This is a genomic window from Variovorax sp. Varisp53 (assembly GCF_059491555.1).
In genome coordinates this window covers 2,419,404-2,476,670 of record NZ_CP168512.1, presented here as the reverse complement: position 1 = coordinate 2,476,670, position 57,267 = coordinate 2,419,404, and the positions used below count along the sequence as shown (strand labels likewise).

The following is a 57,267-nucleotide window of genomic DNA, read 5'->3' as shown; positions in this document are numbered from 1 at the left end:
TCGAACAGTTCGAAGCGGATTGCCAGCTCGCTGTGCTCGGCCGGAAACACGTCGATGGTGTCGCCCCGCACGCGGAAGGTGCCCCGGGCGAAGTCCTGCTCGTTGCGCAGGTACTGCATGCGGATCAGCCGCGAGATCAGGTCACGCTGACCGACCTTGTCGCCGACGCGGGCAATCAGCCGCATCTCCATGTAATCCTCGGGTGTACCGATGCCGTAAATGGCACTCACCGTGGCCACGATCACCGTGTCGCGCCGCTCCAGCACGCTCTTGGTGGCCGACAGGCGCATCTGCTCGATGTGCTCGTTGATGGACGAGTCCTTCTCGATGAACAGGTCGCGCTGCGGCACGTAGGCCTCGGGCTGGTAGTAGTCGTAGTAGCTGACGAAGTACTCGACGGCGTTCTTCGGGAAAAACTCGCGGAATTCGCTGTAGAGCTGCGCCGCCAGCGTCTTGTTGGGCGCGAACACGATGGCCGGGCGGCCCAGCCGGGCGATCACGTTGGCCATGGTATAGGTCTTGCCGGAGCCGGTCACGCCCAGCAGGGTCTGGAACACCTCGCCGTCGATCACGCCCTCGACCAGCCCCTCGATGGCCGTCGGCTGGTCGCCGGCTGGCGGATAGGGCTGAAAAAGCTCGAAGGGCGAGCCCGGATAGCGGACGAATTCCCCCTGTTTCGCCGGGCCGATCGGGTCCAGTTTCTTCAGGTCTGCTATGGCTTCGTTGTTCTCTGGCATGGCTGTTCCCGACAGGTGGCGCTCGCGCCGGTAAAATTCAAGGCAACCGGAAAGGATAAAGCCTCCTCCGGTTGCAGCGCAGCTTTCATCCCAAAGGACCTTTCCATGTCTATGTTCACCGCGGTCGAAATGGCACCGCGCGACCCGATCCTCGGCCTCAACGAGCAATTTGCAGCCGATACCAACCCCAACAAGGTCAATCTCGGCGTCGGCGTCTATTACGACGACAACGGCAAGCTGCCCTTGCTCCAGTGCGTGCAGGCGGCCGAACAGAACATGATGAAAGCGCCTACGGCGCGCGGTTATCTCCCGATCGACGGCATTGCCGCGTACGACAACGCCGTGAAGGCGCTGGTCTTCGGCGCCGACAGCGAACCCGTCACCTCGGGCCGCGTCGCCACCATCCAGGCCATCGGCGGCACCGGCGGCCTGAAGGTCGGCGCCGACTTCCTGAAGAAGCTCAACCCCAACGCCAAGGTGCTGATCAGCGACCCGAGCTGGGAAAACCACCGCGCGCTGTTCACCAACGCGGGCTTCGAAGTCGAAAGCTACCCCTACTACGACGCGGCCACGCGCGGTATCAACTTCGACGGCATGCTGGCCGCCCTGAACGCGGCGCCGGCCGGCACCATCGTCGTGCTGCATGCCTGCTGCCACAACCCGACCGGCTACGACATCACCCCGGCCCAGTGGGACCAGGTGGTCGCCGCCGTCAAGGCCAAGGGCCTCGTGCCCTTCCTCGACATGGCCTACCAGGGCTTCGGCTACGGCCTGAAGGAAGACGGCGCGGCCGTCGCCAAGTTCGTCGATGCCGGCCTCACCTTCTTCGTCTCGACCTCGTTCTCGAAGAGCTTCAGCCTGTACGGCGAACGCGTGGGCGCCCTGTCAGTGCTGTGCGAAAGCAAGGAAGAAGCGGGCCGCGTGCTGTCGCAGCTCAAGATCGCCATCCGCACCAACTACAGCAACCCGCCCACGCACGGCGGCGCCGTGGTGGCTGCGGTGCTCAACAACGCCGAGCTGCGCGCCCTCTGGGAAAAGGAACTGGGCGAGATGCGCGTGCGCATCAAGGCCATGCGCCAGAAACTGGTCGACGGCCTCAAGGCCGCCGGCGTGAAGCAGGACATGAGCTTCATCACCACGCAGATCGGCATGTTCAGCTACTCGGGCCTGACCAAGGACCAGATGGTGCGCCTGCGCAATGAGTTCGGCGTGTACGGCACCGACACCGGCCGCATGTGCGTGGCCGCGCTCAACAGCAAGAACATCGACTACGTCTGCGCGTCGATTGCCAAGGTCATCTGACCGTCAGCAAGATGTGAGGGAATTCGTTTCACGACAATTCCTTCACATTTGGTGAAAAAACGGCCCTGGCCGGGGATCTACGTAGGGGTAAGGCCCCCTGCGCCCTGCCGATGGCGCTGATATATTGCACCGCAACATTCCACTCCAACACCCGCGATGCTCTACCAACTCTACGAAGCCCAGCGTTCCTTGATGGAGCCCTTCTCGGACTTCGCCCAGGCGGCCTCCAAGCTCTACGGCCAGGGCGCCGTGTGGGGCCAGGTGCCCATGGCCCAGCGCATGGCCGCCGGCTACGACCTGCTCTACCGGCTCGGCAAGGACTACGAGAAGCCCGAGTTCAATATCAAGTCGGTGAAGGTCGACGGTGAAGATGTGGTGATCCAGGAGGCCGTCGAGCTCGACAAGCCGTTTTGCGAACTGCGCCGCTTCAAGCGCTTCACCGACGAGCCGCACATCCTCAAGACGCTCAAGAGCCAGCCCGTGGTGCTGATCGTGGCGCCGCTGTCGGGCCATTACTCCACACTGTTGCGCGACACCGTGCGCACCATGCTGCAGGACCACAAGGTCTACATCACCGACTGGAAGAACGCGCGCCTCGTGCCGCTGTCGGAAGGCGAGTTCCACCTCGACGACTACATCAACTACGTACAGGAGTTCATCCGCCGCCTGCAGGCCGAATACGGCAACTGCCACGTGGTGAGCGTGTGCCAGCCGACGGTGCCGGTGCTGGCCGCCGTCTCGCTGATGGCCAGCCGCGGCGAGCAGCTGCCGCTGACCATGACCATGATGGGCGGCCCCATCGATGCGCGCAAGTCGCCCACCGCGGTCAATAACCTCGCGATGAACAAGAGCTTCGAGTGGTTCGAGAACAACGTGATCTACCGCGTGCCGCAGGGCTTCCCGGGCGCAGGCCGCAAGGTCTATCCCGGCTTCCTGCAGCACACCGGCTTCGTGGCGATGAACCCCGACCGCCACGCCAGCAGCCACTACGACTATTTCAAGGACCTCATCAAGGGCGACGACGCCAGTGCCGAGGCTCATCGCAAGTTCTACGACGAGTACAACGCCGTGCTCGACATGGACGCCGATTACTACCTCGAGACCATTCGCACCGTGTTCCAGGAGTTCAACCTGGTCAATGGCACGTGGGACGTCAAGAACCCCAAGGGCCAGGTGGAGCGCGTGCATCCGCAGGACATCCATTCCACCGCCCTGCTCACGATCGAAGGCGAACTCGACGACATCTCGGGCTCGGGCCAGACCGAAGCCGCGCACAGCCTGTGCACCGGCATCGCCGACGACAAGCGCGAACACTACGAAGTCAAGGGCGCGGGCCACTACGGCATCTTCAGCGGCCGCCGCTGGCGTGAACTGGTCTATCCGAAGGTGCTGAAGTTCATCGCAGCCAACGACCAGCCGCAAAGCCGTGCCGGCAACCGCGGCGGCCTCGCAGCCGAGGACACGATCAAGCCCGAGCGCAAGACAGCCGCCGTCGCGGCCAAGAAAGTTCCAGTGAAGAAGGCCGCGAGCGTGGCTGTGAAGAAGAGGCCGACTGCGCGCTGAAGCGCGCGCAGCTTCACCCCATGGACGGGCTCGCCGCACGCATCAACGACGCACTGCCTCAAACGCAGTGCACACGGTGCGGCTACCCGGATTGCGCAGGATACGCCCAGGCCGTGGCCGACGGCGAGGCCGGCATCAACCAGTGCCCGCCGGGCGGTGCCGAAGGCATCGAGCGGCTCGCGCAACTCACCGGCCGCGCCGCCCTTCCCCTCGATGCCCAATTCGGCACCGAAGGCCCGCGCGCCATGGCGGTCATCGACGAAGCCTGGTGCATCGGCTGCACGCTGTGCCTCGACGCCTGCCCCACCGATGCCATCGTCGGCATCAACAAGCGGATGCACACCGTGATCGAAGCCCACTGCACGGGCTGCGAACTGTGCATTCCGGTCTGCCCCGTCGACTGCATCTCGCTCGAAGTCGAGACACCCGGCCTCAGTGGCTGGCAGGCCTGGTCGGCTGAACAGGCTGCCAGCGCGCGGCGCCGCTACGAGGTGCATGGGCAGCACCGCAACACCGACGCGCGGCTGGCCGACAAGGCGCCCGAGCCCGAAGCCCTGCAAGACGCCGGCGCCCGCAAGCGCGCCATCGTCGAAGCCGCACTGGCGCGTGCCCGCGCCGCCTCGCAACAACGACAACGCCCGCCGAGCACCACCACCAAGCCATGACACTCGACACCCTGCTCATCTACGTCGTCGCCTCGCTCGCGTTGGCCCTGATTCCGGGGCCGACGATGCTGCTGGCGCTGTCCAACGGCATCGAAGGCGGCATGCGCCGTGCAAGTTGGGGCATTGCCGGCGCGTCGCTCGGCAGCGTCACGCTGATCGCCGTCGTCGCGCTCGGGCTGGGCTCGCTGCTCGCGGCTTCGGAGTGGCTCTTCAACGCGATCCGCATCGCCGGCGTGGCGTACCTCGTGTGGCTGGGCATCAAGCTGTGGCGCAGCGAGGCCACCGACCTCGGCACCGCGCTGGCCAAGTCGCCGCTCGAGGTTCGGCCACAGGGCCGCGTTGCGCTGATGCGCAGCCTCGCGGTGGCATTGTCGAATCCGAAGACGGTGCTGTTTTTCGCTGCCTTCCTGCCGCAGTTCATCGACATCGCGAAGCCGCAAGGCCCGCAGTACCTGCTGCTGGGCACGGTGTTCGTCGCACTCGACACCTGCGTGATGCTGGCCTATGCGTCGGCCGGCACGCAGGCCGTGCGCTTTCTCTCGCAGCGCGGCCTCAAGGCCATGAACCGCGGTTGCGCAGCCGGCATGTGGCTGCTCGCGGCTACGCTTGCGGTGTGGCGCCGCCCCGGCGCATAGCAAAGCTCTCCCCCAGGCTTCGCGCACTTCGTGTCGCTCCGCCAACCCCCTTCCGGGGGCAACACCTGCGGCCCTGCAAAGCCGGTTCCGCGGTGTTACCGGAAATCGAGTTTCATGCTCTTCGCTTGAAGAGCATCAGCAGCACACCAGCCAAGACGACGGCCACGGCGTACCACTCGAAGCGAGTGACCGTCTCGTTGGCGATCCACACGCCCAGCAGCATCGCGATCACCGGATTGACGAAGGTGTAGCTCGCGGCCAGCGCAGCAGGCGCCTTCGCGAGCAGCACCATGTAGGCGTTGAAGGCAATCAGCGAACCGAACACCACGAGGTAGATCCACGCGGCGACAGCTTCGGGCTGCAGCGGCCAGCTCATCGTTTCGCCGGACATCGTGGCGAGCCCCATCAGCACCAGGCCGCCGCAAAGCATCTCGCTCGCAAAGCCCATCGCGCCGGGCGCCAGCGGCAGGCTGCGTTGGCTCAGCACACTGCCCAGCGACCAGCAGACGCAGGCGATGCAGATGGCGATCAGCCCCTCGGGCGAGGAACGGAAACCGCTGCCCTGCGTCAGCATCAGCACGCCGACGAGGCCGAGCGCGATGCCGGCGGCCTCCAGCCGCGACGGCTTCACGCCCCAGATCAGGTTCATCAGCGCAATCAGCAGCGGGATTACGGCGATGAACGCCACCACCAGCCCCGAGCCGATCGACACCTCGGCATTCGCCGTGCCGCCCATGCCACCGCCGAGCATCAGCGCGCCGACGACAAAGGCATTGCGCCACTGCGCGAGCGATGGCCACGGCGCGCCGCGCCAGCGCATCCACAGCGCCAGCAGCACGCCCGCGAACAGGAAGCGCGAGCCCATCTGCAGAAACGGCGGAAAACTGATCAGGGCGTACTTGATCGCGAGGTAGGTCGAGCCCCAGACCACCCACGTGGCGGCGAGGCAGAGCCACAGCATCGGCGGCAGCCCAGGGCGCGCGGCAATGGGTGCGGCTTGGGCGGGAGAAGCGAGGGTCGGCATGTGGAGGGTGTTTCTTCTTGGTGTGAGATGCCGGTCATGGTATGAAAGCGATCTCCCGGCAGCCATGCGAGATTCATGGTTCTGCCTTCGCCAAACCGTCGATTTAAAGGAGTTGCATGGACTTTTCCTTGAACCCCGCGCTGGACGCCCACGACACCCGCATCCTCGCCGAACTGCAGAACGACGCACGCCTGACCATGGCAGAACTGGGCCGCCGCGTGCACCTGAGCCAGCCCGCCGTGACCGAGCGCGTGAAGAAGCTCGAGGCCGCGGGCGTCATCAGCGGCTACCGCGCGACGGTGAACCTGGGGAAGCTCGGCTACGGCATCCGAGCGATCATCCGCGTGGGCCGCGCCGACTACGCGCGCGTGGTCGAACTGGTGCAGCAGACGCCCGAATGCGTCAATGCCTACAACGTGACCGGAGACGACAGCTGGATTCTCGAGATCGCGGTGATCGACGTGAGCCACCTCGATGCGGTGGTCACCAAGTTCTGCATCCTCACCGAGACGGCGACCTCGATCATCCTGAACCCGGCGCGCGAGCACCAGCCGATGCTGCCGCCTCGGCGTTCGGACGTGAAGCCGCCGATCAGGAAAGTGCTCAACGCGTAGCGGCGAGCGCGCCGAAGGCGGCCACCACCTCGGGCGGCGCCTGCACCATCTCGATCAGCACGCCCTCGCCCGCGATCGGAAACTCGTCGTTCGCCTTCGGATGCAGGAAGCAGATGTCGAAACCGGCCGCGCCCTTGCGGATACCGCCGGGCGCAAAGCGAACGCCCTGCGCCGTGAGCCACTCGACGGCCTTGGGCAGGTCGTCGATCCAAAGCCCCACGTGGTTGAGCGGCGTGGTGTGCACGGCGGGCTTCTTCTCGGGGTCCAGCGGCTGCATCAGGTCGACCTCGACCTTGAACGGCCCCGCGCCCATCGCGCAGATGTCTTCGTCGACGTTCTCGCGCTCGCTCTTGAAGGTGCCTGTGACTTCGAGCCCCAGCATGTCGACCCAGAGCTTCTGCAGCCGCAGCTTGTCCGTGCCGCCGATGGCGATCTGCTGGATGCCCAGCACCTTGAAGGGGCGTGCGTTGGTGCTCATGCCGCGCAACCTTCCGGCTGCTCCTGCACCTGCCGCGCATTGAGCCCGAGCTTGCGCAGCAGCACCGTGTCGGCCTCGACGTCGGGGTTGCCGGTAACCAGCAGCTTGTCGCCGTAGAAGATCGAATTCGCACCTGCCATGAAGCACAGCGCCTGCACCGCATCCCCCATCTGCTGACGCCCGGCCGACAGCCGTACGCGCGCGGTTGGCATCGTGATGCGCGCGACCGCGATCATGCGCACGAAGTCGAAGGGATCGACCGGCTCCGAATCGGCCAGCGGCGTGCCGGGCACGCGCACCAGGCTGTTGATCGGCACCGACTCGGGGTACGGGTTCAGGTTGGCCAGCTGCGCGATCAGCCCCGCGCGATGCACCGGCGCCTCGCCCATGCCGACGATGCCGCCGCAGCACACGCTGATGCCGGCGCTGCGCACATGGGCCAGCGTGTCGAGCCGGTCCTGGTAGGTGCGCGTGTCGACCACGTCGGTGTAGTACTCGGGTGCGGTGTCGAGGTTGTGGTTGTAGTAGTCGAGGCCCGCGGCCTTGAGCTGATGCGCATGGTGCGGCTCCAGCATGCCGAGCGTGGCGCAGGTTTGCATGCCCAGGCCCTTCACGGCCTCGACCAGCACGGCCACCTTCTCCACGTCGCGGTCCTTGGGCGCACGCCATGCGGCACCCATGCAGAAGCGCGTGGCGCCGGCGTCCTTGGCGGCCTGCGCGGCGCGCACCACCTCGTCGACCTCCATGAGCTTCTGCGCCTTCACGCCGGTATCGAACTCGGCCGACTGCGGGCAGTAGCCGCAGTTCTCGGGGCAGCCGCCCGTCTTCACCGACAGCAGCGTGGCCAGCTCGATGTCGCCGGCCGGGAAGTGCTCGCGGTGCACGGTCTGCGCCTCGAACAGCAGGTCCATCAGCGGCTTGTCGAGCAGCGCCTGGATCGCCTCGACGGACCACGGGCCCTGCGGCGCCGCGGCCTTGGCAGGCCGGTGCATCGTGATCGTCTGTTGCAAGTCGTTGGCACCCATCAGTTGAACTCCAGAATGATCTGATCGACGGCGAGCGATTCGCCCTTGCCCGCCGAAATCTTGCCCACCACGCCGTCCTGCGAAGCGAACAGCACGTTCTCCATCTTCATGGCCTCGATCACGGCCAGCTTCTCGCCGGCCCGCACCTGCTGCCCCGGCTGCACCGACACCTCGACCAGCAGGCCCGGCATCGGCGACATCAGGAACTTGCTCAGGTCCGGCGGCGCCTTGTAGGGCATCTGCTCCAGCAGGCGCGCGCCCAGCGGCGACAGCACCATCGCCTCGATCTGCGTGCCGTCGTGCGACACGCGCAGCGCCAGCGGGTTCTTGCCGGCCCCGCGCTCGACCTGCGCGGTGAAGGGCCGGTCGTTGACCGTGCCCTGCACGCGGATGGAGCCGAGCGCAAAGCCGCTGTCGATCTTGTAGTTCTTGCCGCCCACGGCGACCGCGCTTGCGCCGGTCTTGCCATGGAAGTCGGTGACCGAGACCGGATGGTGCACATGCTTGCCCTCCGGCCCCAGTTCGACCACCACGAACTGCTCGCCCACCTTCACGCCGTGGCCTTCGAGCTGCCCGCTGATGCCCGATGCGCGCGCGCGGTAGCGGCGGTGCACGTAGGCCGCGAGCGCAACCAGGAACGACGGATCGGCGTGCGGCACGTCTTCCGCATGGAAGCCCTTGCCATAGTGCTCGGCGATGAAGCCGGTGTTGAAGTCGCCCGCCACGAACTTCGGATGCGCCAGCAGCGCCGCCTGGAACGGGATGTTGCTGCTGATGCCGCGAATCACGAAACCGTTGAGCGCCTCGCGCATGCGGGCAATCGCATGCTGACGGTCCTTGCCGTGCACGATGAGCTTGGCGATCATCGAGTCGTAGTACATCGGGATCTCGCCGCCGTCGTACACGCCGGTGTCCACGCGCACGCCGTTCAGGTGCTCGGTGTCGCTCGCGAACATGGTCTCGGCGGGCGGCTGGAACTTCACGAGGCGGCCGGTCGAAGGCAGGAAGCTGCGGAACGGGTCTTCGGCGTTGATGCGGCATTCGATGGCCCAGCCGTTGCGCTTCACCTGCTCCTGCGTGAGCGGCAGTTGCTCACCGGCCGCCACGCGGATCATCAGCTCCACCAGGTCGAGGCCGGTGATGCACTCCGTGACCGGATGCTCCACCTGCAGGCGCGTGTTCATTTCGAGGAAGTAGAAGCTCTGGTCCTTGCCGACCACGAACTCCACCGTGCCCGCGCTCTGGTACTTCACGGCCTTGGCCAATTGCACCGCCTGCTCGCCCATCGCCTTGCGCGTGGCATCGGAGATGAAGGGCGACGGCGCCTCCTCGATCACCTTCTGGTGGCGGCGCTGGATGGAGCATTCGCGCTCGTTCAGGTAGATAACGTTGCCGTGCGAATCGCCCAGCACCTGGATCTCGATGTGGCGCGGCTCCTCGACGAACTTCTCGATGAAGACGCGGTCGTCGCCGAAGCTGTTGCGTGCCTCGTTGCGGCAGGAGGTGAAGCCCTCGAAGGCCTCGTTGTCGTTGAAGGCCACGCGCAGGCCCTTGCCGCCTCCGCCGGCGGAGGCCTTGATCATCACCGGGTAGCCGATGTCCTTCGCGATCTCGACGGCGCGCTCGGCCGTCTCGATGGCGTCGTTCCAGCCCGGAATGGTGTTGACGTTGGCCTCGTTCGCGAGCTTCTTCGAGGCGATCTTGTCGCCCATGGCAGCGATCGAATAGTGCTTCGGCCCGATGAAGGCAATGCCCTCTTCCTCGACCTTGCGCGCGAAAGCTTCGTTCTCCGACAGGAAGCCGTAGCCTGGGTGCACAGCCTCGGCACCGGTCTTCTTGCAGGCCGCGATGATGCGGTCGGCCTGCAGGTAGCTCTCGCGGCTGGGCGCGGCGCCGATGTGCACGGCCTCATCGGCCAGCTCGACGTGGCGGGCTTCCTTGTCGGCATCGGAGTAGACGGCGACGGTGAGGATGCCCATCTTCTTCGCGGTCTGGATGACGCGGCAGGCGATTTCCCCGCGGTTGGCAATAAGTATTTTCTTAAACATCTAGGGTCTCCGCGGGATCTCAGCGGTTGATGAACATCGAGTAAACCGGCTGCGCTTGCGCGCGATCGACGAACACGTATGCCGTGCCGTCGGAACAGAAGTTCGCCACTTCGGCGCCGCCGCCATCGACCAGATCGATCCAGTTGTCGATCTGCAGCAGCAGGCGTCCTGCGGGCATTCCTTGCGCGCCGTTGGCCGTCCAGTAAGGCACGCCGCCGCTCTTCGTGCGCCATGCGCTCGCCCAGTCGTGGGGATGTGCGACCTCCTGCGGCAAATCGAAATGGGCCTGATAGTCGTAGAAGGCCTCCTCCATTTCCGCGGGAGCGCCATCGTCATCGGCGCGCCACCCTGCGATGGCAATTTCGCGTAGCAATGGAGGCGGGCCGTCGGCAGAGTCCGCAGGCGGTGCGGTCGGCCCTGCGCCCAGTTCGGTGCGTGGCACGGCGAACGCGGCGTTCGCACCTGCGTCATGCTCCCAGAAGCTGCAGATGCTGTCCCACTCGCACTTGAACAGGAACAGCACCTCGCCTTCCGCGAGCGGCAGCGCCTCGCCATCGGTCGGCAATTGCGCCAGGTGGCTCATTGCGCGGTTGCATTCGCGGCAGACGGGCCACAAGCGCCGGGGCAGGCCCCAGGGCAGGCCACCGAGCTTGGGGACAAGTCCAGGGTCCGCTCCCTCGCGGAACCGGGGGTAGTAGCTGCGCATGCGAATCAGAGCGGAATGTTGCCGTGCTTGCGCCACGGGTTCTCGAGCTTCTTCTCGCGCAGCATCACCAGCGAGCGGCAGATGCGCTTGCGCGTCTCGTGCGGCAGGATCACGTCGTCGATGTAGCCGCGCGCGCCCGCCACATACGGGTTGGCGAAGCGGGCCTTGTATTCGGCCTCGCGTGCGGCCAGCTTCTCGGGGTCGTTCTTGTCTTCGCGGAAGATGATTTCCACCGCGCCCTTCGCACCCATCACCGCGATCTCGGCACGTGGCCAGGCGAGGTTGACGTCGCCGCGCAGGTGCTTGGAGGCCATCACGTCGTACGCGCCGCCGTAGGCCTTGCGCGTGATGACGGTGATCTTCGGCACCGTGCATTCGGCATATGCGTAGAGCAGCTTGGCGCCGTGCTTGATGATGCCGCCGTACTCCTGCCCCGTACCGGGCATGAAGCCGGGCACGTCGACGAAAGTAACCACGGGAATGTTGAAGGCGTCGCAGAAGCGCACGAAGCGCGCGGCCTTGATGCTCGACTTGATGTCGAGGCAGCCCGCCAGCACCAGCGGCTGGTTGGCCACGATGCCGATGGTCTGGCCTTCCATGCGCGCGAAGCCGATCACGATGTTTTTCGCGTAGTCGGGCTGCAGCTCGAAGAAGTCGCCGTCGTCCACCACCTTGAGGATCAGTTCCTTGATGTCGTAGGGCTTGTTCGGGTTGTCGGGCACCAGCGTGTCGAGCGAATAGTCGGGCCGGTCGGCCGGGTCGCCCTGGCCGTTGTTGCCCAGGCGCACCGGCGGCTTCTCGCGGTTGTTGAGCGGCAGGTAGTTGTACAGGCGGCGCAGCATCATCAGCGCCTCGACGTCGTTCTCGAATGCCATGTCGGCCACGCCGCTGCGCGTGGTGTGGGTGACGGCGCCGCCGAGCTCTTCGGCCGTTACGCTTTCATGTGTCACGGTCTTCACCACCTCGGGGCCGGTGACGAACATGTAGCTCGAGTCCTTCACCATGAAGATGAAGTCAGTCATGGCGGGCGAGTACACCGCGCCGCCCGCGCACGGGCCCATGATCATGCTGATCTGCGGCACCACGCCCGAGGCCATCACGTTGCGCTGGAACACGTCGGCATAGCCGCCGAGCGAGGCCACGCCCTCCTGGATGCGCGCGCCGCCCGAATCGTTCAGGCCGATGACCGGTGCACCGACCTTCATGGCCTGGTCCATCACCTTGCAGATCTTCTCGGCATGTGCCTCGCTGAGCGCGCCACCGAAGACCGTGAAGTCCTGGCTGAACACGAACACGAGGCGGCCGTTGATCATGCCGTAGCCGGTGACCACGCCGTCGCCCGGGATCTTCTGCTCGGCCATGCCGAAGTCCACCGAGCGGTGCTCGACGAACATGTCCCACTCCTCGAAGGTGCCGTCGTCGAGCAGCAGCTCGATGCGTTCGCGCGCCGTGAGTTTGCCCTTGGCGTGCTGCGCGTCGATGCGCTTCTGCCCGCCGCCGAGACGCGCCTGGGCGCGGCGCTTTTCGAGTTGTTCGATCAGTTCTTGCATGGTGTGCTTCCGAAGCTGTGGTCCTGAATTTCGTGTGGTGTCATGGCCTGGCGGTGATGGCGGCCGCCGCAAGCAATTGGCGCGCCGCGGTCGATGCGGGCAACGTGCCCTGCGCCACCTGCTGCGTGAGTTCGGGCAGCAGCTCGCGCACCTGCGGGTGATGCCTGAAGGCGTGCTTGAGCCCCGCGTCGATGCGTTCCCACATCCACGCGGTGGCCTGTTTCTCTCGGCGTTTCGCCAGCCTGCCGTTGGCGGTCTGCAGTTGCCTGAACTGCGTGACGGCGTCCCAGAAGGCGTCGACGCCCGTGCCTGCCAACGCGCTGAGCTGCAGCACCTTGGGCAGCCAGAAGCGCACCTCCGTGCCGCTGTGCGCGTCATGCACCGCATGCGCGTGGTCCGGGTTGCCCTGGTGGCCGAAAAGGCGCAGCGCCGAGGTGATCTGCGCCTGCGCGCGCGTGGCGGCGTCCTTGTCGATGTCGGCCTTGTTGATGACGACCAGGTCGGCCAGCTCCATCACGCCCTTCTTAATCGCCTGCAGGTCGTCGCCGGCGTTGGGCAGCTGCATCAGCACGAACATGTCGGTCATGCCGGCCACGGCCGTTTCGCTCTGGCCCACGCCCACGGTTTCGACGATCACGATGTCGTAGCCTGCCGCCTCGCACACCAGCATCGCCTCGCGCGTCTTCTCGGCCACGCCGCCGAGCGTGCCGCTCGACGGGCTGGGCCGGATGTAGGCGCGCTCGTGCACCGAGAGGTGCTCCATGCGCGTCTTGTCGCCGAGGATGGAGCCGCCCGAGACGGTGGACGACGGGTCGATGGTGAGCACCGCCACGCGATGCCCCTTGCCGATCAGCAGCAGACCCAGCGTCTCGATGAAGGTCGACTTGCCCACGCCGGGCACGCCCGAGATGCCGAGGCGAAACGAATTCCCGGTGCGCGGCAACAGCGCGGTGAGCAATTCATCGGCCTGCGCGCGGTGGTCGTCACGGGTCGATTCGAGCAGCGTGATCGCCTTGGCGATCGCGCGGCGCTGCGACATGCCCGACGTATCGACGACCGCGCTTTCCAGCGCCTGCACGGTGTTCAGCACGCGTCCTCCGGAGACACGCGCCAGCGGTAATGCAGGTCGACGCCCTCCTCGCCTTCGAGCACGAAACCGTGCCGCAGATAGAAGCGGTTGGCGTCGCTCTGCACGAGCGCGGTGAGCTTGATGTCGAGATGCTGCTCGCGCGCCTGCGACTTGGCCCATTCGATCACCCATTCGCCGATGCCCAGCCCCTGGAAGCCGGTGCGCAGGTAGAGGTGGTCCAGGCGCAGCGCGTCGGCTCCCTCGGGCTTGAGCGTGACGAAGCCGATGCGCTGGTCGCCGTCGAGCACGATGTGGTGCATGTAGGGCACCACGAAGCCCGCGTTCAGGCGTTCGCGCGAACGCGCCGGGTCGAAGCGGCCCACGCGCTCCAGGCTCGGACGCATCGCGTCGATGCGCAAGGCCAGCATGGCCTCGAAATCGCTGGAATCCACCGGCTGCAGCGACAGCCGCGACAAGAGATCGCCCACGTCGCTTCTCAGGCCGAGACCGCCGCGCGGATCTGTTCCAGCACGTCCTTGGCGCTGGCGGGAATGGGCGTGCCCGGCCCGTAGATGCCCTTGACGCCGGCCTCGTAGAGAAAGTCGTAGTCCTGCCGCGGGATCACTCCGCCGACGAACACGATGATGTCGTCCGCGCCCTGCTTCTTCAGCTCGTCGATGATGGCCGGCACCAGCGTCTTGTGGCCGGCGGCCAGCGTGCTAACGCCGACAGCGTGCACGTCGTTCTCGATGGCCTGCCGCGCACACTCCTCGGGCGTCTGGAACAGTGGACCCATATCGACGTCGAAACCCAGGTCGGCAAAGGCCGTGGCAACGACCTTCGCGCCACGGTCGTGTCCGTCCTGCCCGAGCTTGGAAATCATCACGCGCGGACGGCGTCCCTGTTCTTCGGCGAAGGCGTTGATTTCGGTCTTCAGCGTTTCCCAGCCCTCGGCCGAATCGTAGGCAGCAGCGTACACACCGGTCACCTTTTGCGTGTCGGCCCGATGGCGGCCGAATGATTTTTCAAGTGCGTCCGAAATCTCGCCCACCGTGGCGCGCAAACGCACCGCATCGATGCTGAGCGCGAGCAGGTTGCCGGTGTTGTTCTCGGCGGCTTCGGTGAGCGCGTCGAGCGCGGCCTGCACCTTGGCGGCGTCGCGCGAGGCGCGGATCTTCTGCAGCCGCGCCACCTGCTGGTCGCGCACCTTCACGTTGTCGATCGACAGGCTGTCGATCGCGTCCTCGTTCTTGAGCTTGTACTTGTTGACGCCCACGATCACGTCCTTGCCGGAGTCGATGCGCGCCTGCTTCTCGGCGGCGGCCGCCTCGATCTTGAGCTTGGCCCAGCCGCTGTCGACGGCCTTGGTCATGCCGCCCATCGCTTCGACCTCTTCGATGATGGCCCAGGCCGCATCGGCCATGTCCTGCGTGAGCTTCTCCATCATGTAGCTGCCGGCCCAGGGGTCGATCACGTTCGTGATGTGCGTCTCTTCCTGGATGATGAGCTGCGTGTTGCGCGCGATGCGGGCGCTGAACTCGGTGGGCAGCGCGATGGCTTCGTCGAGCGCGTTGGTGTGCAGCGACTGCGTGCCGCCGAACACCGCGGCCATCGCCTCGATGGTGGTGCGCACCACGTTGTTGTACGGGTCCTGCTCGGTGAGGCTCCAGCCCGAGGTCTGGCAGTGCGTGCGCAGCATCAGGCTCTTGGGGTTCTTGGGGTTGAACTCCTTCATGATGCGGCACCACAGCAAGCGCGCCGCGCGCATCTTCGCCACTTCGAGGTAGAAGTTCATGCCGATGGCCCAGAAGAAGCTCAGGCGACCGGCGAAGCCGTCCACATCGAGGCCCTTGGCCAGCGCGGTCTTCACATATTCCTTGCCGTCGGCCAGCGTGAAGGCCAGCTCCAGCGCCTGGTTGGCGCCGGCTTCCTGCATGTGGTAGCCGCTGATCGAGATCGAGTTGAACTTGGGCATCTTCTGCGCCGTGTACTCGATGATGTCGCCGATGATCCGCATGCTCGGCCCGGGCGGGAAGATGTAGGTGTTGCGGACCATGAACTCCTTGAGGATGTCGTTCTGGATGGTTCCGCTCAGCTGGTCCTGCGCCACGCCCTGCTCTTCGGCCGCGACCACGTAGCCCGCGAGCACCGGCAGCACGGCGCCGTTCATCGTCATGGACACGCTCACCTTGTCCAGCGGGATCTGGTCGAACAGGATCTTCATGTCTTCCACCGAATCGATCGCCACGCCGGCCTTGCCGACGTCGCCGGTCACGCGCGGATGGTCGCTGTCGTAGCCGCGGTGGGTGGCGAGGTCGAAGGCCACGCTCACGCCCTGCCCGCCGGCGGCCAGCGCCTTGCGGTAGAAGGCGTTCGATTCTTCGGCTGTGGAGAAGCCTGCGTACTGGCGGATGGTCCAGGGGCGCACCGCGTACATGGTGGCCTGCGGGCCGCGCAGGTAGGGCTCGAAGCCGGGCAGCGTGTCGGTGTACTTCAGGCCCTGCAGGTCGGCCGCGGTGTACAGCGGCTTCACCGCGATGCCGTCGGGCGTGATCCAGTTCAGCGCATTCACGTCGCCGCCCGGCGCTGACTTGGCGGCGGCCTTGGCCCAGGCTTCGAGATCGGCGGGCTTGAAAGAGGGTTCGGGTGTGCTGCTCATGAGGGGGCCGTTCGCAGGGTCTTTCAGGGTATTCGCAAATTCGCCTGCACGGATTTGCAAGCCGGCCGCGAGTCTAACCGATCCATAATTATTAATTCAAACGCCATTTTTGCAGTACAGTCCGGCCCATGTCCGCCGTTACCCTCACCCCCCGCGCCCTCTACGAAGAGGTGGCCGAGCTGCTGCGCCAGCGGATCTTTCGCCGCGAGTTGGAGCCCGGCAGCTGGATCGACGAACTCAAGCTGGCCGAGGAATACGGCATCAGCCGCACCCCGCTGCGCGAAGCGCTGAAGGTGCTGGCGGCCGAGGGCCTGGTCACGATGAAGGTGCGGCGCGGCGCGTACGTGACCGAGGTGTCGGAGCAGGACCTGGCCGACGTCTACCACCTGCTCTCGCTGCTGGAAAGCGATGCCGCCGGCGTGGTGGCCGAGCGCGCCACCGACGCGCAGCGAGCGGAGCTGAAGGCGCTGCATGCCGAGCTCGAAGCCGCGGTTGGAAACCGCGAACATTTCTTCGCGATCAACGAGCGCTTTCACATGCAGCTGCTGGCCATCGCCAACAACAAGTGGCGCGACCAGATGGTGGCCGACCTGCGCAAGGTGATGAAGCTCAACCGGCACAACTCGCTGTTGAAGGCGGGGCGCATTGCGGAGTCGCTGGCGGAGCACCGCTCGGTGATGGCCGCCATCGAGGCGCGCGACGCGGAAGCCGCCATGGCCCGCATGCGCGAGCACTTCCAGAACGGCCTCGAAGCCGCGAACTGAAACCTGTCAGCGCGGCGCCGCGCCGGCGAGGAACACCTCCATGGCGCGTTGGAACGCGGCCGGAGCTACGTGCTGAACCTGAGCAACCAGAGCCGGGCGCCCTTCATTCCTGGCTCGAGGTTCCCGCTTCCCCGGCGAGACGCTGCGCCGTCTCCAGCAGCAGCGGCGCGATGCGCGCCACCATCGTGTCCTTGGGCAGCAGGTAGGCAGGGCCGCCGCAGCTCACGGAATAGCGTTCGCCGCGCGGGCTCTGCAGTGCGAAGGCAATGGCGTGGATGTGCGGATTCCATTCGCCGAAAGAGCCGCAGTAGCCCAGCCGGGCGTACTCGTCGAGGCCGGCCATCAGGCTGGGCTCGACGGCGCTCCAGCTCTCCCCGCTCTCGGCCCGGATCTGCGCCAGCAGTTCGGCCTGGTCCTGCGCCGGCAACGCCGCCAGGTAGGCGCGCCCGGCGGCCGAGGTGGCGATGGTCATGCGCGTGCCCACCTCGATGCGCGAACTGATGACCACGGAACGCGGCCGCACCGAATCGATGATGAGCATGTCAAGTTTGTCGCGCACGCCCATGTGCACGCTCGCGCCGGCCGCTTCCGACAGCGCCGCCAGGTGAGGCCGCGCCACCGTGCGCAGGTCGAATTGGCGCAGGTAGCGGCTGCTCATGTCGAGCAGCGCCGGACCGAGGCTGAAGCGCTCGCTGTCCTGCGACTGTCGCAAATATCCCGCACTCACCAGCGTGGCGGTGAGCCGCGACACCGTGGCCTTGGGGATGCCCGTGGTGTCAGCCAGTTCGCGATTGCCTATGGGTGCCGATGCCATGCCGATGACCCTGAGGAGAGCCAGGCCCCTGGCGAGCGCACTTACTTCTTCTTTGCCGCCAACCGCGTCATTCATTTATCCAAACCTTTTTATGTCCCTGATGCTCCTCATTTTTCAGCAAAAAACGGTTGACGCGCCACTTATCGTGAAGTAGCGATTTCGGAACACTGTTTCAAAAAAGGCCGCAAGCCGCGGCGGGCCTGCTTTTGGGGAAAGCCTGCGATGCGCGCGGGGCTTCAGGCAGCTTGTGCGACAGGCTCGCGCGCCATCGCCATCACCTCGTGCGCAGGCAGCGTCTTGAGCCGGTGATCGCTCCAGACCTGGCGCCATCGGCGCGCGCCCGGCAAGCCGTTGCGCAGGCCCAGCATGTGCCGCGCGATCGACCACCACTGCGTGCCATGCTCGGCCGCCTCGCGCGCCATGTAGTCGCACATCAGCGACTCGACCTCTTCGCGCGTCAGCGATTGCGCTTCGGCGCCGAAGAACTCCGCGTCCCACTCGGCCAGCCACCAGGGGTTGTGATACGCCTCGCGCCCGACCATCACGCCGTCGAGCAGGCGCAGGTGCTCGTGCACCTGTGCGCTGACCGAAATACCGCCGTTGATGGAAAACCGCAGCGACGGAAACTCGTGCTTCAGCCGGTGCACCAGCTCGTAGCGCAGCGGCGGAATCTCGCGGTTCTGCTTCGGGCTCAGTCCCTTCAGCCACGCATTGCGCGCGTGCGCGATGAAGGTCTGGCAACCAGCCTCGCTCACCTGGCCCACGAAGTCGCGCACGAACTCGTAGCTCTCGATCTTGTCGATGCCGATGCGGTGCTTGACCGTGACAGGCACGCTCACCACATCGACCATCGCCTTCACGCAGTCGGCCACCAGTTGCGGCTCGTTCATCAGGCAGGCACCGAAAGCGCCGCGCTGCACGCGCTCGCTCGGGCAGCCGCAGTTCAGGTTGATCTCGTCGTAGCCCCACTCTTCGCCGAGCTTCGCGCAGTGCGCCAGGTCCGCCGGCTCGCTGCCGCCGAGCTGCAGTGCGACCGGATGCTCTTCGGCGTGGAAGCGCAGGTGCCGGGGCACATCGCCATGCACCAGCGCGCCAGTCGTCACCATCTCGGTGTAGAGCAATGCGTGGCGCGACAGCAGACGATGGAAGTACCGGCAATGGCGGTCCGTCCAATCCATCATCGGCGCAACCGACAAGCGGCCGGCCCAGGTGTGTTCAGTGTCCATAGATAACGATGACTTGCCGCTTCAGGCCCCGCCGAAGCAGCGGAACATTTTTCAAGCGCAAGGCGCGCACGGCGAATGCCCGCATTTTGCCCCCTGCGCCAGCGCCGCCCCACACGGGGCCGCTGCGCATCAACGCTCGCGCGCGGCGCGGCGCAGCACCTGGGTGATCGGCTCCACCATGTACTGGAGCGCGGTGTGCTCCTCTCCCTGCAGGTAGATTTCGGCAGGCATGCCGGCGAGCAGCTTCAGGTCTCCCGCCGTGGCGAGCGAAGCCGGGTCGGCCTCGACCAGCACCGAGTAATAGGGAGCGCCGGTCGCATGGTCGATCAGGCGGTCGCCCGACACGTAGACCACCTTGCCGTGCACCAGCTGCGTGGTGCGGTACTTGAATGCCGTGAACCGGATGTCGGCCGGCTGCCCTCGCTGAATCCGCCCGATGTCCTCGGGGCGGACGCGCGCATCGGTCACCAGGCGGGTGTCGTCCGGCACCACGTCGGCGATGGTCTCGCGAGGCGGAATCACCGCGCCTGGCGTCGAATACTTCAGATCGATGATCTCGCCGCTGGCCGGCGCCGTGATCACCTGGCGCGCCGAGGCGTCGGCCGACTTGCGCCGCTCCTGCTCGATCTCGGCCAGCCGGGCCGCCGTGACCTTGAGCTGGTCGCTCGCCTGCTGACGGTAGTCGCTCTCGAGCGAGCGGATGCGCAGATCGGCATCGACCGTACGCTGCTCGGCGCGCGCCAGCTCCGCGCGCCGCTCCTCGATCTTCACGCCGTAGTCGGCCACGGTGCCTTCGAGCTGCGCGATGCGCGTGGCCGAGATGAAGCCGTCCTTGAGCAGCTTGCGGTTGGTCTCGAGATCGTTCTTCTGGAACTTCATCGACTCGCTCGCCTGCATGATCTGGGCGCGCAGCGCGCCGATCTCCTCGGCCACCTTCTCGCGCTGCGAACGCAGCAGGCGCACCTGCCCCACCAGCGCATCGCGCCGCGCCTCGAACAACGCGCGCTCCTTGTCCAGCTGCGCTGCCAGGCGCGGGTCGGTCGCCGCTGTCTCGATTACGTCGGGAGCGAAGGTGATCGCGCGCGCCATGGTCTGCTCCGCGTCGAGCCGCGCGAGGCTGGCGCGCTCGGTCTTGACGCGGTGGTCCAGCCGGTTCCTGTCGGCATCGACCGAGACGTCGCCCAGCACCAGCAGGGGCTCGCCCAGCCGCACATGCTGGCCGTCGCGCACCAGGACCTCGCGCACGATGCCGCCTTCGGCATGCTGCACCGGGCGCCGGTTCAGGTCCACCTTCACATGGGCCTGCGCCACCACGGCGGACGACAGCGGTGCGAAGCCCAGCCACGCGGCGGCCGGCAGGAATCCAAAGACCAGCACGGCCAGGCCCCAGTGCATCAGGCGGCGCGCTTCGCGCGTATGCAGCGCCAGAGGGTCATTGGCCGCGATGGCATGCGCCGTGTGATTCATCGGACAACCTCCGTGCTGCGCACTGCGGTGCGAGCTTGCTTGGGGCGGCCCGGCGCGGCAAATCGGAGTACCTCCGTGCTTCGCACTGCGGTGCGAGCTTGCTTGGGGCGGCCCGGCGCGGCGCTCATGACACCTTCTCCGCAGGGCGCGACGGCATCATCACCACCTGGGCGCTGCCCGTGTTCTGGCCCGCACGCCTGATCGTCTGCATCACCTCCGCCGCCGGTCCGTACTGCTTGACGCGGCCGGCCTCCAGCACCAGCAGCTTGTCCATGTGCTGCACCAGCGCGCTGCGGTGCGTGACGACGACCACCGTGACCTGCCCGCGCAGTGCCTTCAAGGCCTCGCCCAGCGCCAGTTCGCCCGCCCCGTCCAGGTTGGAGTTGGGCTCGTCCAGCACCAGCAGCTTCGGGTTGCCATAGAGCGCATCGCGCTGGCGCTGGCCCGGCGACAGCATCACGCCCATGTTGTCGACGACGGTGTCGTAGCCCTCGGGCAGTGCCAGGATCAACGCATGCACGCCGGCACGCTTTGCCGCTTGCACGACCTTGTCCGCATCGACCTCGCCCAACCGCGCGATGTTGTCGGCAACGGTGCCGGCGAACAGCTCGACATCCTGCGGCACATAGCCGAGCCAGGGGCCGAGTTCTTCGCGCGGCCATTGCGCGAGGTCGACCTCGTCCAGCCGTACGACACCTGCATGGGGCCGCCACAGGCCGGTCAACAGGCGCACCAGGGTCGACTTGCCGGCGCCGCTGGGGCCGGTGATGGCCAGCGACTCGCCGGGCTCCAGGCTCAGCGACACGCCGGCGAGAATCATCCGCTCGCCCTGCGGAGGCCGGAACACGAGGCCCTCCGCGTACAGGCGGCCACTCGGCGCCGGCAGCGCCATGCGTTGCGGCTGCCGCTCGGCGGCGCCCAGCACCTCGGACAGGCGCGCGAAGGCCAGGCGCCCCTCGGCCAGCACGCGCCAACTCCCCACCACCTGTTCGACCGGTGCCAGCGCCCGGCCGAGCAGGATGGTGCAGGCCACCAGGATGCCCGGCGTGCCTTCGCCCGTGATGACGAGGTAGGCACCCAGTGCCTGCAACAGGACCTGCACCGCCTGGCGCGTGGTGCGCGTGAGCGCAGCCATCGCCACCGACTTGCGCGCGGTCGGCCCCTGCCGCGCGGCGACGCCGGCGTTGAGATCCCGCCAGCGCCCGATCACTGCCTCCCCCATTCCGAGCGATTGCGCCAGCTCTGCGTTCTGCATCGAGGATTCGAGGTAGCGCGTGGCCCTTGCGGCGTCCTTCTGCAGGGCTTCAATGTCGCGGCGTGTGATGCGGTCGTTCACCACGGCAAGGATGAGCATCAGCACCGACGCGGCTGCGGCGGCTATACCCAGCATCGGATGCGCCATCCAGATGACCGCGACATAGACGAATGTCCATGGCACATCGAACAGGGCCAGCAGGCCCTGGGCGGAAAACAGGCTGCGCAGCGCCGCGACGTCGCGCAAGCCTTCGGAAGGCACGCGCTCGGCGCGCCGCGCCGTGCGGGCCAGCATGACCTTGGCCACCACTGGAGACAGCTGATCGGAGATCAGATTGCCCGCGACGCCCTGCAGCCGGCTGCGCAGGTAGTCCAGCATCAGCATCAGGCCGAGCGCCACGGCGACGCCGATCAACAGCACCAGCAGCGTCTCCCGGCTCTGGCTCGTCAGCACGCGGTCGAAAACCTGCAGCATGAAAAGCGCGGGGGCGAGCAGCAGCAGGTTCACGAAGAACGAGAAGCCCGCAACGAAAAGAAGCGGCCGCTCGAGAAGCTGGAGAAGAGGCTTCATGTCGATTTCTCTCCTGTGCTTCCACCCGCACCTGCGGGCGGCGGGCGGTTTCTCACAGGCCGACCTTGATGTCGTTGCTGTCGAAGGTGTCGGCCGGATTGCTCAGCGTCAACGTTGCCACCAGCGTGCGGTTGGCGGCGCCCAGGCCGTCGGCGTCGTAATACAGGTTGCCCGTCGCGCTGTCGTAGATCACGTGCACTCCCGCCCCCACCACATCTCCCGCGCCACCGCCGTTCAAGGACGCGAACTCGGCCGCCGACAACGTGCTGCCGCTCGCAGTCGTGAGGGCCGTGAACGTGCCGCGCGACAGCTCGATCAGGTCGCCGCTCGCCGCCGATCCCGACGCATCGAAGTCGGTGACCGAATCCACAGCGTTGGGTGCCGAGTCGAAGACGAAGGTGTCGTTGTCCGCGCCGCCGGTGAGTATGTCGGCGCCGGCCCCACCGACGATGCGGTCGTCCCCCGCAAGGCCGTTGATCACGTCGTTGCCGCCGCCGCCGCGCAATTGGTCATTCGACGCCGAACCGGTGATCGTGTCGGCGAAGGCCGTGCCGATGACGCCCTCGAAGTTCCTGTAGCTGTCGGTGCCGAGCCCGGCGGCGCTGGCATTGAAGATCGTCGTGCTGCTGCTTTGCGTCAGCGTGAACGTGAGCCCGGCCGTGCCGTCCGAGAAGTCGAGCAGGTCACCGGTGCCCCCTGCCCCATCGAGCGTGTCGTTGCCGGCGCCACCGCGGATGATGTCGTTCGAGGCACTGCCGGTGAGGGTGTCGGCCAGGCCCGTTCCGATCACGCCTTCGATGTTCTGGTAGGTGTCGTTGTTGCCGAGCCCGCCGGTTCCGTTGACGATGGTGGTCGATGAGGCACTCTGGACCAGCGTGAAATTGACCGCCACGGTCCCATCCGAGAAGTCGAGCAGGTCCTCGCTGCCGGCGCCGCCATCCATCGAGTCGTTGCTGCCCAGGCCGCCTCGCAGCACATCGTTGCCAGCGCCGCCCGACAGGGTGTCGTTGCCGTCGCCGCCGATCAGGAGGTCGTTGCCGGAAGAGCCGAGCAGCGTGTCGGCCCCGTTGCCAGTTCCTCCGATGAAGACGTCGCCGCCCACACCGCCGGTCAGGTTGTCGGCGCCGCCGCGGCCATCGATGAAGGAGGCCTGGTAGGTGCCGGCCGCGCTGAGATCGATCGTGTCGGCGGCGTTGCCGGTGGACACGGCCATGACGTCGATCGTCGTCGTTGCCGTGGCGGTGCCACCGGCCCCGTCCGACACGGTGTACTGGAAGCTGCCGGCTGCGGCGCCCGCCGTGCTGCCGCTGGTGAAGCTGATCGTGCCGTTGGTGGCGTCCAGGGTCAGGCCCGAAATCCCGACCGCGCCGCTGACGCTTGTGATCGTCAAGGCAAGACCGTCGATGTCGGTGTCGTTGCCGAGCAGCGAACTCGTCGACAGCGTGACCAGCGTGCTGCTGGACACGATGACCCTGTCGGTCGCGGCGACCGGGTCGTCGTTCACCGCGTTGACGGTGATGCTCGCCGTGTCGGTGGCGCTCGAGAACGCGGAGCTGCCTCCATTCGTCACGGTGCTGGCCGTGGTGCCCGCCGTGCCGCTCGTCTGGTCCCAGGCGTGGAAGGTGATGCCATTGCCGACTGTTCCATTGAAGTTCGAATTCGCCTGGAAGTAGACACGCGTGTTCGCGTCCGCGGCCAACAGCAGCGCGGACGCGTCCGACACCGCACCCACCGCTGCCCAGCTGGCGCCGCCATTGGTGGAATACCACCAGCTTCCGTTAGAGGCATTCACCCCCGACAACGCGATGCCGGTGATGGCGCCGTTGTCCGCATCGGTCACGTTGTCGAGGCCGCCGGCCGGCGGATTCAGATTCACCAGGCTCGATACGAGCGTCCCGACGGCCCCGACCGGTGCGCCGGCATCCTCGTTGACCGACGCCAGGGCGGGTGTCGCGGCAGCATTCAGTACGGGGGCATCGTTGGTGCCGGCGATGGTCACGGTCACAACCCGGCTGGCGGTCCCGTCGGACGAGACTGCAGTGAAGCTGTCGCTGATCGATTGACCTGCAGCCAGCTGCTGGATCGCCGTCTGGCCGTTGTTGGCCGTGTAGGTCCAGTTGCCGTCGGCTGCCAATGCAAAGCTGCCGTAACCGTTGCTGCCGGTAGTGCTCGCTTGAGGCGCGAAGTTCGACTGGCCCTGGTCGACATCAGCAATCGTCAGCGCGCCGCTGGCCGCGAGGCTGCCACCGGACACCGCAACGTCCTCTTGCACCGTAGCGCTAGCCACACCACCGATCGTCGGTACATCATTGGTCCCGGTGATCGTCACCGTCACCACCTGGCTGGCGGTCCCGTCGGACGAGACTGCAGTGAAGCTGTCGCTGATCGTTTGACCCGCGGCCAGTTGTTGGATCGCCGTCTGGCCGTTGTTGGCCGCGTAGGTCCAGTTGCCATTGGCCGCGAGCGTGAAGCTGCCGTAGCCGTTGCTGCCGGCGGTGTCCGACTGGGCTGTAAAGTTGGATTGGCCCTGGTCGACATCGGCAATCGTCAGCGCGCCGCTGGTGCTCAGGTTCGGCGTCGAGGCATCCTCGGTCACCGCCCCGCTAGCGACGCCACCGATCACCGGCACATCGTTGGTCCCGGTGATCGTCACCGTCACCACCTGGCTGGCGGTGCCGTCGGACGAGACTGCAGTAAAGCTCTCGCTGATTGATTGACCAGCGCCAAGCTGTTGGATTGCCGCTTGGCCATTGTTGGCCGCGTAGGTCCAACTGCCATTCGCCGCCAGCGTGAAACTGCCGTAGCCATGGCTGCCGGCCGTGCCCGCTTGAGGTGCGAAGTTCGACTGGCCCTGGTCGGCATCGGCGATCGTCAGCGCGCCGCTGGTGCTCAGGTTCGGCGTCGAGACATCCTCGGTCACCCCCCCGCTAGCGACGCCACCGATCACCGGCACGTCGTTGGTGCCGGTGATCGTTACCGTCACCACTTGACTGGCCGTTCCGTCGGACGAGACTGCAGTAAAGCTGTCGCTGATCGTTTGACCTGCGGCCAGTTGTTGGATTGCCGCTTGGCCATTGTTGGCCGCGTAGGTCCAGCTGCCATTCGCCGCCAGCGTGAAACTGCCGTAGCCGTTGCTGCCGGTAGTGCTCGCTTGAGGCGCGAAGTTCGACTGGCCTGCATCCACGTCGGCAATCGTCAGCGCGCCGCTGGCCGCGAGACTGCCACCGGACACCGCAACGTCTTCTTGCACCGTAGCGCTGGCCACACCACCAATCACCGGCACGTCATTGGTCCCGGTGATTGTCACCGTCACCACCTGGCTGGCGGTGCCGTCGGACGAGACTGCAGTAAAGCTCTCGCTGATCGACTGACCTGCGCCAAGCTGTTGGATCGCCGCCTGGCTGTTGTCGGCCGCGTAGGTCCAGCTGCCACCGGCCGCCAGCGTGAAGTTGCCATAGCCATGGCTGCCGGCAATGCTCGCTTGGGGCGCGAAGTTCGATTGGCCCTGGTCGACATCGGCAATCGTCAGCGCACCGCTGGCCGTGAGACTGCCACCGGACACCGCAACGTCTTCTTGCACCGCAGCACTGACCACACCACCAATCGTCGGTACGTCATTGGTGCCAGTGATCGTCACCGTCACCACCTGGCTGGCCGTCCCATCGAACGAAACTGCAGTGAAGCTGTCGATGATCGATTGACCCGCACCCAACTGCTGGATCGCGCCTTGGTTGTTGTCGGCCGTGTAGGTCCAGCTGCCGTCGGCCGCGAGCGTGAAGCTACCGTAGCCGTTGCTGCCGCCGATGCCGGCCTGGGGCGCGAAGTTCGACTGGCCCGCATCCACATCGGCGATTGTCAGCGCGCCGCTGGTGCTCAGGTTCGGCGTCGAGGCATCCTCGGTCACCGCGCCGCTGGCCACGCCGCCGATCACCGGCACGTCATTGGTCCCGGTGATCGTCACCGTCACCACCTGGCTGGCCGTTCCGTCGGACGACACTGCCGTGAAGCTGTCACTGATCGTTTGACCTGTGGCCAGTTGTTGGATCGCCGCCTGGCTGTTGTCGGCCGTGTAGCTCCAGCTGCCGTCGGCCGCCAGCGTGAAGCTGCCATAGCCGTTGCTGCCGCCGGTGCTAGCCTGGGCTGCGAAGCTGGACTGGCCCGCATCCACATCGGCAATCGTCAGCGCACCGCCGGTGCTCAGGTTCGGCGCCGAAGCGTCCTCGGTCACCGCGCCGCTGGCGACGCCGCCGATCACCGGCACGTCATTGGTCCCGGTGATCGTCACCGTCACCACCTGGCTGGCCGTTCCGTCGGACGACACTGCCGTGAAGCTGTCACTGATCGTTTGACCTGTGGCCAGTTGTTGGATCGCCGCCTGGCTGTTGTCGGCTGTGTAGCTCCAGCTGCCATCGGCCGCCAGCGTGAAACTGCCGTAGCCGTTGCTGCCGGCGGTGCCTGGCTGAGCTGTAAAGTTGGACTGTCCTGCATCGACATCGGCAATCGTCAGCGCACCACCGGTGCTCAGGTTCGGAGCCGAGCCATCCTCGCTCACCGCGCCGCTGGCGATGCCACCGATCACCGGCACGTCGTTGGTCCCGGTGATGGTCACCGTCACCACCTGGCTGGCCGTCCCATCGGACGACACTGCCGTGAAACTGTCACTGATCGACTGGCCCGCACCGAGCTGCTGGATCGCGCTTTGGTTGTTGTCGGCCGCATAGGTCCAAGTGCCGTCGGCCGCCAGCGAGAAGCTGCCATAGCCGTTGCTTCCGGCGGTGCCAGCCTGGGCTGCGAAGCTGGACTGCCCCTGGTCGACATCGGCAATCGTCAGCGCACCACCGGTGCTCAGGTTCGGCATCGAAGCATCCTCGGCCACCGCCCCGCTGGCCACACCACCAATCACCGGCACGTCGTTGGTCCCGGTCACCGTCACAGTGATCTGCTGATTGACCGTGCCGCCGTGGCCATCGTTGATGGTGACGGTGAAGGTTTCCGTCACCGTCTGACCCTGGGCCAGATACTGCGTGGCCGCGTTGGCGACGCTGTAGTTCCAGCTCACCGTGCCGTCACCCGCGCCCGTGGCCGCATCGCTGACGCCGGCCGTCAACACCCCGCCCAGCGTGTTGCCTGAACCGGCCGCCACGCTGACGCTGTGCGCATCGCTCAGGTCCACGTCGTCGAAGGTGATCGTGCCGCTGTCGCTCAGGGTCGGCGTCGCCGCATCCTCGGTCACCGCCGCAGCGGCATCGGCCGTGCCGATCGTCGGGGTGTCGTTGGTGCCGGTGATGGTCACGTCGATCTGACGGGTGACGATGCCGCCGTGCTGGTCGTTCACCGTGATGGTGAAGCTCTCGACCCGGGTCTGGCCCGCGGCCAGGTACTCGACGGCCGTGGCGTCCACGGTGTAGGTCCAGGTGAGCTGGCCGCCCGTGCCGGTCCCCGTGGTGTCGACGTTCTTGACCGCTGTCAGGCTCCCCAGCACGCTGCCGACCGGCGTGCCGGTCGCGCTCACGAGGTGCACGTCGCTCAGGTCCAGGTCGCTGAAGCCGATGACACCGCTGTCGTGCAGTGCGCCCGCCGGCGCGATCTGCTCGCTCACCGCACCCACCAGGTCCTGGGCTGTGATCACCGGGCCATCGTTGGTGCCGGTGATGGTGATGGTTGCCGTGGCCAATCCCGTCCCACCATCGGCGTCCGTCACCTGGTAGCTGAAGGTGTCGGTTGCGGTCTCGCCCGCTGCCAGGTACTGGAAATAAGCCGCATGGGGCTGGTACTGGAAATACCAGGTCGACGGATCGCCCATCGACGGCTGAACGAGCGTCGCCGTTCCGTGAGCCGGAGCCGAGGCCAGCGTCAAACTCCTGACCAGGTCAGGGACCAGATCGTTCTGCAGCACATGGATCTGCACGCCCGGGCCGTCTTCGGTCGTCACGGCCGCATCGCCCAGCGCCGTCACCGCCTGGTTGGCCGGATTCAACTCGACCCCATCCACAAGGACTCTCAATACTTCGGTCATCTGGACGGTCAGCGTGGACGATCCGAAGCTGAAAACGAAATCGCTGGCCGAACCATTGGAAACCTCGCCGGTCCTGGCATTGGTCACTGCCGCAAGATGGGCCAGATAGGCGGCGATCTGCGTCTGGGTGGCAGAGTCCAGCCACTGCGCCCGCGTGAACTGGAGCAGGAGCGTGTCGACGCCAGCTCCGCCCGTGTACACGTCCTTGGTGCCGGCCGCGGTGTTTTCGCTGACGTTGTAGATCAGGGTGTCGTTCCCCGATCCTCCATTGAGATCGTCGCTGCCGCTGCCACCGTCGAGCGTGTCGTCTCCCGCGCCACCATTCAACGAATCGCTCCCGGCTCCGCCGTTGACCGTGTCGTCCCCGTTGCCGCTGTTGATGGTGTCGTTGCCGGCCGTGCCGATGATAAGGTCGTTGCCGTTGGAGCCGGTGATCGCGGTCATGTGCTTCCTTTGTGAGCGCCGAAAGGCCGGCGCGTACCTGTCTCGACGCTGCGTTTGCTTGTTTGCAAATTAGATGGCGCCAGCGGCGCGAGCACATGGAAGGAATGTCCTTTCCCTCATGAGCGATAAGTACCGGGACGACCTTGAAAAGCCTGGTACTTTTGTCCTGCCGAGCATCCGCAGGCGCGGGCGTGTGGTCGTGTTGACGGCGGGCGGGCAACCGCCCTGGCTTCTCACCCGGTCTTTTTCACGCGCCGCCGCACGGCCATGTAGTTGCCGGGCGTGACGCCGAAGCAGCGGCGGAACCACCGAGAGAAATGGGCCTGGCAGCTCGTGGCCGTCTTGACGAGCCAGCCGGCATAGGGTCAGGGCGGCGCCTGCACGAGCGCGCTGCGGCAGGAGGATGTGAAAGGAGGCGTTAAAGACTGCGGCAGCCTCCGGCGCTCAGGCCGGCACGGGCTCGCCGGAGGCGGCCTGCACCGGAATGTGCACGCGCTCTTCCTTGATGCGGTTGGCGCCGTCCACGAACACCAGCTTCGGCAGGTACCCGGCCACGCGCTCTTCGGGCACAAGGCCGAAGGCCGCAATGATGAGCAGGTCGCCGACGGCGGCCCGGCGCGCGGCCGAGCCGTTGACCGAGATGATGCCGCTGCCGCGCTCGCCGCGAATGGCATAGGTCACAAAGCGTTCGCCGTTGTTGATGTTCCAGATGTGCACCTGCTCGTTCTCGGCCAGGTTGGCTGCGTCGAGCAGGTCCTGGTCGATGGCGCAGGAGCCTTCGTAGTGCAGTTCGCAATCGGTGACGGTGGCGCGGTGGATCTTGGACTTGAGCAATGTTCTGAACATGGTCGAGGAAAGTTTCCGTGCAAGGGATTTCGGGCCGGCGCAGTCTAAGCGCAAACCTGCCGCGGTCTACGACAGGTGGCGGCGTTGTCCGACTCGCCCCCTGGCTTCAGTCTGGACAATGACCAGCCTCGGCCCGAGACAAGCCGAGCGTTACGTTACAAGAAGCTCCGGCCCCGCACGATGACCCGCATCTACCTGATAGAAGACAACCCCCTGATCGCCGCCACACTGGCCGACGGACTGCAGGAATTTTCCGAATGCAACGTGATCGGGACCGCCGCCACTTCGCGCGGCGCCATCGACTGGCTTCAGGACAACCCCGAAGGCTGGGACGCGGCCGTCATCGACATCTTCCTGGCCGAGGGCAATGGCCTCGCCGTGGCTCAGTACCTGCAGGCGCACAAGTCGCCGGCGCAGCGCACGGTGGTCCTCATGAACTACGCAACCTCCGAGGTGCGCGAAGGCGCGCTGTCCGCGGGTGTCGATGCGGTGTTCGACAAATCGCACGAACTCGAAGCTTTCTACGAGTTCTGCAAGACGCTGAACATCTCGCCGCGCCGTTGAGGCGTTCCAGATGTCTTCGTACGGACGCCTCTTGAATGCGTCCCGGCCGACCGAACGGTGCGTTGCAAGTGCAGCGCATGGCTCGCAACAGATGTAGCGCCGGGAAGGCAATTGTTGCGCCGGGGCTGACTCCAGGATGTTCCGAGTCACATGGCCTTTCCCTCTGCAGACGGGCCCGCGACCGCTTTGACTGGCAGCTTCAACGACATGGCACGTGGATTGCGATGAAGGAGTAACGACCAACTCTTTTCATCTCACCACATGTCTCAACATTCCTCACGCGTTGCACTGATCACTGGAGGCGCCAGCGGCATCGGCCGACGCATCGCCGAGAAACTTGCTCTCGAAGAAAAGGCCACTGTTTGCATCCTCGATCGCGATGGCACCGCCGCTGGCGATGTCGCGGCAGGCATCCGCCGCGCTGGGGGACGAGCGGAATCTTTCGTTGTCGACCTCTCGGACACGGAGGGCCTGGAGCAGACGCTGCAGGAGCTCACCGACCGCTGCGGCGGCCCCGACATCGTCATCAACAGCGCCGCGCTCGCGGCAACCGTGCCCGCGCTCGACTACCCGCTGCCCCAGTGGCAACTGACGATGGCGATCAATGTCACGGCACCGATGCTGATCATCCAGCACGCGCTGCGTCATATGCGGGTGAAGCGGTGGGGGCGCGTGATCAACATCGCGTCGATCAGCGGAGTGCGTGCCGGCACGGGACGCTTGGGATACGGTTCGTCGAAGGCCGCGTTGATCGCGATGACGCGACAGTTCGCGATCGAGTCGGCCGAATGGGGCGTCACGGTGAATGCGGTCGCGCCCGGCCCCGTCGACACGCCGATGGTCCGCAGCATGCACGGTGGCGGCACGGCGGATACCTACGGCGCCATGATCCCGATGGCCCGTTATGGCTCGACCGATGAGATCGCGCACGCGGCATTGTTTCTGGCCTCTGAAGGGGCGAGCTACATCTCCGGCCACACGCTCGCAGTCGACGGCGGCTTTCTTGCCAGCGGCCTGCTCGTGCGTGACCTCTTCAGCACAGCCAGCCCCGCGCACTAGCGCCTAGCACCGCACCAATTCCAAAACCACAGGAGACAACCATGACCATCACCCGCCGCAATCTCTTGACCTACGGCGCCGCCAGCGCCGTCGCCCTTCCTGCCCTGGCAATGTCGGGACGCGCCCATGCCCAGAAAGCCCAGTACACGCTCAAGTACGCAAACAACCTTCCGCTGTCGCACCCGATGAACATCCGGGCGAAGGAAATGGCCGTGGCCATTGCCGCGGAGACGAACGGACGCGTCGACCTGCAGATCTTTCCCAGTGGACAGCTCGGCTCCGACACCGACACCCTTGCCCAGGTCCGTTCGGGCGGCGTCGAGTTCTTCACGCTGTCGGGCTTGATCCTGGCGACGCTGGTTCCCGCCGCGTCGATCACCGGCATCGGCTTTGCGTTCGACGACTACGACGCCGTGTGGAAGGCCCTCGACGGCGAACTGGGCGCGCATGTCCGCAAGGAAATCGAGAAGGCAAACCTGGTCGTCATGGAAAAGATCTGGGACAACGGGTTCCGCCAAATCACGTCCTCGAGCAAGCCGATCGTCAATGCCGATGACCTGAAGGCCTTCAAGATCCGCGTGCCGGTCTCCCCGCTATGGACTTCGATGTTCAAGGCGCTTGGCGCCGCGCCGACCTCGATCAACTTCGGCGAGGTCTATACCGCGTTGCAGACCAAGGTGGTGGACGGCCAGGAAAACCCGATGGCGATCGTCTCCACCGCGAAGTTCAACGAAGTCCAGAAATTCTGTTCGCTGACCAACCACATGTGGGACGGTTTCTGGTTCCTGGCCAACAAGAAAGCCTGGGAAAAGCTGCCACCTGATGTACGCGCCATTGTCGCCAAGCACATCAATGCCGCCGGCATGAAGCAGCGCGCGGACGTCGCCGAATTGAACGCGACGCTGCAGAAGGAACTGGCATCAAAGGGGATGGTTTTCAACGAAGCCAAGCCGGACTCCTTCCGCGCGCGGTTGCGGGAGGCCGGCTTCTACAGCGAGTGGAAGGCGAAGTTCGGCGAGGAGGCGTGGGCGATCCTCGAGCGCAGTACCAAGAAGATGGCGTAAGCGTCATGGCAAACCATGTCATCAACGACTCCGGCGGCCAGCCGACCCGCACGGTGGACTTGCACCTGCACTCCACGCTGACGGCCCCCCAGGAGCGCCCGTGGGTCACTAAGTTGGACAATGCGCTTGGCGTCCTCGTCGAAGTACCGGTCGCATTGCTGGTCCTGGCCGAGATCGTCATCCTGTTCGCGGGCGTCTTTGCGCGCTTCATTCTGCATACGCCTCTGATCTGGTCCGACGAACTGTCGTCGATCCTGTTTCTGTGGCTCGCGATGCTGGGCGCCGTCGTGGCGCTGCGCAAAGGCGAACACATGCGCATGACGGCCATCGTGAGCAGCGTCGGTCCGCAAAAGGCGGCGCTGCTGGAGGCGATCGCCACCTGTGCCTGCTTGGCTTTCCTGGCCATGGTCTTGCATCCGGCGTGGGAGTTCGCCACCGACGAAGCGGCGATCACGACGCCGGCACTGAGCATCTCCAATGCGTGGCGCGCAGCGGCATTGCCGATCGGCATCGCATTGATGGCGCTCTTCGCCGTCCTCAGGCTTCTGAAGTACGCGACGCCCATGCAGGGCGTGCAGGCCCTGGCGGTCGTGGGCATGATTGCGGGCGCGTTCTGGCTCGCGCAGCCGGTTTTCGAGGATCTCGGCCGCATCAACCTGCTGATCTTCTTCGTCGGTGTGGCGGCAGGGTGCGTGTTCGCAGGCATCCCCATTGCGTTCGCCTTCGGCCTCGGCACCTTCGGCTACCTGGCGCTCGCCACGGGCACGCCGCTGCCGGTCATGGTGGGGCGGATGGACGAGGGCATGTCCCACCTGATCCTGCTGGCGGTGCCGCTCTTCGTGTTCCTCGGCCTGCTGATCGAGATGACCGGCATGGCGCGCGCCATGGTGGCCTTTCTTGCCGGATTGCTCGGACATGCGAAGGGTGGGCTGTCCTATGTGCTGGTGGGTGCGATGTACCTGGTTTCCGGCATCTCGGGTTCCAAGGCGGCGGACATGGCCGCCATCGCGCCGGCACTCTTCCCGGAAATGAAGAAGCGCGGCGCGGACGAAGGCGAACTGGTGGCATTGCTGTCCGCAACGGGCGCGCAGACCGAAACCGTGCCGCCGAGCCTGGTGCTGATCACGATCGGGTCGGTCACCGGCGTGTCGATTGCCGCGCTCTTTACCGGCGGGCTGCTGCCGGCCTTGGTGCTGGGGCTGTTTCTCTGCGTGGTGGTCTGGTTCCGCTATCGCCACGAGGACCTGAGCCATGTCCGGCGCATGGGTTGGGGCCAGGTCACCAAGTTGTTCGCGATCGCATTTCCTGCGCTGGCACTGCCCTTCGTGATCCGTGCCGCCGTCGTCGAGGGCGTGGCGACCGCCACCGAGGTCTCGACACTGGGCATTGCCTACTCCGTTGTCGCGGGTCTGCTCATCTATCGGCAGTTCGACTGGAAGCGGCTTGGGCCGATGCTGGTGGCCACCGCCTCGCTCTCCGGAGCCATCCTCTTCATCATCGGCACGGCGACCGCCATGGCCTGGGGCCTGACGCAATCCGGGTTCTCGCGCTCGCTGGCCGAGATGATGGGCACGCTGCCCGGCGGCGTGCCGATGTTCCTGGCAGTCACCATCGTCACCTTCATACTGCTCGGGTCCGTGCTCGAAGGCATTCCCGCGATTGTCCTGCTGGGACCGCTGGTGTTTCCCATCGCGCAGCAACTGGGGGTGCATGAGGTGCACTACGCGATGGTCGTGGTGCTCTCTATGGGGCTGGGGTTGTTCGCGCCGCCACTGGGCGTCGGGTACTACGCGGCGTGCGCCATCGGCCGCGTCAACCCGGACAAGGGCATTCGCCCGATCGTCGGCTACATGATCGCGCTCGCCATCGGGGTGGTGGTGGTCGCCGCCATTCCGTGGATCTCGATCGGCTTGCTGTGAACAAATTCAAGAGGGGTCCATGGCCATTTATTCGTTAGACGGACATGCGCCCGTGGTGGATCAATCCGCCTACGTCGCCGAAACCGCGACCGTCATCGGCCGCGTCACGCTGGGGCGTGACACCAGCGTGTGGCCGCAAGCGGTGCTGCGCGCGGACAACGAGCCCATCGAGATCGGCGATGGCAGCAACGTGCAGGAAGGCGCCGTGCTGCACAACGACAAGGGATTTCCCTTGCGCGTCGGAAGCGGCGTCACCATCGGTCACCAGGCCATGCTGCACGGCTGCACCGTGGGCGAAGGCTCCCTGATCGGCATCCAGGCCGTGGTGCTCAACGGCGCGGTGATCGGCCGCCACTGCCTGGTCGCGGCCGGTGCGGTGGTGACCGAAGGCAAGGTCTTCCCGGATCACTCGCTCATCGTGGGTGCCCCAGCCAAGGTCTTGCGCCAACTTGACCCCGACCATGTGCATGCCCTGGCGGAAGGGGCGCGCGACTACGTGCAGCGGTCAGCGCTGTATCGCACGGCACTGCAACGCGTTGCCTGAACTGCGGCCTCACCCCTTCGGCGCTGTCCCCACCTTCGCGACCGTGGTGCGGATCCTCGGCAGGTGGGACAGGAAAGCCCGCAGCACCGGGGAGTCATCGTCGGTCCTCCAGCACACCCCGGTCTCGATCCGCGTACGCTCGCCGCTCAGCGGGCGGTAGACCACGCCCTCCCGCCGCATGACCTGCACACAGTCGGGGACGAGCGCGACACCGATGCCGCCGGACACGAGGCTGATGATGGTGTGCATCTGTCGCGCCGGAAAGATGCGCGGGCTGAATCCATGCTGGCGGCATGCCGAGACCACTGTGTCGAACATGATCGGCCCATGGTGCCGCTCGAACACCAGGAATTGCTCGTCGGCGAGCTTCGCAAGCGACACTCGCTTTTGCCCGGCCATCGGGTGCTGCTCAGGCAGCGCCACCACCAGTGCGTCGTTGTCCGTGGCGCGATAGGACAGGCTGGCCGGAAGCGACGGCGATACGAAATGGCAGCCCACGTCCAGCGATCCGTTCTCGACATCGGACGGAATGCGGTCCGTGGTGGATTCGTGCAGCGCGATCTTGACCCCAGGGTATTCGGCTGCGAAGCGTCGCAGCACCGCAGGCAAGAACGAATAGGCCGCCAGGCTGATGAATCCGATCGACAGCGAACCGCTGCCGCCCCGCGAAGCGTTGCGCGCGTGCTCGCGCAGCGATTCCGTGCGCCCCAGCACGGCGCGTGCATCGCGCAATGCTTCCTCGCCGGCAGGCGTGATCTCGATGTGCCGGGAAGTGCGCTCAAACAGACGCACCCCCAGCTCGTCTTCGAGCTCCCTGATTGCCAGGCTGACCGGTGGCTGGGACAGGTTGAGGCGCTTGGCGGCTCGCCCGAAATGCAGTTCCTCGGCCACAGCAATCAACACACGAAGATGTCTTAGTTCCATCTGAATTTCAGATCAATCAATACAAATTTAAGACTTATCCAAATGTACGTCATTTCCTAGAATTCACTCCAAGAGCGAATCCTGCACCGGCCTACCGGCCATCCCGTGCAGGCGAAAAAAATGCCAAAAGCATGATCAAGGAGACAACACGATGCTCAGTGCCACGACATCCAGCAGGCCGACGGCCGGGGTTCATGACGCTCCGCCGTCAGGCGGGAGACCGGAGGATGAGGCGGGTCCGTTCGCAGCGCTCGACCTGGGCGACCCGGCCATCGCGGCTTCGGTGCACCGCCTGGCGCGGGCATCGCGCTCGACGGTCCCCATCCTGTTGCACGGGGAGACCGGCACCGGCAAGGAGTTGTTCGCGCGTGCCGTTCACCAGGCGAGCGCTCGCGCCGGCGGACCGTTCATCGGCATCAACTGCGCGTCGATCCCGGAGGGGCTGATCGAGAGCGAGTTGTTCGGCTACCGCGCCGGCGCTTTTACGGGAGCCAGCGCAAGAGGCGCGCGCGGCCTGCTTCAGCAGGCCGATGGCGGCACGCTTTTCCTCGACGAGATCGGCGACATGCCGCTCGCCCTGCAGGCCCGCCTGTTGCGCGTGCTGGCCGAGCAGGAGGTGCGCCCCGTCGGTGCGGAGGTTGCGGTGAAGACCGATTTCCGTGTGGTCAGCGCCACGCACCGGAACCTGGTCGAGCAGGTGCGCCATGGCGCATTCCGCGAGGACCTGATGTTCCGGCTGCAGGGGCTGACCGTCACGCTCCCAGCGCTGCGGCAGCGCCGCGACATCGGGGCGCTCGCCGCACGCCTTGCGACGGCAATCGACACCGGAACGCATGGCCGCGTGAACCTCACGCCTTGCGCCTGCCGCCTGCTCGAAGGCCTGCCATGGCCCGGCAATGTGCGCCAGCTCAAGCAGGTGCTGACAACGGCGGCCTGGCTGGCCGACGCTCCCGTGGTCCGCAGCGACGACATCCTGGCGGCGCTGGAGAACTGCAGCACCGAAGCCCAAGCCGCGGACCAGGCACCTCGCCACGAGGCGACCGCGGAAGCACCGCCGCACGACGAGCGGACCGCGCTTCTCGCAAGCCTGCGCCGCAATCGATGGAACGTCTCGCGCACCGCCGAGGAGTTCAATGCCGCGCGCACCACCATCTACCGCCGAATGATCAAGCTCGGCATCGTGCAGCCGCACTTGCTCGACGCCTGAGCGCGGCGCAGTCATCAGTGTTTCCCAGGGCCGCAAGGCTCTTCCACCCCCAGGCATCACCATGCCGCAACCCAGGTTCAACATGACTACACCACACATCATCGGCTGGGGCCACACCCCGTTTGGCAAGCTCGACGGCATCGACCTCGAGCAACTCTTGCGCGATGCCGCGCTGCCTGCGTTGCAGAGCGCGGGGCTCGCTCCGGAGGACATCGATGGCGTCTTCATTGGCACTTTCAACGCCGGCTTCGTACCGCAGGATTTCAGTGCCTCCCTGGCCGGCGTGGCGATTCCCGCTTTGCGCTTCACGCCCGCGGTGCGCATGGAGAATGCGTGCGCCACGGGGTCGGCGGCGATCTGGGGCGCGCTCGACGCATTGGAGAGCGGCCGCATGAAGCGGGTGCTCGTGGTCGGCTTCGAGAAGATGAACACGCTGCCGAATGCGCAGATCGGCGAAGTGCTTCTGAAGTGCTCCTATGTGAAGGAAGAAGGTGGCAAGCCCGGTGGCTTCGCCGGTGTATTCGGGGAAATCGCCGGCGAGTATTTCGCGCGTTTCGGCGACCAGTCGGATGCGCTGGCCGCCATCTCGGCCAAGAATCACCGCAACGGCGTGGACAACCCCTATGCCCACATGAAGCGGGATCTTGGCTACGACTTCTGCCGCAATCCCTCCGACAGGAACCCCTTTGTCTCCGGACCGCTCAAGCGCTCCGACTGCTCGCTGGTGTCCGATGGCGCCGCGGCACTGGTGCTGTCGATGGAACCCATTGCCGGTGCGGCCGTACCCGCCGTGCGCTGGAAGTCGCGCACCCAGGTCAACGACTTCCTGCCGCTGAGCCTGCGCGACCGTACGCGCTTCGAAGGCGCCGCGAGGGCGTGGGCGCAGGGCCTCGATGCCGCCGGCCTCACGCTCGACGGCCTCGACGTGGTGGAGACGCACGACTGTTTCACCATCGCAGAACTGCTCCAGTACGAAGCCATGGGCCTTGCATCCCACGGCCAGGGCGCGCGCGTCATCCGCGACGGCGTGACTGCCAAGGACGGACGGCTGCCGGTCAACCCGTCGGGCGGCCTCAAGTCGCGAGGCCATCCCATCGGCGCCACCGGCGTTTCACAGCACGTGATGATGGCGATGCAACTCGCCGGACAGGCCGGTGCCATGCAGATTCCCGAAGCGCGGCGCGGCGCGGTGTTCAACATGGGCGGCGCGGCGGTCACCAACTACCTGAGCGTGCTGGAGACAGCATGAACTCCGCAGCAGTGATGAATCTCGGGCAACTGCTGCGGCAGACGGCCCGCTTGTTTCCGGAGCACCATGGACTGATCCACGGCGAGCACCGCTGGACATGGTCGGAGATCGACGCGCGCGTTGACGCGATGGCCAGCGCACTGCAGAAGCGGGGACTCAAGAAGGGTGACCGCATCCTCGTGCAGTCGCGCAACAACCTCCAGCTGTTCGAGAGTTGCTGGGCGGCCTTCCGGCTCGGCTGCGTCTGGGTTCCGACGAATTTTCGGCTGACGCCGCCGGAGGTCGCCTATCTGGGTGCGTCGAGCGGTGCGGCCGCCATGATCTACGAGAGCGATTTCGCCGCACACGCGGATGCGGTGCGCGAGGCATCCGGCCAGCTCAAGCACCTCGTCTGCATCGGCGCGCCGCGTGCCGGCGAATCGTCGTACGAAGCGCTTGTCGAGGCGTCGCTTGGCAATTCGCCGGACGAGGCCGCGGTCGATCACGACGATCCGCTCTGGTTCTTCTATACCTCCGGCACCACGGGCAAGCCGAAGGCCGGCGTGCTGACGCACGGCCAGATGGCCTTCGTGGTGACCAACCACCTGGCCGACCTGATTCCCGGCACCACCGAGAAGGACTGTTCGATCGCAGTAGCACCGCTGTCGCACGGCGCGGGCATTCACGCGCTGCTCAACGTGGCGCGCGGTGCGGCGACGGTGCTGCCGGTGGGCGACCGCCTCGATCCCGAGAACTTCTGGCAGCTTGTACAGACGCACCGCGTGAGCAATTTCTTCACGGTGCCAACGATCGTCAAGATGCTGGTGGAGCATCCAGCGGTCGATCACTACGACCACAAGTCGTTGCGCTACGTGATCTATGCGGGCGCGCCGATGTACCGCGCCGACCAGAAGCTCGCCTTGCGCAAACTCGGCAAGGTACTGGTCCAGTACTTCGGGCTCGGCGAAGTCACCGGCTGCATCACGGTGCTGCCGCCTGAGATGCACTCCATCGAAGACGACGACCCGAATGCACCGGCCGGGACCTGCGGGCGCCCGCGCACCGGCATGGAGGTGGCGATCCTCGACAAGGACCTGCAGCGCGTGCCCGAGGGCACCGTGGGAGAAATCTGCTGCCGCGGGCCCGCCGTCTTCTCGGGTTACCACGGCAACGCGAGAGCAACGGCGCAGGCGCTGCGCGGCGGCTGGTTCCATACCGGGGACCTGGGTCGCCTCGACGCGCGCGGACTGCTCTACATCACCGGCCGCGAGTCCGACATGTACATCTCGGGCGGGTCCAATGTCTATCCGCGAGAGGTAGAGGAGGTACTGCTGCAGCATCCGGGTGTGCAGGAAGTGGCGGTGCTGGGCATGCCCGACCCCAAGTGGGGTGAAATTGGTGTGGCCGTCGTCGTTCGGCGACCCGGCGTGCCCGAGGTCGACGCGCCGGCGCTGCTCGCTCATCTGGATGGCCGCTGCGCACGTTACCGCTGGCCGCAGCACTTCTTTTTCTGGGACGCCTTGCCCAAGTCCGGCTACGGAAAGATCACGAAGAAGGACGTGCGGCAACAGCTTTTGGCGAGCGGCGAGATCAAGGAGCTGGTCGCATGATGAACACCAGCACATTGCCCTACGCGGGGCGGCCGCGCACGCTGGTGCATCCAGGGACCTTCAACCCAGTTCGTATCCAGTCCCGGCATTCACCGGGTGCGCGCCATCTGCGGCTGAGCCTGCAGCCGGGCCAGAGCCTTTTCGATGCGCTGCTGCAACCGTTGCGGGAGCGAGGCATTGAAAGCGCCTCCACCACGATCCTGGGCGGCTATTTCGAGCAGATCTCCTACTGCGTCGCACCACCGGACCCGACGGGACAGGCGGTAATCGCGTACAGCAAGCCACGTTCGATCGGCCAGGCCGCGATGATCTTCGGCAACGCCACGATCGGCAAGCGCCAGAGCGGCAGCCCCATCGTGCACTGCCATGCAGCGCTGCGTACCAGTGACGGTGCCGTGCGCGGTGGGCACATGGTGACCGAGGCATGCATCGTTGGCCCGTTGCCGATCACCGTTCTCGTCACCTCGCTCGATGGCTTCGAACTGCGCGTCGACTTCGACGCCGAAACCAACATCCCTCTGCTGAAACCCATGCCGAAAGAATCCCATGACTGAGATCACCAGCGTCGAAAGCGGAACCATGGGCCGGGTGGCCTATGCGCGCATCGCCCCGAACGAGGATCTCGTCGGCGGCATTGAAAAGCTCTGCCTGCTGGAGGGCTTCAGGCACGCCTTCGTGCGGGGCGCGCTGGGCAGTCTTGTCGATGGATGTTTCGGGACGCTCGACGGTAAATATCTGACGATCAAAGGGCCGGCTGTGGAGATCGTGAGTCTGGCTGGGGAAGTAAGAAGTCAGAGCGACGGCTCGTTGCGCGCGAGCCTGTCCGGCGTGGTTGCAGATACCGAAGGCCGTGTGTTCGGAGGGCCTTTTGTGGCAGGCGCCAATCCCATCTGCATGACGCTGGAAGTCACGTTGGAGGAATGGGTTCCCGCGAGCGCGAAGAGCATGCCCACTGCATCTGCAATGTGATCGGCACCGCGACAACCTCCGACGGCGCCATCGGGACTGCGGTGTTCGACAAGTCGCTGCAGCTCGAGGCCTTCTGCGATTTTTGCGCCACGCTGAACATCACGCCTCGCCGCTGAAGATGCCGCGGCCGCCCGGGCTTGCGTAGACTGGAGCGGTCATGAACACTCCAGCCTCTACAGCCCCCGCCTCGAAGCGCCCCCTGGACGCGTCCGAATTGAAGCAACTCGCCGCAACCACCGAACCCGCGGCCGCAGCAGAAGCCTGCGCGTGCGGGCTTCACCGGGCCGCCGCGTGGGAAAGCATCACCGAAGAGCGCTGGCCGCAGGCGCTGATGCAGAAAGTCGGCACGCTGCGCGACGAGGACATCGCCGAGCCGACCTTCGAGGAGTGGCATCCCGGCGGCACGCGCTACGACTCGCCCGACGCGCCGATCTCGGTGCGGCACTTTCCTTTCAACCGCTGCGACGTGTTTCGCTGCAACGCCTGCGGCAGGCTGGTGCTGCGCTACACCGAGTTCGGCGGCTACTACATCGATCACCGGGTGCGGCTGCTGGACCCGGCGCTGGTGACGAGCCAGACATGATGGCCTCGATACGCCGCCCTCGCCTGGCGGGTTGGGCCCTGCTCTTCTTGCTGGGCATCGTGGCCATCGGCTTCGCGGCCATCCTGACCTTCGACTGGAACCGTGCCAAGCCGTGGATCCATCAGCGCGTCAGCGAAGCCACCGGGCGCCCCTTCGCGATCCAGGGCGACCTGGTCCTGGAGTGGGACCGCCCTCGCGCTGAAACAGGCTGGCGCCGCTGGGTGCCCTGGCCGAGGCTGCGTGCGCAGAACATCACCCTGGGCAATGCCGAATGGGGCAAGACCGGCCCGCACATGGCCGAGATCGAGCAGCTGACGTTCTCGCTGAACCCGCTGCCCCTGCTGGATCACACGATCCGGATCCCCACGCTGGAACTCGTGGGCCCTGTCCTGTCCCTCGAGCGAACCGCCGACGGCAAGAACAACTGGACACTGGCTTCCGGCAACACCGCCCCCTCGCGCTGGAAACTGGATCTGCAACGGCTGGTGCTGAACCAGGGCACGGTGAAACTCACCGATGCGGTGGCCAAGGTCGATTTCAAGGTCGACATCGACAGCCTGCCCGAGGAAAGCCCGGAGGGCTATGGCATGGGCTGGAAGCTCAGCGGCACGTTTCGCCAGACCCCGCTGCGCGGCAGCGGCAAGGCCGGCGCGGTGCTTTCGCTGCAGCAGGACACCAGGCCTTATCCGTTGCAGGCCGGCGTGCAGATCGGCATGACACGCATCGATGTCGCGGGCACGCTGACCAAGCCCGACGCGCTGGCGGCGCTGGACCTGCGGCTCAAGCTCTCGGGCGCCAGCATGGCACACCTGTACCCGATCACGGGCATCACGCTGCCCAACACGCCCCCGTTCAGCACCGAAGGCCATCTGGTCGGCACGCTCGGCAAGGGCGGCGGCCGCTGGCTGTACGAAGGCTTCAAGGGAAGCGTGGGGGCCAGCGACATTGCCGGCACGCTCGAATACATCTCGCAGCAGCCGCGGCCGCTGTTGCGCGGGCAGGTGCAGTCCAACCAGCTGCGGCTGGAGGATCTGGCACCGTTGATCGGTGCCGACTCCAACGCCAACAAGGCCAGGCGAGGCGCCGCGGCTGTCCAGCCGGCAGGCAAGGTGCTGCCCGTGGAAAAGTTCGACACGGCGAGCTGGGGAAGCATCGACGCGGAGGTCAAGTTCGCCGGCCGCAAGATCCTGCACACCAGGAACCTGCCCATCGACAACCTAGTTGCGGACCTGCACCTCAAGGACAGCGTGCTGTCGCTCACGCCCTTGAGCTTCGGCGTTGCCGGCGGCCATCTGGCCGCGACCGCAAAGCTCGACGGCCGGCAGGATCCCATTCGCGCGAATCTGCAACTCTCGGCGCGCCGCCTCAAGATCAAGGAACTCTTTCCGACGCTGGACACGATGCAGGCCAGCCTGGGGGAAGTCGGTGGCGATGCGGCGCTGTCCGCCAGCGGCAACTCGGTTGCAGCCTTGCTCGGCACCTCCAGCGGCGAGGTGAAGGCGCAGGTCAGCCAGGGAACGATGAGCAAGTTCCTGCTCGAGGCGATGGGGTTGAACATCGGCAGCGTGGTGGCGACCAAGCTGTTCGGCGACAGGCAGGTGCAACTCAACTGTCTTGCGAGCGATTTCCGGGTGACGCAGGGCATCATGCAGACCCGCGCCTTCGTGCTGGACACCGATGAGTCGGTCGTCAATGTGAGCGGGCAGATCAATCTGTCCAGCGAACAGCTGGCGCTCGAGATCCAGCCACGCAACAAGGCGCTGCGCGTCATCTCCTTGCGCTCGCCGCTTTACGTCAACGGAACCTTCAAGAATCCCGATGTCGGCGTCGACAAGGGTGCCGTCGCGCTCAAGCTGGGGGCCGCGGTTGCATTGGGCGCATTGGCGCCGGCCGCGGCGCTGCTGCCGCTGTTGAACGTGGGCTCGCAGGAGCTCTCGGGGTGCGCGCCGCTGCAGGCGCTGGCCGGCCGCAAGCCGCAGGCCCCGGGGCAGCGCAAGGTGCGCTGATTTTTTCGTTGTGCAGCGGCTAGGCCCGCTGCCCATCCAGCTCGCCCATCACGCGGCGCTCCAGGATGTCGCTGGCGCGGCTCAGGTGGGCGTGCATGTGCTTCGCGGCAGCCTCGAGCTTGCCGTCCTCTCCGGGAGAGGGGGCAGCACCTCACACTTCTTCGTACCACCGGTCCTTCGCGAGCATCACCCGGTGGTGCCCATGCCCCGACGGCATCATCGGAAAGCAGTTCTCCTGCGCCGCGACCTGCACGTCGAGAAAGAACGGCCCTTCGCTCGCCAGGCATTCAGCCAGCGCGCCTTCCAGCTCGGCCGGGTCCGACACCCGCCGCGCGCCCCAGCCGAAAGCCTTTGCCAGCGCCACGAAATCGGGCAGCGCCTCGTTCCAGCTGTGGCTCAGGCGGTTGCCGTGGTTCAGCTCCTGCCATTGCCGCACCATGCCCATGTAGCCGTTGTTGCACAGCACCAGCTTCACCGGCGCGCGGTGCTGCACGGCCGTCGACAGCTCCTGGATGTTCATGAGCACCGAGGCATCGCCGCTCACGCACACGGTCAGCGCCTCGGGGTGGCCGATCTGCGCGCCGATGGCCGCGGGCAGCCCGTAGCCCATGGTCCCGGCGCCACCGGACGTGAGCCAGTGGCGCGGACTGTCGAAGCGCAGGTACTGCGCGGCCCACATCTGGTGCTGGCCCACGTCGGTCGACACGATGGCGTCGCGGCCGGCGATGGCGCACTGCAGCGAAGACATCAGCTGCTGCGGCAGGATCGAATCCTCGCGCGGCTCGAAGGCCAGGCAGTCGACGGCGCGCCAGCGCTCGATGCGCTCCCACCATGGCGCGAGCCGCCCGGGCGCGAAGCCCTCGGCCGGGAGCAGCGCCAGCAGGCCATCGAGGATCACCGCGCAATCGCCCACCATCGGCACGTCCACGTGCACCACCTTGTTGATGCTGCCGGGGTCGATGTCGATGTGGATCTTGCGCGCGTGCGGACAGAACTCGTCGAGCTTGCCGGTCACGCGGTCGTCGAAGCGCGCGCCGACGCACACTACGAGGTCGGCCTCGTGCATCGCGAGGTTGGCTTCGAGCATGCCGTGCATGCCCAGCATGCCTATGAACTTCGGGTCCGACGCCGGAAACGCGCCCAGCCCCATCAGTGTGAGCGTGCACGGCGCATGCATCAGGTTCACCAGCTTCGTGAAGGCCTCGCAGGCGGCCGGTCCTGAATTGACCAGCCCGCCGCCACCGTAGATGACGGGCCGGCGCGCGGTCGAGAGCAGGTCGGCCGCGCGCTGCATCATGGCCTTCGGCGGCAGCGCGGTGCGGCTCGTGCGCAGCGCGCGCAGCGGCGAAGGCTCGGGCGCCCTGCCCAGCCGGTCGAGCTGGATGTCCTTCGGCACGTCGAGCAGCACCGGTCCCGGGCGGCCGGTGGTGGCGATTTCCAGCGCGCGCCGCACCAGCGCGGGCACGTCGTCGGCCGCGCGCACCTGGCGGTTCCACTTCGTCACCGGGCGCGACATGCCGAGCGCATCGCTCTCCTGGAATGCCTGCGTGCCGATGACGGCGGTGGCCACCTGCCCGCTGATGCACAGCACCGGCACCGAATCGCTCATCGCATCGAGCAGCCCGGTGATGGTGTTGCCCACGCCCGGCCCCGAGGTAACGAGCACCACGCCCACGCGGCCGGTGCTGCGCGCATAGCCCTCGGCGGCATGCACGGCCGCCTGTTCGTGGCGCACCAGCACGTGGCGCAGCCTCGGCTCGCCGTGCAGCGCGTCGTACAGCGGCAGCGCCGCACCGCCGGGGTAGCCGAAGATGGTGTCAACGCCGCACTCGACCAGCGTGTCGAGCAGGGCTTCGGCGCCGTTGCGGATACGGGCTGGCGCTTCCGGGTGGAGGGACAGGGAAGACGTGAGGGGTAGGTCGAGAAGTCGCATGCCGTCGATTCTTCCGGTTTGAGCGCAAAATATGCTTCTTTCTTTTGGCTCTTTGGGCTCGATTCATGAAAACCAATCGGCAAAACACCAACGACAACGAAGGATCTTTCGACAAGACCGATCTGGCCATCCTGCGCGTGCTGCTGCTCGACTCGCGCAAGACCCTGCAGGAGATCGGCAACGAGGTCGGCCTGTCGCCCACCAGCTGCTGGACGCGCATCAAGAAGCTCGAGGCCTCGGGCGTCATCAAGCGCTACACGGTCGACGTCGATCCGGCCAAGCTCGGCTACCACGACTCGGTGATCGTGCAGGTCACGCTCGAAAGCCACACCGACGAGACCCTGTACGACTTCGGCCGCACGCTGGCGACCATTCCGGAGATCCAGGAGGCCTACCTCGTCTCGGGCGACTACGACTACTACATCCGCATCGCCGTGCGCGACACGCGCGACTACGAGCGGCTGCTGCGCGAAAAGCTCTACAAGATCCCCGGCATCCGGCACAGCAAGTCGCACTTCGTGCTGCGGGTGCTGAAGGAAACCAGCGTGCCCGTGATCTGAGGGTGAACGCGCCGATGCCCGGGTGAGCGGGGAAATTGGGCCAAGGACATAATCGGCTCGCGGTCGGCCGGCGGGAGCGGGAACCGAACCGCATCACAGTGCCTATGTTCGTCAGGCGCATCTACAAAAATGACTTCCATGGCAGAAGCGATCTAGATCTATGAGGCCAGCCAGCAAAGGCTGTTGGAGAGTCAGCCGATGGATCGCCAAGCTGTGGCTTGCCTTGCCGCTCGCCGTACTGCCTTGTGCGCACGCCAGCGAACCATCGGAGGCCGATGCCGTGCCGCAGCGCGATGGTGTCGTCCACATCACGCAGGCCGAGCTGCTGTCCGTTTCCGGCACGGGTTATTCCGCCCCTCCGAAACGTGCGGAAGACGCCGCGCTGCCGGCCGACGGCTGGAAGACGATCAACCTCCCGCATACGGCCCCCCGCGAACTGGTGCCCACGTCTTCCAGCGGCGCGCGGACCGTCACCGACTGGTACCGCATCGACCTGGCCGGGCTGGCGCCATCGGCGCAGCCACGCCTTCTTTATCTCCCGCGCTGGAAGACCCTGGGCCACATTGCGGTGTACGGCGATGGCCTTTTGCTCTATCAGTCGCATGGCAGCCCCGTCCACAACGACTACAACCATCCGCTCCTGCTGCCGCTAAACGCGACCGCCGACACGCCTTCGCCCACCTCGGTGCTGATCCGCGTCGACCGCCTGCGCAACAGCGGCAGCGGATTCTCGACCGTGTGGGTGGGCGACGAGGATTCACTGAGCTGGCGCTACCAGATGCGCCAACTGCTGCAGGTGCAGTTGCCGTTCATGGGCAGCGCCGCCTTCCTGGCGGTTGGCGCATTCGCGTTCGCCGTGTGGCTGCGCAAGAAGCGCGAATCGCTCTACCTGCTGTTCTTCGCCATCTCCGCGCTTGCCTTCCTGCGAACGCTTCACTACTACGTGGGCGGCAGCTACACCCCGATTTCGGACGAATGGTTCGAATGGATCACCGTTGCCAGCCTGCTCTGGCTGATCGTCCTGATCCACCTGTTCCTGCAGCGCCTGCATCGGCAGCCTTCGGCCTGGCTGACCCGCTCGGCGCTGGCCTTGACACTGGCCTGCAATGTCGCAACGCTGCCTCACGCCTCGACGTGGGTGGTCAGCCTCTACCTCTTCACGCCCCTGCTCAACCTGATGGTGCTGCCCGTCGCGGTGCTGATCTTTGCGGTGAATTTGCGCAAGGCGTTGCGCGCGCAACTGCCCGAGGGACGGCTGGTGGCCGGCTGGACCGTCTTCGCCGTCGCGTTCACCTCCTACGACGGGTTCCTGCAGAACAACCTGGTCAGCCCGGAGAGCGTGTACACATCTCCCTACGCCATCATCGGCCTGTTCTTCGTCTTTTCGTACATCCTGTTCCAGCGCTACACGGACGCGTTCGCCGAAGTGGGCCGGCTGAACAAGGGCCTGGCCCAGCGCCTGCAGGCCCGCGAAGCCGAGTTGGGGCAAAGCTACCGGCGGCTGCGCGCCATCGAAACCCAGCACATGCTCAGCGCCGAGCGCCGGCGCCTGATGCAGGACATGCACGACGGGCTCGGTTCGTCGCTGATCAGCGCCATCCGATCGGTGGAGCGCGGCACCATGAGCGACGCCGAGGTTTCCGACGTGCTCAAGGGCTGCATGGACGATCTGAAGCTGGTGATCGACTCCATGGAGAACGTGGACGCCGACTTGCTGCTGCTGCTGGCAACCCTGCGCTTTCGCCTGGCGCCGCGCATCGAGAGCGCGGGTGTCGCGCTGCGCTGGGAGGTGCAGCCCGTGCCCGTGCTGTCCTGGCTGGAACCGAAAAGCGCGCTGCACATCCTGCGCATCGTGCAGGAATGCGTGGCCAACGTGCTGCGCCACACGCGGGCCACCACCATCTGCGTGAGCACCGCGACGCTCGACCAGAGCGTGTGCGTGGCGATCGAAGACAACGGCGCGGGCTTCGACGTGGATGAGGCCCTGCGCCGCGGCGGCCGCGGGCTGCGCAACCAGCAGCGGCGCGCACTTGCCATCGGCGCCACCGTGAGCTGGGAATCCGGCAGCACCGGCACCCGCTTCATGCTGTGGCTGCCCCTGCACCGCAAGGTCGACGCCGAGAAGGCCATCGATGCCTTCTAGGCCCGCCGGGCTTCAGAGGCTCGCCGCGATCTGCTCGCGCAGCCACTTGTGCGCCGGGTCGCGGTGCCGGCGCTCATGCCAGAGCATGGCCATCTCGTAGCCGGCCACCTCGAGCGGCGCCTCCACCACCCGCAGCCCGGGCGCGCCGCGCGCCAGCCGCTCGGGCAGCATCGCCACCATGTCGGTGGAGGCCAGCACCGACATCATGAAAAGGAAGTGCGGCACCGACAGCACCACGCGCCGCGCGAGGCTCTTCCCTGCCAGCGCCTCGTCCGTCGGCCCGGCGAAACCGCCGCCGCCGAGCGAGACCACCACGTGCTCCAGCGCGCAGAACTGCGCCAGCGTCGGCCGCCGCTTCAGGCGCGGATGCCCTGCCCGCCCGGCCAGCACATAGCGCTCATGGAACAGCACGCGTCGGTGCAGTCCCGGTGGCGCACCCACGCTGGTGTGAAAGAACAGGTCGATCTCCCCCTGCTCCAGCTGCCGTGCCATGCGCGACGGCACCGCCTCCACCACGGCCAGCCGCGTGTGCGGTGCTTCGGCTCGCAGCCTTGCCAAAGCTGGCAACAGGATGGCCGACTCGGCGTAGTCGGCAGCGGCCACGCGCCAGGTGGTGGTGGTGGCCTCGGCCGGACCGAAAGGCCGCGTGGGGGCGACCGCGCGGCCCAGCGACTCCAGCGCTTCGCGCAGCGGCTCACGCAACTCGTCCGCGCGAGCGGTGGGCCGCATGCCGCGCTGCGCGGGCACCAGCAGCGGATCGCCGAACACTTCCCGCAGCTTGGCGAGCTGCACGCTCACCGAGGGCTGCGAGAGGTTCAGGCGCTCGGCCGCGCGCGTGACGTTGCGCTCGGCCAGGAGTGTGTCGAGCGTGACCAGCAAGTTGAGATCGAGGCGGCTGAAATTGTTCATGGCAATTGCTGGAATTCAGACTATTCATTTCCAATATATCGCCACGGCGCCTAACCTGCGGACATCTTCATTCCACCCCCTGTGAAACCGTGAACATCCTGCTGGTCCTTGCCCATCCCGAAGCCGCCTCGCTCAACGGTGCGCTCCATCGCTTCATGACCGAACGCCTCGCGGCCGCCGGCCACTCCGTGCGCGTGTCGGATCTGTACGCCATGCGCTGGAAGCCCGCGCTCGACGCAGACGACTTCCCCGCGCGCGATGCCGCCGCGCGCTTCGACCCCGCCCTCGAATCGCTGCAGGCCTTCGAGGCCGGCACGCAAACCGCCGACATCGCCGCCGAGCAGGAAAAGCTGCTGTGGGCCGACGCGGTGATCCTGCAGTTTCCGCTGTGGTGGTACTCGATGCCCGCCATCCTCAAGGGCTGGGTCGAGCGCATCTACGCGTATGGCTTCGCCTACGGCGTGGGCGAGCACTCCGACACGCACTGGGGCGACCGCTTCGGCGAAGGCACGCTGGCCGGCAAGCGCGCGATGCTGGTGGTGACGACCGGCGGCTGGGCCTCGCACTACGCGCCGCGCGGCATCAATGGGCCGATGGACGACCTGCTGTTCCCCATCCACCACGGCATCCTCTACTACCCCGGATTCGACGTGCTGCCGCCTTACGTGGTGCATCGCACGCACAAGGTCGACGAGGCCGCTTACGCACGCATTACCGAAGAACTGGGCCAGCGGCTCGACACGCTGTTCACGGCCGAGCCGATTCCGTTCCGCCGGCAGAACGGCGGCGACTACGAGATTCCCGCCCTCACGCTGCGCGAGGACATCGCGCCGGGTGAGATTGGCTTTGGGGCGCACAGTGCCTAAGGCAGTCGTCGGTTCTCACTGGTTCGCAATTTCCGGTTCGAGTCGATCCCGCCGCATGGCACGCCACAGGGCGAGATCGTAGGAAATCTTGAGCAGCCCGCACGCAATGAGCGGCAAGGAGATCCATCCGGCAGCAAACAGTGCGCCACTGAGCGTCGGGCTGATGGCCGCAGCCAAGCTCCGCGGAACGGCAGTGAAACTCGCCGCGGCGCTGCGCTCTGCGGGGGTCACCACGGCCATCACATAGGCCGTCCGGGTGGGAACGTCCATCGATGACAACGCGCTGCGAACCATCAGCAAACCGAGCGCAATCGGCAAGCTGGGCGCGAGCGCAGCCAACACGAGGCAGACGTTGGCCGGCAGATGCGTGAAGACCATCGTGTTCAGCAACCCGATTCGTTGTGCAACCACAGGAGCCGCGAGCTGCGATGCGGCACTCAGCAAGCCAGTCCAGAAGAAGAACACGCCGGCCTGGGTCAGCGAGAAGCCGAATCGCTGCAGCAGCCATAGCGACATCAACGCGTTGACCGTCAATCCGCCGGCGAAGGCGTCGACGCTGAAGAGTGCCGCCAATCGCACCACCACGCCGCGCGAAGGCCCCAGGGGTGCCGGGGCGACAGGCGCGCTGCCTGAGTTGTTGCCTGCGTCAGGGGCCGGCAGGTTTCGATAGAGCCAGAAAACGATGAGCCCGATTGCCGCATACACCAGGAACATTCCGCGCAGCGCGTCGAGGCGCGCAAGCCGGCTGTGCTGAACCAGCCAATCCGGCACGGCCGCAGCCAATGCGCCCATCGCGGCACACAGCGCACCCAGGAGGCTGTAGCGAGCAAACAGCGCGGTTCGCGCATGGCCTTGCGCCGCTGCGGCCAGCCGGGCGTGTTCGAGAGGAAGGAAGACGCTCACATCGCCCGAACTGGGGTTAAGGGTGCCAACGAGCGCGACGACCAGCAACGGCCAGAATGCCGACAAGCTCGCAAAGCCGAGGCCGGTCGCGGCCATCAGCAAGGCGGCAATGCGCAGCAATTTCCCTCCAGCGAAACGGTAGCCCCATGCACCAACCGCCAGCGTAGCCAAGGCAGAGCCCAACATCGTGGCCGTGCTGAGGATGCCGACCTCCAGCGTACCCATCCCGTTCGAAAGCAGGTAGGCCGGTAGCAGCACGGCCATGTACCCATCGCCGAAGGCGCGCAACCCTCGTGCGACGAGCAGGGGCATGGCGACGGGGTCGACGCCGGCGGGCAACAGGCGCATGAGACCGCCCAATGAACGAGACGAAGGGGGCGTACTCATTGCGTGCCGGAGCCGAAAAAAGGCCGGGCCACGATCGCGATTTGCCCCGCTGGCCCGCCAAAGCTGATGAAGCCGGGCGTGAGCCAGAAGCGGAAGGCTTCAGCGAATGAAATGGACTGGATGGGCGCAGAAGGCGCGGGCTGTGCGTCAGGCAAGGCGGTGTCCACAGATAGCTCCGTTATGAGTCACCAGCGCTTGGACGGGACACCGTCTAACTTTGCAGAACGGGAGGCTGTATTCCCGGTGGCGAGATCGTAGCAGACAGAGCTGGCAAGCTGTGTGCGCCCAGCCTGCGGATGCCCACCACGGCGCGCGGCCTACTCGGCCTCGATGCCAGCCGCCTTCACGATGCGGCCCCACTTCTGGGACTCGGCCGCCTGGAACTTCGCGAGCTCTTCGGGCGAGGTCGTGTACACCTCGGTGCCGGTCGGCTCGTAGAAGGCCGTCTTTGCGGCCTCGCTCTTCGCGGCCTTCACCAGCAGCTCGTTGAGCCGCTTGACTACGGCGGGCGGGGTCTTCGCAGGCGCATAGGCCGCGAACCAGTAGCCCATTTCGTAGCCCTTCACGCCGGCCTCGGAAATGGTGGGCACATCGGGTGCGAGCGGCGATCGCGCCGAGCTGGAAAAGCCCAGCGCACGCAGCTTGCCCGCCTTGACCTGCGGCAGGCCGGTGGCGGTGTCGGTGATCATCATGTGGATCTGGCCGCCCAGCAGGTCTGTCACGGCGAGCGTGTTGCTCTTGTAGGGCACGTGCAGCAGCCTGATGTCGGCCATCTGCTGCAGCAGCTCGCCCGCCATGCGGCTCGACGAACTGCCACTGCCGAAGCTGTACTTGCCCGGCTCCTTCTTCGCAAGCGCGACGAACTCGGCCACGCTCTTCGCAGGGAACGAGGGGTTCACCACCATGATCTGGCCGCCCTTGCCGAGCGCAGCCACAGGCGCGAAGTCTTTCACCGGGTCGTAGGGCAGCTTCTTGTACAGGTGCTCGTTGGCGGCGTGCGTGGTGTTGGTGGTGATGAGCACCGTGTAGCCGTCGGCGGGCGCCTTGGCCACGTTCTGCGAGGCGATGAAGCCGCTGGCGCCGGCCTTGTTGTCGATGATGACGGCCTGCTTGGTCTCGGCCGCGACCTGGTTGCCGATGGCACGCGCGAGCTGGTCGGTCGCGGTGCCGGCCGCGAAGGGCACGACGAAGGTGATGGGCTTCTCGGGGAAGGTCTGCGCATGGCCCAGCAGCGGCGCCAGGGCCAATGCGGTGGTCAGCACGGCGAGGGGAAATCGTTTCATTGTTTTGTCTCCGGATGGATGAGTAAAGAAAGAGGATCGCCGCGGCTACGGCCCGGCCAGCAAGGGTTCGAGTGCGCGCGGCACGCGCACAGGCATGTCGAGCAGCAGGAAGGACAGCGCCTTGCCGTGCGCATCGAGGTTCAGCGCATCGTTGACGCCGCCGTCGAGCACCGCGTCGAGCACGAAGTTCATCGCGTGCAGCTTCGGCAGCACGAAGCGCTGCACCTGCGACGGCGCGCGATGGCGGAACTGCGCGGCCACGCGCTCGGGCGTGATCTGTTCGACCAGCAAGGGATACAGCTGTGGGTGCCAGGCGATCACGCTGATGTTGGAGCGATCGCCCTTGTCGCCGGTGCGGCCGTGGGCAGCGCGGTAGAGCGGCACTTCGATCATGTCGGGGGTGTTCATGCCAGTGCCTCCGCGTCGAGCAGTTCGAAGCGCACCGGCACTGCTTCGCGCGGCAGCAGGCACGACAGCGTGTTGAGTCGCGGCGTGAGCGCGGTGCGCACGCCGCCGCCGCCGGCCGGGCCGCAGGTGTAGAGCGCCATCACCTCGCGCGCCAGCCGTTCGGCCTGCCCGCGCTCGGTATGCGTGGCCGCGACGCGCAGGCGCACGTCGCGCAGGCCGGCATCGGGCGCATCCGCCAGCGCGCGGCCGGCATCGTCGCCGAGGATGCTCAGCGCGCCGATCAGGTCCACGCGCAGCGCGAGTCCGTCGAGCCGCTTGCGAAGCACATCCGCAGCAAGCCGCGCGCGGGCCTCGGCGCGTGGCCCCGCATAGGAGATCTCGCCCTCCGCCAGCCAGCCGCCTTCATGGCAGACATTGACCTTGTAGCGGCCCGGCCGTTCGTGGCCGCGCACGCCGGAGAGCGCCACGCGGTCGGCGCCGGGAAGCGTGTGCACTTCGGCGTCGGCGATGTCCGCGACCACGTCGGGCGTCAGGTAGGCGGCCGGGTCGTGCACCTCGTAGAGCAGTTGCTCCTTCACGGTGGCTTCGCTCACGAGGCCGCCGGTGCCGTCGGCCTTGCCGATGGTGCAGCGGCCGTCCGCGTCGATCTCGGCGATGGGGAAGCCCACCGCTTCGAGTCCCGGCACGTCCTTGTAGCCCGGGTCGGCGAAGTAGCCGCCACACACCTGCGCGCCGCATTCGAGCAAGTGGCCCGCCATGGTCGCGCGCCCGAGCCGGTCCCAGTCGTCGGCGCGCCAGCCGAAGTGCGACATGGCCGGCCCGACAGTGAGCGAAGGGTCGGCCACGCGGCCGCACACCACGATCTGCGCGCCCGCATCGAGCGCCGCGGCAATGGGTTCCGCGCCGATGTACGCATTGGCGCTGACCATGCGCAGCCCTTGCATCTGCGCGCCGAGCGCTTCATTCAGCAGCGCGCGATGCTCGGGCCCCGACAGATCGTCGCCCTCACCACCGCGATGCGCGGCGCATCCGCGCCCAGTTCGCGCGCCATGCGGGCGATGTGCCGGGCGGCGGCACGCGGATTGGCGGCGCCGAAGTTGCTCACGATGCGGATGCCATGCGCCAGGCAGCGCGCGAGCACGGGCCGCAGCATGTCGTCGAGCAGCGGCTCGTAGCCGGCGTTGGGGTTGGCGCGGCGGCGCAACTGGGCCAATGCCAGCGTGCGCTCGGCCAGCGTCTCGAAGATGAGGAAGGCGCGACTGCCGGCAGGCCCCGCGGCGAGCCGCGCGATCAGTGTGTCGACCACCGGCCCGGCGGCATCGGTGCGGTCGCCCGAGAAGCCGGCAGCGCATCCGATCAGCAGCTTGGACGGTTCGATGGAGTTCATTGCCGTGCACTGTAGGCAACGGCCGGTCATCCGTAAAATCGAAAATCTGGATCGATTGATCCGGTTTTCAAATAACAATCCAGCCACCTGCATCCGAGACATGAGAAAGACGCCCGACCTCTCCACGCGGCAGCTGCGCGCCTTTCTCGCGCTGGCCGAGCACCGCAACTTCACTCGCGCGGCGCAGAGCAGCCACCTTTCGCAGCCCGCGTTCAGCGCGCTGATCCGCACGCTCGAAGACGCGGTCGGCACGCGCCTGTTCGACCGCGACACGCGCAGCGTGCAGCTCACGCCCGAGGGCCGGCTGTTCGAGGGCTCCGCGCGCCGGCTGCTCGACGACATGGGCAGCGCCATGGGCGACCTCGCCGATCACGTGGAACGCCGCAAGGGCCGCGTGCGCGTGGCCGCCCTGCCCTCGCTCGCGGCCGGCTGGCTACCCGCGGTGTTCGCCGAGTTCATGCAGGCCTGGCCGGGCATCCGCATCGACCTGGACGACGCGCTGTCCGACGCCTGCATCGCGCTGGTGCGCAGCGGCCAGGCCGACTTCGCGATTGCCGCATCGGGCGCCGGAGGCACCGCCGACGGCGACCTGCGCGCGCGCAAGCTCTGCACCGACCGCTTCCACCTCGTGTGCCGCGCCGACCATCCGCTCGCGCGCGAGCCGCGCCTCACGGCGAAGAAGATCGCGCCCTACCCCTTCATCCAGATGGCGCGCAACAGCAGCGTGCGGCAGGCGCTCGATGCGGCGCTGCATCCGCAAAGGTTGAATGCAGTGTTCGAGGTGGAGCACCTGGCCACCGTGATGGGCCTCGTCGAAGCCGGGCTGGGCATCAGCGTGGTGCCCGCGCTCACGCTGTTCCACTTCCAGCGCGAGACGCTGGTGACGCGGCCGCTGCCCCTGCCTTCCCTCACGCGCACGCTCTACATGGTGCAGCGGCGCGAAGGCAGCCTCTCGGTGGCGGCGCAGACGCTGCACGACCTGATCGTCGCGCGGCTGGGGTCGCTGCGGCTGGACTGATGCCCGGCGCGCAGCGAGCCAGGACCAGCTCGCGCTAGCCGCTCAGCCCACGGCGCTCGCCATCGCGGCTTGCGCAGTCGGGTTCGGCGTGGGCTCTCCGATCTTGCGCATCGTGTTGCGGTCGGTGTGGCTGAAGGGTTCGGGCTTTCCGCGCACGCTCAGGACCGTCTCGAGTTCGTAGGACCAGCTGCCATCGTCGTGGAACGACACCTCGATGCTGTAGCGCAGCGTCTTGAACGCATGCTCCAGGAACGGGTTCGCCACGATGCCGTTGGTCTCGCCGCCGCGCACCGCTTCGAGCCTGAAGCTGCGATCGCCGGGCTTCGCGTGGCCGGTCGCCATGGCCGTGAGCCCGCGCGGGAGCGACAGCGTCTGGATCAGCGCGCCCGTGGCGGGCTCCCACAGCCAGTAGCCGACCTGGTCGTGAAAAGTCTCCACCTCGTCGGGCTTGGCGATGCGCACGTGGTAGCGCAGCCCGTAGAAGATCTGCGGCCCGTTCGTCTGCGCATCGATGGGCTGGAACTCCGCGTGCTCGATGAAGGCTTCGGCCTCGGGGCCGTCTTCCTTCGGGCTCACGTCGTGGCCGGCCGTGCCGATCCAGAGGCCCGCCAGGCCCGTGAGCGGGCCAAGGTTGGCGAGCGTGTGCGGATCGGGCTCGGGTTCCGTGTAGATGTCGCGGGGAAACTGTTCCATGTTCTTTTCCTGATGAAATCTTCTCTTGAGGCGTGAGGATAAATGTCACTGGTCGAGGCGAATGCCGACCTTGGCGATGATCGCACCCCATTTGCGGCCCTCGCTGTCGATGAAGGCCTTGAACTCCTCGGGCGAGCCGCCGCCCACCACCAGCCCCTGGTTGGCCAGCAGTTCGCGCACGGCCGGCTCCCGCAGCACCTCGTTGACGTCGGCGTTGATGCGGCGCACCACCTCGGGCGGCGTGCCGCTGGCGGCGAAGAAACCGTTCCAGGCCAGCGCCTCGAAACCGGCATAGCCCGACTCGGCCACGGTGGGCAGGTCTTTCATGAGCTCGGAGCGCGTGGCGCTCGTGATGGCGATGAGCTTCACGCGCTGCCCCTGGATCAGCGGCAGCAGCGCGGGCGCCACCGCGAACAGCGCCTGCGTGTCGCCCGCCGCCAGCGACAGCCCCGCGGGCGGCGAACCTGCATAAGGCACATGCACCGCCTCGAGGTGCGCCACGCTGCGAAACAGCTCCATCGTGAGATGCGACGAACTGCCCGCGCCCACCGACGCATAGCTGAACTTGTCGCCCCGCTTCTTCGCCCATTCGACGAACTCGGGCAGCGTGTTCGCGGGGTTGTTCGCCTGCACCGCCAGCACGTTGGGCTGCGAGGTCGTGAGCACGATGGGCACCAGGTCACGCGAAGGCACGTAAGGCATGCGCGCATACATGTAGGGGCCGAAGGCGATCGGGCCGTTGAAGCCGATGCCCAGCGTGTAGCCGTCGTGCGGCGCCTTGGCCACGGTGTCCATGCCGATCAGGCCGCCCGCGCCCGCCTTGGTCTCGATCACCACGGGCTGCTTCCAGATCACGCGCAGGCGGTCGGCCAGCGTGCGCGCGATCAGGTCGAGCGAACTGCCTGCAGGTGCGGGCACGATGACGCGAACCGGCTTCGCGGGCCAGTCCTGCGCCCATGCGCCGGCGGCCAACACGCTGGCAAGCAATAACATGGCGAGCTTGTAGTTCTTCTTCACTTCAGTCCTTCACTAGTGATTTACCCGCACGATGCGGCCTGCGATTTGTCAAGTACTGATGCGCAAACGACACACAAGCGTGACCGCACGCATCCTGCACATCGAAACCTCGCAAGTCCAGACCCGAATATGAAGTCGAAAGGCTTCCAGAGCGGTTCCGATGGGTTCGATGGCCTTTAACCACTTCGCGACTGGGCCGATTGTGCAGGGGCTTCAAACTGTCACTGCATCGCGGCAAGATGCGCATCCGCCGATTCTTGCGTCGACCCGATCTGACCGAAGGAGCATTCTCATGTTCGCTACCGCGGAACGCACCATCAAGACCCCCGGCCCCGATCATCCGATCACGATCACACCGAACCCGCTGCGCGTGGTGGTGTCGGTCGACGGCCGTGTCATCGCCGACACGCGCGAAGCGTTGACGCTGCGCGAAACGCATTTCGGAACGGTGCATTACATCCCCCGCAAGGACGTCAGGATGTCGCTGCTGGAGCGCACGCAACACGCGACCTATTGCCCGTACAAGGGCGAGTGCAACTACTACAGCATTCCTGCAGGCGGCGAACGCTCGGTGAATGCGGTATGGACCTACGAGTCGCCCTACGA

The 57,267-nt window shown here is 66.4% G+C and carries 47 protein-coding genes and 2 pseudogenes (2 of these 49 running past the window's edge); 23 read left to right on the top strand and 26 right to left on the bottom strand.

Going from position 1 to position 57,267, the window contains the following annotated elements; genetic code table 11:
* A protein-coding gene (gene uvrB, locus ACEOAB_RS11475) for an excinuclease ABC subunit UvrB (protein WP_413748488.1) crosses the window boundary here: on the bottom strand, nt 1–737 show its 5' end (the start). The gene continues 1,381 nt to the left of window position 1, outside the view; the window shows 737 of its 2,118 coding nt (coding positions 1–737); its start codon is at nt 735–737; its stop codon lies beyond the left edge, outside the window.
* A 105-nt stretch (nt 738–842) separates the two neighbouring features.
* Here uvrB and ACEOAB_RS11470 point away from each other — a divergent pair, with 105 nt between their 5' ends.
* The 4 genes from ACEOAB_RS11470 (at nt 843) to ACEOAB_RS11455 (ending at nt 4,902) form a co-directional block, all read left to right on the top strand.
* Nucleotides 843–2,039 carry an amino acid aminotransferase gene (locus ACEOAB_RS11470; protein ID WP_056598043.1) on the top strand — a complete coding sequence of 399 codons (1,197 nt, stop codon included), beginning with the start codon at nt 843–845 and terminating at the stop codon, nt 2,037–2,039.
* A gap of 156 nt (nt 2,040–2,195) precedes the next feature.
* Entirely contained in the window at nt 2,196–3,602 is a 1,407-nt protein-coding gene (locus tag ACEOAB_RS11465; protein WP_056598041.1) for a polyhydroxyalkanoate depolymerase, read from the top strand.
* Nucleotides 3,603–3,622: 20 nt separating this feature from the next.
* Nucleotides 3,623–4,267 (top strand): RnfABCDGE type electron transport complex subunit B, encoded by a 645-nt coding sequence (locus tag ACEOAB_RS11460; RefSeq protein ID WP_413748489.1) that lies wholly within the window; start codon nt 3,623–3,625, stop codon nt 4,265–4,267.
* Entirely contained in the window at nt 4,264–4,902 is a 639-nt protein-coding gene (locus ACEOAB_RS11455; protein WP_056598038.1) for a LysE family translocator, read from the top strand. Before ACEOAB_RS11460 ends, ACEOAB_RS11455 begins: the two co-directional genes overlap by 4 nt.
* 112 nt (nt 4,903–5,014) lie before the next feature.
* On the opposite strand, the gene ACEOAB_RS11450 is transcribed toward ACEOAB_RS11455, so the two are convergent.
* A complete protein-coding gene (locus ACEOAB_RS11450; protein ID WP_413748490.1) occupies nt 5,015–5,926 on the bottom strand; it encodes an EamA family transporter in 912 nt (303 codons plus the stop codon).
* Between the two features lie 116 nt (nt 5,927–6,042).
* Here ACEOAB_RS11450 and ACEOAB_RS11445 point away from each other — a divergent pair, with 116 nt between their 5' ends.
* Complete coding sequence (locus ACEOAB_RS11445; RefSeq protein WP_056521564.1) at nt 6,043–6,540, top strand: Lrp/AsnC family transcriptional regulator; 498 nt, start codon at nt 6,043–6,045, stop codon at nt 6,538–6,540.
* On the opposite strand, the gene ACEOAB_RS11440 is transcribed toward ACEOAB_RS11445, so the two are convergent.
* Genes ACEOAB_RS11440 through scpA form a run of 8 tightly spaced genes read right to left on the bottom strand, consistent with a single transcriptional unit; the run spans nt 6,530 to nt 16,075 of the window.
* Complete coding sequence (locus ACEOAB_RS11440) at nt 6,530–7,018, bottom strand: VOC family protein (RefSeq protein ID WP_056598760.1); 489 nt, start codon at nt 7,016–7,018, stop codon at nt 6,530–6,532. The genes ACEOAB_RS11445 and ACEOAB_RS11440 overlap by 11 nt on opposite strands.
* Nucleotides 7,015–8,043 (bottom strand): biotin synthase BioB, encoded by a 1,029-nt coding sequence (gene bioB, locus ACEOAB_RS11435; RefSeq protein WP_413748491.1) that lies wholly within the window; start codon nt 8,041–8,043, stop codon nt 7,015–7,017. The genes ACEOAB_RS11440 and bioB overlap by 4 nt, the downstream gene beginning before the upstream one ends.
* Entirely contained in the window at nt 8,043–10,091 is a 2,049-nt protein-coding gene (gene accC, locus ACEOAB_RS11430; RefSeq protein WP_413748492.1) for an acetyl-CoA carboxylase biotin carboxylase subunit, read from the bottom strand. Before accC ends, bioB begins: the two co-directional genes overlap by 1 nt.
* Before the next feature lie 19 nt (nt 10,092–10,110).
* On the bottom strand, nt 10,111–10,797 hold the full coding sequence (locus tag ACEOAB_RS11425) for a YwqG family protein (protein ID WP_413748493.1): 687 nt from the start codon (nt 10,795–10,797) through the stop codon (nt 10,111–10,113).
* A 5-nt stretch (nt 10,798–10,802) separates the two neighbouring features.
* The gene (locus ACEOAB_RS11420; protein WP_007828159.1) at nt 10,803–12,347 is read right to left on the bottom strand and encodes an acyl-CoA carboxylase subunit beta; all 1,545 of its coding nucleotides are present in this window, start codon (nt 12,345–12,347) and stop codon (nt 10,803–10,805) included.
* 40 nt (nt 12,348–12,387) lie between these two features.
* On the bottom strand, nt 12,388–13,437 hold the full coding sequence (gene meaB, locus ACEOAB_RS11415) for a methylmalonyl Co-A mutase-associated GTPase MeaB (RefSeq protein ID WP_056598027.1): 1,050 nt from the start codon (nt 13,435–13,437) through the stop codon (nt 12,388–12,390).
* Nucleotides 13,431–13,904, bottom strand: a complete 474-nt coding sequence (locus ACEOAB_RS11410; RefSeq protein ID WP_413748494.1) for a GNAT family N-acetyltransferase — start codon at nt 13,902–13,904, stop codon at nt 13,431–13,433. The genes meaB and ACEOAB_RS11410 overlap by 7 nt, the downstream gene beginning before the upstream one ends.
* 8 nt (nt 13,905–13,912) lie before the next feature.
* Entirely contained in the window at nt 13,913–16,075 is a 2,163-nt protein-coding gene (scpA, locus tag ACEOAB_RS11405) for a methylmalonyl-CoA mutase (protein WP_413748495.1), read from the bottom strand.
* Nucleotides 16,076–16,203: 128 nt separating this feature from the next.
* On the opposite strand from scpA, the gene ACEOAB_RS11400 reads away from it, so the two are divergent.
* A complete protein-coding gene (locus tag ACEOAB_RS11400) occupies nt 16,204–16,839 on the top strand; it encodes a GntR family transcriptional regulator (protein WP_007828153.1) in 636 nt (211 codons plus the stop codon).
* Nucleotides 16,840–16,942: 103 nt separating this feature from the next.
* On the opposite strand, the gene ACEOAB_RS11395 is transcribed toward ACEOAB_RS11400, so the two are convergent.
* The 6 genes from ACEOAB_RS11395 to panD form a co-directional block, all read right to left on the bottom strand.
* On the bottom strand, nt 16,943–17,728 hold the full coding sequence (locus tag ACEOAB_RS11395) for an IclR family transcriptional regulator (RefSeq protein WP_413748496.1): 786 nt from the start codon (nt 17,726–17,728) through the stop codon (nt 16,943–16,945).
* A 161-nt stretch (nt 17,729–17,889) separates the two neighbouring features.
* Nucleotides 17,890–18,879, bottom strand: a complete 990-nt coding sequence (gene dusA, locus ACEOAB_RS11390) for a tRNA dihydrouridine(20/20a) synthase DusA (RefSeq protein ID WP_413748497.1) — start codon at nt 18,877–18,879, stop codon at nt 17,890–17,892.
* A gap of 129 nt (nt 18,880–19,008) precedes the next feature.
* Nucleotides 19,009–20,346 (bottom strand): HlyD family type I secretion periplasmic adaptor subunit, encoded by a 1,338-nt coding sequence (locus ACEOAB_RS11385; RefSeq protein ID WP_413748498.1) that lies wholly within the window; start codon nt 20,344–20,346, stop codon nt 19,009–19,011.
* A gap of 124 nt (nt 20,347–20,470) precedes the next feature.
* Nucleotides 20,471–22,171, bottom strand: a complete 1,701-nt coding sequence (locus tag ACEOAB_RS11380; RefSeq protein WP_495653737.1) for a type I secretion system permease/ATPase — start codon at nt 22,169–22,171, stop codon at nt 20,471–20,473.
* A gap of 52 nt (nt 22,172–22,223) precedes the next feature.
* The gene (locus ACEOAB_RS11375) at nt 22,224–28,631 is read right to left on the bottom strand and encodes a VCBS domain-containing protein (protein WP_495653736.1); all 6,408 of its coding nucleotides are present in this window, start codon (nt 28,629–28,631) and stop codon (nt 22,224–22,226) included.
* A gap of 444 nt (nt 28,632–29,075) precedes the next feature.
* Nucleotides 29,076–29,477 carry an aspartate 1-decarboxylase gene (gene panD / locus ACEOAB_RS11370; protein WP_413749199.1) on the bottom strand — a complete coding sequence of 134 codons (402 nt, stop codon included), beginning with the start codon at nt 29,475–29,477 and terminating at the stop codon, nt 29,076–29,078.
* 180 nt (nt 29,478–29,657) lie between these two features.
* Between panD and ACEOAB_RS11365 the strand changes: the two genes are divergently transcribed.
* The 5 genes from ACEOAB_RS11365 to ACEOAB_RS11345 all read left to right on the top strand — a co-directional run bounded on the left by ACEOAB_RS11365 (nt 29,658) and on the right by ACEOAB_RS11345 (nt 34,627).
* Nucleotides 29,658–30,041 carry a response regulator gene (locus ACEOAB_RS11365; RefSeq protein ID WP_413749200.1) on the top strand — a complete coding sequence of 128 codons (384 nt, stop codon included), beginning with the start codon at nt 29,658–29,660 and terminating at the stop codon, nt 30,039–30,041.
* Nucleotides 30,042–30,302: 261 nt separating this feature from the next.
* Nucleotides 30,303–31,100, top strand: coding sequence for an SDR family NAD(P)-dependent oxidoreductase (locus tag ACEOAB_RS11360; RefSeq protein WP_413749201.1), 798 nt, complete (start codon nt 30,303–30,305; stop codon nt 31,098–31,100).
* Nucleotides 31,101–31,141: 41 nt separating this feature from the next.
* Complete coding sequence (locus tag ACEOAB_RS11355; protein ID WP_413749202.1) at nt 31,142–32,164, top strand: TRAP transporter substrate-binding protein; 1,023 nt, start codon at nt 31,142–31,144, stop codon at nt 32,162–32,164.
* Nucleotides 32,165–32,169: 5 nt separating this feature from the next.
* On the top strand, nt 32,170–34,083 hold the full coding sequence (locus tag ACEOAB_RS11350; RefSeq protein ID WP_413749213.1) for a TRAP transporter large permease: 1,914 nt from the start codon (nt 32,170–32,172) through the stop codon (nt 34,081–34,083).
* 19 nt (nt 34,084–34,102) lie between these two features.
* Nucleotides 34,103–34,627 (top strand): gamma carbonic anhydrase family protein, encoded by a 525-nt coding sequence (locus ACEOAB_RS11345; RefSeq protein WP_413749203.1) that lies wholly within the window; start codon nt 34,103–34,105, stop codon nt 34,625–34,627.
* A 9-nt stretch (nt 34,628–34,636) separates the two neighbouring features.
* On the opposite strand, the gene ACEOAB_RS11340 is transcribed toward ACEOAB_RS11345, so the two are convergent.
* Nucleotides 34,637–35,551 (bottom strand): LysR family transcriptional regulator, encoded by a 915-nt coding sequence (locus ACEOAB_RS11340; protein ID WP_413749204.1) that lies wholly within the window; start codon nt 35,549–35,551, stop codon nt 34,637–34,639.
* A 151-nt stretch (nt 35,552–35,702) separates the two neighbouring features.
* Here ACEOAB_RS11340 and ACEOAB_RS11335 point away from each other — a divergent pair, with 151 nt between their 5' ends.
* From ACEOAB_RS11335 to ACEOAB_RS11305, 7 genes are all read left to right on the top strand, one after another.
* Nucleotides 35,703–36,758, top strand: coding sequence for a sigma-54 interaction domain-containing protein (locus ACEOAB_RS11335; protein ID WP_495653735.1), 1,056 nt, complete (start codon nt 35,703–35,705; stop codon nt 36,756–36,758).
* 82 nt (nt 36,759–36,840) lie between these two features.
* On the top strand, nt 36,841–38,007 hold the full coding sequence (locus ACEOAB_RS11330; RefSeq protein WP_413749206.1) for an acetyl-CoA acetyltransferase: 1,167 nt from the start codon (nt 36,841–36,843) through the stop codon (nt 38,005–38,007).
* Complete coding sequence (locus tag ACEOAB_RS11325) at nt 38,004–39,596, top strand: acyl-CoA synthetase (protein WP_495653734.1); 1,593 nt, start codon at nt 38,004–38,006, stop codon at nt 39,594–39,596. Before ACEOAB_RS11330 ends, ACEOAB_RS11325 begins: the two co-directional genes overlap by 4 nt.
* The gene (locus tag ACEOAB_RS11320) at nt 39,593–40,150 is read left to right on the top strand and encodes a PPC domain-containing DNA-binding protein (protein ID WP_413749208.1); all 558 of its coding nucleotides are present in this window, start codon (nt 39,593–39,595) and stop codon (nt 40,148–40,150) included. The genes ACEOAB_RS11325 and ACEOAB_RS11320 overlap by 4 nt, the downstream gene beginning before the upstream one ends.
* On the top strand, nt 40,143–40,565 hold the full coding sequence (locus ACEOAB_RS11315) for a PPC domain-containing DNA-binding protein (RefSeq protein WP_413749209.1): 423 nt from the start codon (nt 40,143–40,145) through the stop codon (nt 40,563–40,565). Before ACEOAB_RS11320 ends, ACEOAB_RS11315 begins: the two co-directional genes overlap by 8 nt.
* 157 nt (nt 40,566–40,722) lie before the next feature.
* Nucleotides 40,723–41,148 (top strand): hypothetical protein, encoded by a 426-nt coding sequence (locus tag ACEOAB_RS11310; protein WP_056599435.1) that lies wholly within the window; start codon nt 40,723–40,725, stop codon nt 41,146–41,148.
* The gene (locus ACEOAB_RS11305) at nt 41,145–43,154 is read left to right on the top strand and encodes an AsmA family protein (RefSeq protein WP_413749210.1); all 2,010 of its coding nucleotides are present in this window, start codon (nt 41,145–41,147) and stop codon (nt 43,152–43,154) included. The genes ACEOAB_RS11310 and ACEOAB_RS11305 overlap by 4 nt, the downstream gene beginning before the upstream one ends.
* A 151-nt stretch (nt 43,155–43,305) precedes the next feature.
* Here the strand turns inward: ACEOAB_RS11305 and ilvB are convergent, their stop codons facing one another.
* Nucleotides 43,306–45,087, bottom strand: coding sequence for a biosynthetic-type acetolactate synthase large subunit (gene ilvB / locus ACEOAB_RS11300; RefSeq protein ID WP_495653733.1), 1,782 nt, complete (start codon nt 45,085–45,087; stop codon nt 43,306–43,308).
* A 65-nt stretch (nt 45,088–45,152) separates the two neighbouring features.
* Between ilvB and ACEOAB_RS11295 the strand changes: the two genes are divergently transcribed.
* Nucleotides 45,153–45,647 (top strand): Lrp/AsnC family transcriptional regulator, encoded by a 495-nt coding sequence (locus ACEOAB_RS11295; protein WP_200936034.1) that lies wholly within the window; start codon nt 45,153–45,155, stop codon nt 45,645–45,647.
* Nucleotides 45,648–45,807: 160 nt separating this feature from the next.
* Entirely contained in the window at nt 45,808–47,790 is a 1,983-nt protein-coding gene (locus ACEOAB_RS11290) for a sensor histidine kinase (protein ID WP_495653732.1), read from the top strand.
* Between the two features lie 12 nt (nt 47,791–47,802).
* On the opposite strand, the gene ACEOAB_RS11285 is transcribed toward ACEOAB_RS11290, so the two are convergent.
* Nucleotides 47,803–48,699 (bottom strand): LysR substrate-binding domain-containing protein, encoded by an 897-nt coding sequence (locus tag ACEOAB_RS11285; protein WP_495653731.1) that lies wholly within the window; start codon nt 48,697–48,699, stop codon nt 47,803–47,805.
* An 89-nt stretch (nt 48,700–48,788) separates the two neighbouring features.
* On the opposite strand from ACEOAB_RS11285, the gene ACEOAB_RS11280 reads away from it, so the two are divergent.
* Entirely contained in the window at nt 48,789–49,565 is a 777-nt protein-coding gene (locus ACEOAB_RS11280) for an NAD(P)H-dependent oxidoreductase (protein WP_413751065.1), read from the top strand.
* A 15-nt stretch (nt 49,566–49,580) separates the two neighbouring features.
* Here the strand turns inward: ACEOAB_RS11280 and ACEOAB_RS11275 are convergent, their stop codons facing one another.
* From ACEOAB_RS11275 to ACEOAB_RS11255, 5 genes and pseudogenes are all read right to left on the bottom strand, one after another.
* Entirely contained in the window at nt 49,581–50,816 is a 1,236-nt protein-coding gene (locus ACEOAB_RS11275) for an MFS transporter (RefSeq protein ID WP_413751066.1), read from the bottom strand.
* A 68-nt stretch (nt 50,817–50,884) separates the two neighbouring features.
* A pseudogene (locus ACEOAB_RS11270) lies at nt 50,885–51,022 on the bottom strand (chromate efflux transporter); the annotation flags it as partial.
* Between the two features lie 150 nt (nt 51,023–51,172).
* A complete protein-coding gene (locus tag ACEOAB_RS11265) occupies nt 51,173–52,138 on the bottom strand; it encodes a Bug family tripartite tricarboxylate transporter substrate binding protein (protein ID WP_413751067.1) in 966 nt (321 codons plus the stop codon).
* A gap of 45 nt (nt 52,139–52,183) precedes the next feature.
* Complete coding sequence (locus ACEOAB_RS11260) at nt 52,184–52,546, bottom strand: AtuA-related protein (RefSeq protein ID WP_495653730.1); 363 nt, start codon at nt 52,544–52,546, stop codon at nt 52,184–52,186.
* A pseudogene (locus ACEOAB_RS11255) lies at nt 52,543–53,933 on the bottom strand (acyclic terpene utilization AtuA family protein). Before ACEOAB_RS11255 ends, ACEOAB_RS11260 begins: the two are co-directional and overlap by 4 nt.
* Nucleotides 53,934–54,033: 100 nt before the next feature.
* On the opposite strand from ACEOAB_RS11255, the gene ACEOAB_RS11250 reads away from it, so the two are divergent.
* Nucleotides 54,034–54,951: a LysR family transcriptional regulator gene (locus tag ACEOAB_RS11250; RefSeq protein WP_413750848.1), complete on the top strand. Its 918-nt coding sequence runs from the start codon at nt 54,034–54,036 to the stop codon at nt 54,949–54,951.
* Nucleotides 54,952–54,993: 42 nt separating this feature from the next.
* Here ACEOAB_RS11250 and ACEOAB_RS11245 read toward each other — a convergent pair whose 3' ends face one another.
* Together ACEOAB_RS11245 and ACEOAB_RS11240 are read right to left on the bottom strand one after the other, a co-directional pair.
* Nucleotides 54,994–55,644 carry an FABP family protein gene (locus tag ACEOAB_RS11245; RefSeq protein ID WP_413750849.1) on the bottom strand — a complete coding sequence of 217 codons (651 nt, stop codon included), beginning with the start codon at nt 55,642–55,644 and terminating at the stop codon, nt 54,994–54,996.
* Nucleotides 55,645–55,689: 45 nt separating this feature from the next.
* On the bottom strand, nt 55,690–56,661 hold the full coding sequence (locus ACEOAB_RS11240) for a Bug family tripartite tricarboxylate transporter substrate binding protein (RefSeq protein ID WP_413750850.1): 972 nt from the start codon (nt 56,659–56,661) through the stop codon (nt 55,690–55,692).
* Nucleotides 56,662–56,953: 292 nt separating this feature from the next.
* Here ACEOAB_RS11240 and ACEOAB_RS11235 point away from each other — a divergent pair, with 292 nt between their 5' ends.
* Nucleotides 56,954–57,267: the 5' portion of a DUF427 domain-containing protein gene (locus tag ACEOAB_RS11235; protein ID WP_007839128.1), read on the top strand. The gene runs 76 nt beyond the window's last position; only the first 314 of its 390 coding nucleotides appear in the window; its start codon is at nt 56,954–56,956; its stop codon lies off the right edge, out of view.

Bases quoted from the DNA above. Each gene is read 5' to 3' on its own strand.
- ACEOAB_RS11470 (WP_056598043.1), top strand. From the start codon at position 843: ATGTCTATGTTCACCGCGGTCGAAATGGCACCGCGCGACCCGATCCTC.
- ACEOAB_RS11465 (WP_056598041.1), top strand. From the start codon at position 2,196: ATGCTCTACCAACTCTACGAAGCCCAGCGTTCCTTGATGGAGCCCTTC.
- ACEOAB_RS11460 (WP_413748489.1), top strand. From the start codon at position 3,623: ATGGACGGGCTCGCCGCACGCATCAACGACGCACTGCCTCAAACGCAG.
- ACEOAB_RS11455 (WP_056598038.1), top strand. From the start codon at position 4,264: ATGACACTCGACACCCTGCTCATCTACGTCGTCGCCTCGCTCGCGTTG.
- ACEOAB_RS11450 (WP_413748490.1), bottom strand. From the start codon at position 5,926: ATGCCGACCCTCGCTTCTCCCGCCCAAGCCGCACCCATTGCCGCGCGC.
- ACEOAB_RS11445 (WP_056521564.1), top strand. From the start codon at position 6,043: ATGGACTTTTCCTTGAACCCCGCGCTGGACGCCCACGACACCCGCATC.
- ACEOAB_RS11440 (WP_056598760.1), bottom strand. From the start codon at position 7,018: ATGAGCACCAACGCACGCCCCTTCAAGGTGCTGGGCATCCAGCAGATC.
- bioB (WP_413748491.1), bottom strand. From the start codon at position 8,043: ATGGGTGCCAACGACTTGCAACAGACGATCACGATGCACCGGCCTGCC.
- accC (WP_413748492.1), bottom strand. From the start codon at position 10,091: ATGTTTAAGAAAATACTTATTGCCAACCGCGGGGAAATCGCCTGCCGC.
- ACEOAB_RS11425 (WP_413748493.1), bottom strand. From the start codon at position 10,797: ATGCGCAGCTACTACCCCCGGTTCCGCGAGGGAGCGGACCCTGGACTT.
- ACEOAB_RS11420 (WP_007828159.1), bottom strand. From the start codon at position 12,347: ATGCAAGAACTGATCGAACAACTCGAAAAGCGCCGCGCCCAGGCGCGT.
- scpA (WP_413748495.1), bottom strand. From the start codon at position 16,075: ATGAGCAGCACACCCGAACCCTCTTTCAAGCCCGCCGATCTCGAAGCC.
- ACEOAB_RS11400 (WP_007828153.1), top strand. From the start codon at position 16,204: ATGTCCGCCGTTACCCTCACCCCCCGCGCCCTCTACGAAGAGGTGGCC.
- ACEOAB_RS11395 (WP_413748496.1), bottom strand. From the start codon at position 17,728: ATGAATGACGCGGTTGGCGGCAAAGAAGAAGTAAGTGCGCTCGCCAGG.
- dusA (WP_413748497.1), bottom strand. From the start codon at position 18,879: ATGGACACTGAACACACCTGGGCCGGCCGCTTGTCGGTTGCGCCGATG.
- ACEOAB_RS11385 (WP_413748498.1), bottom strand. From the start codon at position 20,346: ATGAATCACACGGCGCATGCCATCGCGGCCAATGACCCTCTGGCGCTG.
- ACEOAB_RS11380 (WP_495653737.1), bottom strand. From the start codon at position 22,171: ATGAAGCCTCTTCTCCAGCTTCTCGAGCGGCCGCTTCTTTTCGTTGCG.
- ACEOAB_RS11375 (WP_495653736.1), bottom strand. From the start codon at position 28,631: ATGACCGCGATCACCGGCTCCAACGGCAACGACCTTATCATCGGCACG.
- panD (WP_413749199.1), bottom strand. From the start codon at position 29,477: ATGTTCAGAACATTGCTCAAGTCCAAGATCCACCGCGCCACCGTCACC.
- ACEOAB_RS11365 (WP_413749200.1), top strand. From the start codon at position 29,658: ATGACCCGCATCTACCTGATAGAAGACAACCCCCTGATCGCCGCCACA.
- ACEOAB_RS11360 (WP_413749201.1), top strand. From the start codon at position 30,303: ATGTCTCAACATTCCTCACGCGTTGCACTGATCACTGGAGGCGCCAGC.
- ACEOAB_RS11355 (WP_413749202.1), top strand. From the start codon at position 31,142: ATGACCATCACCCGCCGCAATCTCTTGACCTACGGCGCCGCCAGCGCC.
- ACEOAB_RS11350 (WP_413749213.1), top strand. From the start codon at position 32,170: ATGGCAAACCATGTCATCAACGACTCCGGCGGCCAGCCGACCCGCACG.
- ACEOAB_RS11345 (WP_413749203.1), top strand. From the start codon at position 34,103: ATGGCCATTTATTCGTTAGACGGACATGCGCCCGTGGTGGATCAATCC.
- ACEOAB_RS11340 (WP_413749204.1), bottom strand. From the start codon at position 35,551: ATGGAACTAAGACATCTTCGTGTGTTGATTGCTGTGGCCGAGGAACTG.
- ACEOAB_RS11335 (WP_495653735.1), top strand. From the start codon at position 35,703: ATGCTCAGTGCCACGACATCCAGCAGGCCGACGGCCGGGGTTCATGAC.
- ACEOAB_RS11330 (WP_413749206.1), top strand. From the start codon at position 36,841: ATGACTACACCACACATCATCGGCTGGGGCCACACCCCGTTTGGCAAG.
- ACEOAB_RS11325 (WP_495653734.1), top strand. From the start codon at position 38,004: ATGAACTCCGCAGCAGTGATGAATCTCGGGCAACTGCTGCGGCAGACG.
- ACEOAB_RS11320 (WP_413749208.1), top strand. From the start codon at position 39,593: ATGATGAACACCAGCACATTGCCCTACGCGGGGCGGCCGCGCACGCTG.
- ACEOAB_RS11315 (WP_413749209.1), top strand. From the start codon at position 40,143: ATGACTGAGATCACCAGCGTCGAAAGCGGAACCATGGGCCGGGTGGCC.
- ACEOAB_RS11310 (WP_056599435.1), top strand. From the start codon at position 40,723: ATGAACACTCCAGCCTCTACAGCCCCCGCCTCGAAGCGCCCCCTGGAC.
- ACEOAB_RS11305 (WP_413749210.1), top strand. From the start codon at position 41,145: ATGATGGCCTCGATACGCCGCCCTCGCCTGGCGGGTTGGGCCCTGCTC.
- ilvB (WP_495653733.1), bottom strand. From the start codon at position 45,087: ATGCGACTTCTCGACCTACCCCTCACGTCTTCCCTGTCCCTCCACCCG.
- ACEOAB_RS11295 (WP_200936034.1), top strand. From the start codon at position 45,153: ATGAAAACCAATCGGCAAAACACCAACGACAACGAAGGATCTTTCGAC.
- ACEOAB_RS11290 (WP_495653732.1), top strand. From the start codon at position 45,808: ATGAGGCCAGCCAGCAAAGGCTGTTGGAGAGTCAGCCGATGGATCGCC.
- ACEOAB_RS11285 (WP_495653731.1), bottom strand. From the start codon at position 48,699: ATGAACAATTTCAGCCGCCTCGATCTCAACTTGCTGGTCACGCTCGAC.
- ACEOAB_RS11275 (WP_413751066.1), bottom strand. From the start codon at position 50,816: ATGCGCCTGTTGCCCGCCGGCGTCGACCCCGTCGCCATGCCCCTGCTC.
- ACEOAB_RS11265 (WP_413751067.1), bottom strand. From the start codon at position 52,138: ATGAAACGATTTCCCCTCGCCGTGCTGACCACCGCATTGGCCCTGGCG.
- ACEOAB_RS11260 (WP_495653730.1), bottom strand. From the start codon at position 52,546: ATGAACACCCCCGACATGATCGAAGTGCCGCTCTACCGCGCTGCCCAC.
- ACEOAB_RS11250 (WP_413750848.1), top strand. From the start codon at position 54,034: ATGAGAAAGACGCCCGACCTCTCCACGCGGCAGCTGCGCGCCTTTCTC.
- ACEOAB_RS11245 (WP_413750849.1), bottom strand. From the start codon at position 55,644: ATGGAACAGTTTCCCCGCGACATCTACACGGAACCCGAGCCCGATCCG.